The 51485-nt window shown below is 59.8% G+C and carries 67 protein-coding genes, 2 tRNA genes and 5 pseudogenes (1 of these 74 only partly in view); 51 read left to right on the top strand and 23 right to left on the bottom strand.

What is annotated here, in order from left to right; translation table 11 throughout:
- The 3 genes from ACFX5Q_RS22725 to ACFX5Q_RS22715 all read left to right on the top strand — a co-directional run.
- Window positions 1-458 carry the 3' portion of a thermonuclease family protein gene (locus ACFX5Q_RS22725; protein ID WP_404281574.1) on the top strand. The gene continues 256 nt to the left of window position 1, outside the view, so 458 of the gene's 714 nt are visible here — the last part of the coding sequence; the start codon falls outside the window, past its left edge; the stop codon is at window positions 456-458.
- 249 nt (window positions 459-707) lie between these two features.
- The gene (locus tag ACFX5Q_RS22720; RefSeq protein WP_404281572.1) at window positions 708-1409 is read left to right on the top strand and encodes a GGDEF domain-containing protein; all 702 of its coding nucleotides are present in this window, start codon (window positions 708-710) and stop codon (window positions 1407-1409) included.
- A 171-nt stretch (window positions 1410-1580) separates the two neighbouring features.
- Window positions 1581-2681, top strand: a complete 1101-nt coding sequence (locus ACFX5Q_RS22715; protein WP_404281570.1) for a L,D-transpeptidase — start codon at window positions 1581-1583, stop codon at window positions 2679-2681.
- Between the two features lie 112 nt (window positions 2682-2793).
- Here the strand turns inward: ACFX5Q_RS22715 and ACFX5Q_RS22710 are convergent, their stop codons facing one another.
- The 5 genes from ACFX5Q_RS22710 to ACFX5Q_RS22690 form a co-directional block, all read right to left on the bottom strand.
- Complete coding sequence (locus ACFX5Q_RS22710; RefSeq protein WP_120018909.1) at window positions 2794-3066, bottom strand: hypothetical protein; 273 nt, start codon at window positions 3064-3066, stop codon at window positions 2794-2796.
- Window positions 3063-3293 carry a hypothetical protein gene (locus tag ACFX5Q_RS22705; protein WP_404281568.1) on the bottom strand — a complete coding sequence of 77 codons (231 nt, stop codon included), beginning with the start codon at window positions 3291-3293 and terminating at the stop codon, window positions 3063-3065. The genes ACFX5Q_RS22710 and ACFX5Q_RS22705 overlap by 4 nt, the downstream gene beginning before the upstream one ends.
- A 339-nt stretch (window positions 3294-3632) precedes the next feature.
- Window positions 3633-4019: a VOC family protein gene (locus ACFX5Q_RS22700; protein WP_404281566.1), complete on the bottom strand. Its 387-nt coding sequence runs from the start codon at window positions 4017-4019 to the stop codon at window positions 3633-3635.
- Window positions 4020-4259: 240 nt separating this feature from the next.
- On the bottom strand, window positions 4260-4616 hold the full coding sequence (locus ACFX5Q_RS22695) for a flavin reductase family protein (protein WP_404281619.1): 357 nt from the start codon (window positions 4614-4616) through the stop codon (window positions 4260-4262).
- The gene (locus ACFX5Q_RS22690) at window positions 4564-4800 is read right to left on the bottom strand and encodes a hypothetical protein (protein WP_404281564.1); all 237 of its coding nucleotides are present in this window, start codon (window positions 4798-4800) and stop codon (window positions 4564-4566) included. The genes ACFX5Q_RS22695 and ACFX5Q_RS22690 overlap by 53 nt, the downstream gene beginning before the upstream one ends.
- 667 nt (window positions 4801-5467) lie before the next feature.
- Between ACFX5Q_RS22690 and ACFX5Q_RS22685 the strand changes: the two genes are divergently transcribed.
- Window positions 5468-5821 (top strand): hypothetical protein, encoded by a 354-nt coding sequence (locus ACFX5Q_RS22685; RefSeq protein WP_404281562.1) that lies wholly within the window; start codon window positions 5468-5470, stop codon window positions 5819-5821.
- Between the two features lie 200 nt (window positions 5822-6021).
- Here the strand turns inward: ACFX5Q_RS22685 and ACFX5Q_RS22680 are convergent, their stop codons facing one another.
- Window positions 6022-6186 (bottom strand): hypothetical protein, encoded by a 165-nt coding sequence (locus ACFX5Q_RS22680; RefSeq protein ID WP_404281560.1) that lies wholly within the window; start codon window positions 6184-6186, stop codon window positions 6022-6024.
- A 202-nt stretch (window positions 6187-6388) separates the two neighbouring features.
- Here ACFX5Q_RS22680 and ACFX5Q_RS22675 point away from each other — a divergent pair, with 202 nt between their 5' ends.
- Complete coding sequence (locus ACFX5Q_RS22675) at window positions 6389-6583, top strand: hypothetical protein (RefSeq protein ID WP_404281558.1); 195 nt, start codon at window positions 6389-6391, stop codon at window positions 6581-6583.
- Window positions 6584-6606: 23 nt separating this feature from the next.
- Here the strand turns inward: ACFX5Q_RS22675 and ACFX5Q_RS22670 are convergent, their stop codons facing one another.
- A complete protein-coding gene (locus ACFX5Q_RS22670) occupies window positions 6607-7506 on the bottom strand; it encodes a hypothetical protein (RefSeq protein ID WP_404281556.1) in 900 nt (299 codons plus the stop codon).
- 155 nt (window positions 7507-7661) lie between these two features.
- Between ACFX5Q_RS22670 and ACFX5Q_RS22665 the strand changes: the two genes are divergently transcribed.
- From ACFX5Q_RS22665 to ACFX5Q_RS22650, 4 genes are all read left to right on the top strand, one after another.
- Window positions 7662-7865: a CsbD family protein gene (locus tag ACFX5Q_RS22665; RefSeq protein WP_120018918.1), complete on the top strand. Its 204-nt coding sequence runs from the start codon at window positions 7662-7664 to the stop codon at window positions 7863-7865.
- A 337-nt stretch (window positions 7866-8202) separates the two neighbouring features.
- Window positions 8203-9267, top strand: coding sequence for a type III polyketide synthase (locus ACFX5Q_RS22660; protein WP_404281553.1), 1065 nt, complete (start codon window positions 8203-8205; stop codon window positions 9265-9267).
- Complete coding sequence (locus ACFX5Q_RS22655; protein WP_404281552.1) at window positions 9264-9983, top strand: methyltransferase domain-containing protein; 720 nt, start codon at window positions 9264-9266, stop codon at window positions 9981-9983. The genes ACFX5Q_RS22660 and ACFX5Q_RS22655 overlap by 4 nt, the downstream gene beginning before the upstream one ends.
- Window positions 9980-11230, top strand: a complete 1251-nt coding sequence (locus tag ACFX5Q_RS22650) for an NAD(P)/FAD-dependent oxidoreductase (protein WP_404281550.1) — start codon at window positions 9980-9982, stop codon at window positions 11228-11230. The genes ACFX5Q_RS22655 and ACFX5Q_RS22650 overlap by 4 nt, the downstream gene beginning before the upstream one ends.
- Window positions 11231-11344: 114 nt before the next feature.
- Here ACFX5Q_RS22650 and ACFX5Q_RS22645 read toward each other — a convergent pair whose 3' ends face one another.
- Complete coding sequence (locus tag ACFX5Q_RS22645; protein ID WP_404281548.1) at window positions 11345-11533, bottom strand: hypothetical protein; 189 nt, start codon at window positions 11531-11533, stop codon at window positions 11345-11347.
- Window positions 11534-11842: 309 nt separating this feature from the next.
- On the opposite strand from ACFX5Q_RS22645, the gene ACFX5Q_RS22640 reads away from it, so the two are divergent.
- The 3 genes from ACFX5Q_RS22640 to ACFX5Q_RS22630 all read left to right on the top strand — a co-directional run bounded on the left by ACFX5Q_RS22640 (window position 11843) and on the right by ACFX5Q_RS22630 (window position 13603).
- Window positions 11843-12145 (top strand): DUF1236 domain-containing protein, encoded by a 303-nt coding sequence (locus tag ACFX5Q_RS22640; protein WP_404281546.1) that lies wholly within the window; start codon window positions 11843-11845, stop codon window positions 12143-12145.
- A gap of 344 nt (window positions 12146-12489) precedes the next feature.
- Window positions 12490-13272, top strand: a complete 783-nt coding sequence (locus ACFX5Q_RS22635) for a hypothetical protein (RefSeq protein ID WP_404281544.1) — start codon at window positions 12490-12492, stop codon at window positions 13270-13272.
- 100 nt (window positions 13273-13372) lie between these two features.
- A complete protein-coding gene (locus ACFX5Q_RS22630) occupies window positions 13373-13603 on the top strand; it encodes a KTSC domain-containing protein (protein WP_404281542.1) in 231 nt (76 codons plus the stop codon).
- On the opposite strand, the gene ACFX5Q_RS22625 is transcribed toward ACFX5Q_RS22630, so the two are convergent.
- The 3 genes from ACFX5Q_RS22625 to ACFX5Q_RS22615 form a co-directional block, all read right to left on the bottom strand.
- Window positions 13581-13901, bottom strand: a complete 321-nt coding sequence (locus tag ACFX5Q_RS22625) for a hypothetical protein (RefSeq protein ID WP_404281540.1) — start codon at window positions 13899-13901, stop codon at window positions 13581-13583. The genes ACFX5Q_RS22630 and ACFX5Q_RS22625 overlap by 23 nt on opposite strands.
- 157 nt (window positions 13902-14058) lie before the next feature.
- Window positions 14059-14280: a hypothetical protein gene (locus ACFX5Q_RS22620; RefSeq protein ID WP_404281538.1), complete on the bottom strand. Its 222-nt coding sequence runs from the start codon at window positions 14278-14280 to the stop codon at window positions 14059-14061.
- A gap of 6 nt (window positions 14281-14286) precedes the next feature.
- The gene (locus ACFX5Q_RS22615; protein ID WP_404281536.1) at window positions 14287-14475 is read right to left on the bottom strand and encodes a DUF3606 domain-containing protein; all 189 of its coding nucleotides are present in this window, start codon (window positions 14473-14475) and stop codon (window positions 14287-14289) included.
- Window positions 14476-14656: 181 nt separating this feature from the next.
- Here ACFX5Q_RS22615 and ACFX5Q_RS22610 point away from each other — a divergent pair, with 181 nt between their 5' ends.
- A complete protein-coding gene (locus ACFX5Q_RS22610) occupies window positions 14657-14878 on the top strand; it encodes a hypothetical protein (protein ID WP_404281534.1) in 222 nt (73 codons plus the stop codon).
- 372 nt (window positions 14879-15250) lie between these two features.
- Complete coding sequence (locus tag ACFX5Q_RS22605) at window positions 15251-15544, top strand: hypothetical protein (RefSeq protein WP_404281532.1); 294 nt, start codon at window positions 15251-15253, stop codon at window positions 15542-15544.
- Between the two features lie 565 nt (window positions 15545-16109).
- On the opposite strand, the gene ACFX5Q_RS22600 is transcribed toward ACFX5Q_RS22605, so the two are convergent.
- The gene (locus tag ACFX5Q_RS22600) at window positions 16110-16295 is read right to left on the bottom strand and encodes a hypothetical protein (protein WP_404281530.1); all 186 of its coding nucleotides are present in this window, start codon (window positions 16293-16295) and stop codon (window positions 16110-16112) included.
- A gap of 425 nt (window positions 16296-16720) precedes the next feature.
- Between ACFX5Q_RS22600 and ACFX5Q_RS22595 the strand changes: the two genes are divergently transcribed.
- The 8 genes from ACFX5Q_RS22595 (at window position 16721) to ACFX5Q_RS22560 (ending at window position 20347) form a co-directional block, all read left to right on the top strand.
- Entirely contained in the window at window positions 16721-16924 is a 204-nt protein-coding gene (locus tag ACFX5Q_RS22595; protein WP_404281528.1) for a hypothetical protein, read from the top strand.
- A 13-nt stretch (window positions 16925-16937) separates the two neighbouring features.
- Window positions 16938-17279, top strand: a complete 342-nt coding sequence (locus tag ACFX5Q_RS22590; RefSeq protein ID WP_404281526.1) for a hypothetical protein — start codon at window positions 16938-16940, stop codon at window positions 17277-17279.
- Window positions 17222-17407 (top strand): hypothetical protein, encoded by a 186-nt coding sequence (locus ACFX5Q_RS22585; protein WP_404281524.1) that lies wholly within the window; start codon window positions 17222-17224, stop codon window positions 17405-17407. The genes ACFX5Q_RS22590 and ACFX5Q_RS22585 overlap by 58 nt, the downstream gene beginning before the upstream one ends.
- 276 nt (window positions 17408-17683) lie before the next feature.
- Window positions 17684-18409, top strand: coding sequence for a phytochelatin synthase family protein (locus tag ACFX5Q_RS22580; RefSeq protein WP_404281522.1), 726 nt, complete (start codon window positions 17684-17686; stop codon window positions 18407-18409).
- A gap of 386 nt (window positions 18410-18795) precedes the next feature.
- Entirely contained in the window at window positions 18796-19053 is a 258-nt protein-coding gene (locus ACFX5Q_RS22575; protein ID WP_404281520.1) for a hypothetical protein, read from the top strand.
- A gap of 269 nt (window positions 19054-19322) precedes the next feature.
- The gene (locus ACFX5Q_RS22570) at window positions 19323-19541 is read left to right on the top strand and encodes a hypothetical protein (protein WP_404281518.1); all 219 of its coding nucleotides are present in this window, start codon (window positions 19323-19325) and stop codon (window positions 19539-19541) included.
- 85 nt (window positions 19542-19626) lie between these two features.
- Window positions 19627-20085 (top strand): YidB family protein, encoded by a 459-nt coding sequence (locus tag ACFX5Q_RS22565; protein WP_404281516.1) that lies wholly within the window; start codon window positions 19627-19629, stop codon window positions 20083-20085.
- Between the two features lie 97 nt (window positions 20086-20182).
- A complete protein-coding gene (locus ACFX5Q_RS22560) occupies window positions 20183-20347 on the top strand; it encodes a hypothetical protein (RefSeq protein WP_404281514.1) in 165 nt (54 codons plus the stop codon).
- A gap of 623 nt (window positions 20348-20970) precedes the next feature.
- Here ACFX5Q_RS22560 and ACFX5Q_RS22555 read toward each other — a convergent pair.
- The 3 genes from ACFX5Q_RS22555 to ACFX5Q_RS22545 all read right to left on the bottom strand — a co-directional run bounded on the left by ACFX5Q_RS22555 (window position 20971) and on the right by ACFX5Q_RS22545 (window position 21753).
- Window positions 20971-21117, bottom strand: a complete 147-nt coding sequence (locus tag ACFX5Q_RS22555; protein ID WP_404281512.1) for a hypothetical protein — start codon at window positions 21115-21117, stop codon at window positions 20971-20973.
- 60 nt (window positions 21118-21177) lie between these two features.
- The gene (locus ACFX5Q_RS22550; protein WP_404281511.1) at window positions 21178-21375 is read right to left on the bottom strand and encodes a hypothetical protein; all 198 of its coding nucleotides are present in this window, start codon (window positions 21373-21375) and stop codon (window positions 21178-21180) included.
- 78 nt (window positions 21376-21453) lie between these two features.
- Complete coding sequence (locus tag ACFX5Q_RS22545; protein WP_404281509.1) at window positions 21454-21753, bottom strand: DUF1236 domain-containing protein; 300 nt, start codon at window positions 21751-21753, stop codon at window positions 21454-21456.
- Window positions 21754-22093: 340 nt separating this feature from the next.
- Between ACFX5Q_RS22545 and ACFX5Q_RS22540 the strand changes: the two genes are divergently transcribed.
- The gene (locus ACFX5Q_RS22540) at window positions 22094-22330 is read left to right on the top strand and encodes a hypothetical protein (RefSeq protein ID WP_404281507.1); all 237 of its coding nucleotides are present in this window, start codon (window positions 22094-22096) and stop codon (window positions 22328-22330) included.
- A gap of 59 nt (window positions 22331-22389) precedes the next feature.
- Here the strand turns inward: ACFX5Q_RS22540 and ACFX5Q_RS22535 are convergent.
- Window positions 22390-22655: pseudogene (locus ACFX5Q_RS22535) on the bottom strand (hypothetical protein).
- 123 nt (window positions 22656-22778) lie between these two features.
- Between ACFX5Q_RS22535 and ACFX5Q_RS22530 the strand changes: the two are divergent.
- The 7 genes and pseudogenes from ACFX5Q_RS22530 to ACFX5Q_RS22500 all read left to right on the top strand — a co-directional run.
- Window positions 22779-22988: pseudogene (locus ACFX5Q_RS22530) on the top strand (DUF982 domain-containing protein); the annotation flags it as partial.
- A gap of 289 nt (window positions 22989-23277) precedes the next feature.
- Entirely contained in the window at window positions 23278-23787 is a 510-nt protein-coding gene (locus ACFX5Q_RS22525) for a ferritin-like domain-containing protein (RefSeq protein ID WP_404281505.1), read from the top strand.
- Window positions 23788-23879: 92 nt separating this feature from the next.
- Window positions 23880-24244 (top strand): annotated as a pseudogene (locus ACFX5Q_RS22520) (low affinity iron permease family protein).
- 268 nt (window positions 24245-24512) lie between these two features.
- A complete protein-coding gene (locus tag ACFX5Q_RS22515; RefSeq protein ID WP_404281504.1) occupies window positions 24513-25268 on the top strand; it encodes a DUF4142 domain-containing protein in 756 nt (251 codons plus the stop codon).
- Window positions 25269-25292: 24 nt separating this feature from the next.
- Window positions 25293-25895, top strand: a complete 603-nt coding sequence (locus ACFX5Q_RS22510; protein WP_404281502.1) for a hypothetical protein — start codon at window positions 25293-25295, stop codon at window positions 25893-25895.
- 95 nt (window positions 25896-25990) lie between these two features.
- Window positions 25991-28102 carry a catalase gene (locus ACFX5Q_RS22505; RefSeq protein ID WP_404281501.1) on the top strand — a complete coding sequence of 704 codons (2112 nt, stop codon included), beginning with the start codon at window positions 25991-25993 and terminating at the stop codon, window positions 28100-28102.
- An 86-nt stretch (window positions 28103-28188) separates the two neighbouring features.
- Window positions 28189-28461: a hypothetical protein gene (locus tag ACFX5Q_RS22500; RefSeq protein WP_404281499.1), complete on the top strand. Its 273-nt coding sequence runs from the start codon at window positions 28189-28191 to the stop codon at window positions 28459-28461.
- A 42-nt stretch (window positions 28462-28503) separates the two neighbouring features.
- Here the strand turns inward: ACFX5Q_RS22500 and ACFX5Q_RS22495 are convergent, their stop codons facing one another.
- Complete coding sequence (locus tag ACFX5Q_RS22495) at window positions 28504-29661, bottom strand: alpha/beta hydrolase family esterase (protein WP_404281497.1); 1158 nt, start codon at window positions 29659-29661, stop codon at window positions 28504-28506.
- Window positions 29662-30023: 362 nt separating this feature from the next.
- A complete protein-coding gene (locus ACFX5Q_RS22490; protein ID WP_404281495.1) occupies window positions 30024-31106 on the bottom strand; it encodes a sensor histidine kinase in 1083 nt (360 codons plus the stop codon).
- A 603-nt stretch (window positions 31107-31709) separates the two neighbouring features.
- On the opposite strand from ACFX5Q_RS22490, the gene ACFX5Q_RS22485 reads away from it, so the two are divergent.
- Window positions 31710-32162, top strand: a complete 453-nt coding sequence (locus tag ACFX5Q_RS22485) for a hypothetical protein (RefSeq protein ID WP_404281493.1) — start codon at window positions 31710-31712, stop codon at window positions 32160-32162.
- A 137-nt stretch (window positions 32163-32299) separates the two neighbouring features.
- On the opposite strand, the gene ACFX5Q_RS22480 is transcribed toward ACFX5Q_RS22485, so the two are convergent.
- Window positions 32300-32374, bottom strand: a tRNA-Thr gene (locus ACFX5Q_RS22480).
- 161 nt (window positions 32375-32535) lie between these two features.
- Between ACFX5Q_RS22480 and ACFX5Q_RS22475 the strand changes: the two genes are divergently transcribed.
- The 19 genes and pseudogenes from ACFX5Q_RS22475 (at window position 32536) to ACFX5Q_RS22385 (ending at window position 46456) form a co-directional block, all read left to right on the top strand.
- The gene (locus tag ACFX5Q_RS22475; RefSeq protein ID WP_120018508.1) at window positions 32536-32712 is read left to right on the top strand and encodes a hypothetical protein; all 177 of its coding nucleotides are present in this window, start codon (window positions 32536-32538) and stop codon (window positions 32710-32712) included.
- Between the two features lie 135 nt (window positions 32713-32847).
- The gene (gene murA / locus ACFX5Q_RS22470) at window positions 32848-34140 is read left to right on the top strand and encodes a UDP-N-acetylglucosamine 1-carboxyvinyltransferase (RefSeq protein WP_006200919.1); all 1293 of its coding nucleotides are present in this window, start codon (window positions 32848-32850) and stop codon (window positions 34138-34140) included.
- A 247-nt stretch (window positions 34141-34387) separates the two neighbouring features.
- Window positions 34388-34822: a DUF2948 family protein gene (locus ACFX5Q_RS22465; RefSeq protein ID WP_404281490.1), complete on the top strand. Its 435-nt coding sequence runs from the start codon at window positions 34388-34390 to the stop codon at window positions 34820-34822.
- A 9-nt stretch (window positions 34823-34831) separates the two neighbouring features.
- Window positions 34832-36124, top strand: a complete 1293-nt coding sequence (gene hisD / locus ACFX5Q_RS22460; RefSeq protein ID WP_404281488.1) for a histidinol dehydrogenase — start codon at window positions 34832-34834, stop codon at window positions 36122-36124.
- A gap of 4 nt (window positions 36125-36128) precedes the next feature.
- Window positions 36129-36614, top strand: coding sequence for a UPF0262 family protein (locus ACFX5Q_RS22455; protein WP_006200922.1), 486 nt, complete (start codon window positions 36129-36131; stop codon window positions 36612-36614).
- A gap of 1 nt (window position 36615) precedes the next feature.
- Window positions 36616-37068: a low molecular weight phosphatase family protein gene (locus ACFX5Q_RS22450; RefSeq protein ID WP_404281618.1), complete on the top strand. Its 453-nt coding sequence runs from the start codon at window positions 36616-36618 to the stop codon at window positions 37066-37068.
- Between the two features lie 88 nt (window positions 37069-37156).
- Complete coding sequence (infA, locus tag ACFX5Q_RS22445) at window positions 37157-37375, top strand: translation initiation factor IF-1 (RefSeq protein ID WP_006200926.1); 219 nt, start codon at window positions 37157-37159, stop codon at window positions 37373-37375.
- Between the two features lie 24 nt (window positions 37376-37399).
- The gene (locus tag ACFX5Q_RS22440) at window positions 37400-38026 is read left to right on the top strand and encodes a Maf-like protein (protein ID WP_006200928.1); all 627 of its coding nucleotides are present in this window, start codon (window positions 37400-37402) and stop codon (window positions 38024-38026) included.
- A complete protein-coding gene (gene yacG / locus ACFX5Q_RS22435; RefSeq protein WP_006200929.1) occupies window positions 38023-38220 on the top strand; it encodes a DNA gyrase inhibitor YacG in 198 nt (65 codons plus the stop codon). Before ACFX5Q_RS22440 ends, yacG begins: the two co-directional genes overlap by 4 nt.
- A gap of 193 nt (window positions 38221-38413) precedes the next feature.
- Window positions 38414-38489 (top strand) — tRNA-Phe (locus tag ACFX5Q_RS22430).
- Between the two features lie 210 nt (window positions 38490-38699).
- Entirely contained in the window at window positions 38700-40010 is a 1311-nt protein-coding gene (locus ACFX5Q_RS22425) for a tyrosine-type recombinase/integrase (RefSeq protein ID WP_404281474.1), read from the top strand.
- Window positions 40011-40682: 672 nt separating this feature from the next.
- Window positions 40683-41125 (top strand): annotated as a pseudogene (locus ACFX5Q_RS22420) (3-oxoacyl-[acyl-carrier-protein] synthase III C-terminal domain-containing protein); the annotation flags it as partial.
- A gap of 373 nt (window positions 41126-41498) precedes the next feature.
- A pseudogene (locus tag ACFX5Q_RS22415) lies at window positions 41499-42353 on the top strand (transposase); the annotation flags it as partial.
- A gap of 25 nt (window positions 42354-42378) precedes the next feature.
- Window positions 42379-43035, top strand: a complete 657-nt coding sequence (locus ACFX5Q_RS22410; protein ID WP_404281472.1) for a hypothetical protein — start codon at window positions 42379-42381, stop codon at window positions 43033-43035.
- 452 nt (window positions 43036-43487) lie between these two features.
- Window positions 43488-43640 (top strand): YhhA family cyclophane-containing RiPP, encoded by a 153-nt coding sequence (gene yhhA, locus ACFX5Q_RS22405; protein ID WP_404281470.1) that lies wholly within the window; start codon window positions 43488-43490, stop codon window positions 43638-43640.
- Window positions 43641-43678: 38 nt separating this feature from the next.
- Entirely contained in the window at window positions 43679-44785 is a 1107-nt protein-coding gene (yhhB, locus tag ACFX5Q_RS22400) for a cyclophane-forming radical SAM/SPASM peptide maturase YhhB (protein ID WP_404281468.1), read from the top strand.
- A 14-nt stretch (window positions 44786-44799) separates the two neighbouring features.
- The gene (yhhA, locus tag ACFX5Q_RS22395; protein WP_404281467.1) at window positions 44800-44979 is read left to right on the top strand and encodes a YhhA family cyclophane-containing RiPP; all 180 of its coding nucleotides are present in this window, start codon (window positions 44800-44802) and stop codon (window positions 44977-44979) included.
- Between the two features lie 21 nt (window positions 44980-45000).
- Window positions 45001-45600 carry a cyclophane-containing peptide 2OG-Fe(II) oxygenase YhhC gene (yhhC, locus tag ACFX5Q_RS22390; protein ID WP_404281465.1) on the top strand — a complete coding sequence of 200 codons (600 nt, stop codon included), beginning with the start codon at window positions 45001-45003 and terminating at the stop codon, window positions 45598-45600.
- Complete coding sequence (locus ACFX5Q_RS22385; protein ID WP_404281463.1) at window positions 45542-46456, top strand: aKG-HExxH-type peptide beta-hydroxylase; 915 nt, start codon at window positions 45542-45544, stop codon at window positions 46454-46456. The genes yhhC and ACFX5Q_RS22385 overlap by 59 nt, the downstream gene beginning before the upstream one ends.
- Here the strand turns inward: ACFX5Q_RS22385 and ACFX5Q_RS22380 are convergent.
- Entirely contained in the window at window positions 46424-47194 is a 771-nt protein-coding gene (locus ACFX5Q_RS22380) for a hypothetical protein (RefSeq protein ID WP_404281461.1), read from the bottom strand. The genes ACFX5Q_RS22385 and ACFX5Q_RS22380 overlap by 33 nt on opposite strands.
- Complete coding sequence (locus ACFX5Q_RS22375) at window positions 47191-48570, bottom strand: AAA family ATPase (RefSeq protein ID WP_404281459.1); 1380 nt, start codon at window positions 48568-48570, stop codon at window positions 47191-47193. The genes ACFX5Q_RS22380 and ACFX5Q_RS22375 overlap by 4 nt, the downstream gene beginning before the upstream one ends.
- 396 nt (window positions 48571-48966) lie before the next feature.
- Here ACFX5Q_RS22375 and ACFX5Q_RS22370 point away from each other — a divergent pair, with 396 nt between their 5' ends.
- Entirely contained in the window at window positions 48967-49632 is a 666-nt protein-coding gene (locus tag ACFX5Q_RS22370; RefSeq protein ID WP_404281457.1) for a hypothetical protein, read from the top strand.
- Window positions 49633-50186: 554 nt separating this feature from the next.
- On the opposite strand, the gene ACFX5Q_RS22365 is transcribed toward ACFX5Q_RS22370, so the two are convergent.
- Together ACFX5Q_RS22365 and ACFX5Q_RS22360 are read right to left on the bottom strand one after the other, a co-directional pair.
- Window positions 50187-50696, bottom strand: a complete 510-nt coding sequence (locus ACFX5Q_RS22365) for a thermonuclease family protein (protein ID WP_404281455.1) — start codon at window positions 50694-50696, stop codon at window positions 50187-50189.
- Between the two features lie 7 nt (window positions 50697-50703).
- Window positions 50704-51171: a hypothetical protein gene (locus tag ACFX5Q_RS22360; protein WP_404281453.1), complete on the bottom strand. Its 468-nt coding sequence runs from the start codon at window positions 51169-51171 to the stop codon at window positions 50704-50706.
- Window positions 51172-51485 lie beyond the last annotated feature (314 nt).

Here is a 51485-nt window from a genome sequence, read left to right as displayed (position 1 = left end):
CAATCGAGCGGATCGAGCCGCGCCTGCCGCTTGGCGAACTCGGTTTGGCGTCATGGCCGGAAACGCCGATGCCGGACGACTGGCGGGAGACCCTGCTCTACCGTCCGATCGCCACCTCATCGGCCGCTTTCGAGGCGATGGGCAGGACGGTGGCCATCAGCGGCACGCTCGGCGTCGATCCGGACCAAAGCTGTTCGTTTGGCGAGGCGGCCTGGCCTTGCGGTCAGCGAGCCCGCGCGGCCTTCAATGCCTGGCTGCGCGGGCGGGCGCTGAAATGCTTCGTGCCGCCGGAGACCGACCGTTTCGCCATTGCCGCGCCCTGCAAGCTCGGCAAGCAGGATGTCGGCGCCTGGCTGGTGGCCAATGGCTGGGCCATGGCGGCGCCCGGCGGCATCTACAGCAAGGCAGAGGCGACGGCCAGGACTGCCGGCATGGGCATATTCGGACCGCCGCAATAGTCGGCCGGCCGCCAAGCCCCGGATATTTCTTTTGTTAACCGTTGCGGCGCAGCTTTCCCCTGGAGTAACCGCGGTTTGATGTTTTGGGCTCGAGCAGGGGACGTCATTTGTCCCATTCATCAAATTGTAGGTTCCTCGAAACCGAAATTGCAACACACAGGCCTTATGCAAGCGCATCCGACAGGAGATTGGCCGGTGACGAGAACAATGACGACCAGCGCTGCCCATGCGTGGAAAGAAGTCGCTTGGTTGACCCTTCTGGGGACCGCCGGCTGTCTTGGCCTTTCGCTGGGCCTCAACTATCTGCTTCTGTTCAGCGAGGGGCTGACGCCGTTCGCGCGCAGCATGATCACGGCAGCGATTCTGCCGCTGGCGATCGGCCTGCCGCTTTTCCTGGTGATCGGCTGGAAGCAGATCGAGCTTCGCCGCTACCGGCAGGAGCTCAACCGTTCGGCGACCTATGACAGGCTGACCGGCTGCCTGAACGGGCCTGTCTTCACGTCGCTGGTCGAAAGACGGGCATCGAGGCCAGCGCAGACCGGCCCGCGTTCCGGCGCCTTCCTGGTGATCCATCCGGAGCATCTCAGGTCGCTCAATCTTCGCTTCGGCCTGGAATGGGGTGACGAAGCCCTGCGGCTCATCGCCTCGACCATACAATCGTCGGTGCGCAAGGAAGATCTGGTCGGTCGCATCGGCACGTCGATGTTCGGCGTCTTTCTGCCCGGCGCGACCGAACAGGATGCGAAGGAAATCGGCGAACGCATCCGGGCGCGAGTCGCACAGGTCTATTTCGCGCCGAAGGGCGCGGAGGCTGTGCTGGCGATCAGCGTCGGCGGTGTCGTGTTCGAGCACGAACTCGCCTTCGAGGACATGTTCCGGTCGGCGGAAGAGCGTTTGTCGCAATCCCGGGACGGACTGGAATTGTCGCATATAGGCGACGACCGCAGCTGAAACGGCAGATCTGGTCGAACGATCGATGAGAGACTGGTGCTGCGAGAGAGGATTGAACTCTAGTCGAATTCAATAATTTCAATATCTTACGTGATGTTTTGCAACATTGTGACGTTCATAAAAATGAACTGATAGACAACCCTCGTATTTCAGTCGGCCCTGGGATCGGGAATGCCCGCCTGGTGGGTTCTGTCCTGCAGCTGCCAGGGACGGAACCAGATAGGGCCCTGCCGCGTCATAGAAGCAGGTTCCCATGGAGTCACATCGATGATTAGGCTCGTTCTGTTCATCGCCGCGGCGCTCGTCCTCGCCTCCGCCGGGACCGAGGCGGCCAAGCTGGACCTAGCCACCGTCAATCAGGCCCAATTCGCCGCCGGAGAACCGAAAGGCTTCAGCCCGGCCCTCCTGAAGGCAGAGATCCTTTTGGATCGCGCCCGCTTCTCGCCGGGCCTGATCGACGGGCGCGTTTCAGAGAACTTCACCAAAGCGGTCCGGGCCTTTCAGGCGGCGAACGGTTTCCCATCCGATGGCAAGCTTACTCTGGAGACCTGGGACAAGCTGATGGCAACCTCCGGCAGCCCGGTCCTGGTCACCTATGAGCTGACGCGCAAAGATGTGCGCGGACCTTTTACCAAGCGTATTCCGGCGCGCCTGGAGAGGATGGCCCGCCTGCCGCGGCTCGGCTATCACAACGCGATGGAGAAGCTGGCGGAACGCTTCCATGTCAGCGAACAATTGCTCAGACGGCTCAATCCGGGCACCCGCTTCAAGAAGGTCGGCACGAAGTTGCATGTGCCGGATGTTGGTCGGGGCGATCCTCCTACTGCCGTTGCCGGCGTCGAGGTCGACAAGGGCGCACGCCTGGTGCGCGTGCTTGATCCCTCGGGAAAATGGCTCGCAGTCTTCCCGGCTTCCATCGGCAGCGACGAGAAGCCGGCGCCAAATGGCGAGGCGGAGATCAAACGCGTGGTGCATAACCCGACCTATCACTACGATCCCGACTTCGCTTTCAAGGGGGTCAAGTCCAAGCGGCCCTTCACCATTGCCGCCGGGCCGAACAATCCTGTGGGATCGATCTGGATCGACCTTTCCATCGAAAGCTACGGAATTCACGGCACGCCCGAACCTGGCAAGATCGGCACGACCTTCTCCCATGGCTGCATCAGGCTGACCAACTGGGATGCCGAGGACCTCGCTTCCATGGTGCAGAAAAACACGAAAGTTAGCTTCAAGGACGAAATGGCGAACGCAGGCGACGAGCGGCCTCAGTAGCCCAATACGCGGAATGCTTGGCAAGTTTGTCGCTCGCGTGTTTGCAGCGCGCACATTCCGGCAGCCGACAAGGTCATTTGGCAGGTGGTAACCCGTCCAAGATCTGATCTCATTAACACGCGAGCAGGGCCTTTCCGTATTTGGCCCACAGCTGCTCGCAATCTCTGGCTCGAAGAGTTGGAGTCCCCAGGTCGCCATATACGACCATTGCGGCACGGACATCGTAGCCCAAGATCGGAGCATTGGCGACAAACTGGACGGCCTCGCCCAGACGGCGGACGTCAAGAGCGGCATCGGTTTTATTGGTGCTATCGAACACACCCAGGATCTGGGCTTCCTTGTTCCTCACTGCCAAAACAGCTGCCAGCGCTTCTTCGGTCATCATGTGGCCTGTCGACGAACGGTTTCAGGAATATCCACAACGCGTCGCGGCGTGTTCTGATTGCGCAGAACGCTTCGCGACATTTTTTGATTGCATCTTGCCGCGAACCATTCAGCGCCATCGCGCGTCAAACCGATGAGGCATTGGTTAGCGAAATCCGCCGGCACGTCCACGATGGTGTCAATTACGGCCCAAGTGTCGGTCGGCTCCTGCACGACCACGAATCTCATATTAGTCACTCCTAATGGAATAACTCGCGAGAAGGGCCGCTGTTCCGCCGCGCGGTGCAGTGCCGCCGCTCCGCGTCGGAAATTGCTGAAGACCTGCTGGAACCGGCTGAGTTGCGCCTAAGGGTCCTGGCTGGGTGCTCTGTGTATTTGAGATGGAACCGCAAGTCCCCCGCGCGCCTCGCGGCACTGTCGAACGCAATCTTGACGCCGCACATAGGAGCACCGACCTCGGGGCAGGCGTGCCGTTCGGAACGCCGAGGGTGAAGTGTTAGCGTATCTGAATGAGCCTTGAACCTGCTTGGCCGGTTCGCCGTTCTTTTTCGTCGTAATCTCCGACTATCAGGCGCCATCCTCGTAGAGCTCAATGGGGAGTCCGTCAGGGTCCGCAATGAAAGTAAACGAACGTCCTGTGTGGGGATCGATTCGGATAGGCTCAACTTCGACGCCTCGCGCCCGAAGTAACCGGGCGGTCGCCTCAACCGAGTCGACCGAGAATGCTAAGTGTCGCAATCCGCATGCCTCGGGCCTGGTGGGCCGGCTCGGTGGTGCTGGAAAACTGAACAACTCGATCTGCACAGGTCCATGGCGCAGGTCGCACTTCCAAGATTGCCTTTCGGCGCGCCAATTTTCGTCGACAACCACGAAATCGAGGTTGTTCGTGTAGAACTGCTTGGAGACCTCGTAGTCACTGCAGATGATTGCGACGTGATGGATTCCCAGAAACATCGAATTGGCCTCATGTGAGCGCGGACAAATCAAACAGAGCGATCACAAGTCACGCTTTAAGCCCGCGAGGATCCGCTTCGGTGAGAACGGGATGCGGCGGAACCTCACCCCGATTGCATCGAATAGCGCATTACCAAGAGCAGCTGCGGTCGGTCCCTGCGCCGCGCAGCGTCACCAAGCGCGTTGTGGTGTCGAACGCTTGGGATCACTGCCACGACAAGCAGGAGAACTGACAGGCGTTTACGGCGATCCGTAGGCGCCGTTATGATAGATCAGCGCAGGACCGGGCTCTCCGCTCATAACATGGCGGACGCTGCCGAGGATCAACGCATGGCTGTGGCGAATGATAGTAGCCTCGACCGTGCAATCGACTGCGGCAAGCGCGCCTTCAAGTGCCAGTGCGCCGGTCGCAAGAGCAGACCAGGCCGCTACGGCAGGCAAGCCAGAACCGCTGCGACACCAACCGCAACGAGCAAACCAGGATCTTTCTAAACCACGATGTCTTCCACGGTGACGCAGTGCCACGTAAGCCGCGTCGTCGTGACTAAATGCCGAGCATCTTCTTGGCTTCGTTGAGCGCAGCCTCTGATCCTGCATGATCGCCGGCGGCATGCAATTTTTCTTGGGCACGCAGTTCTTTGACCTTGGTCATGTCAGCCTCCGCAAGGGTCGCGGTCGGCAACGCCGAATCAATCGCGGCCATGATGGTCGGGCATGAATTCGCAAAGGCGGCTGCTGGGATGACCGACAAGAAAAGCGCAAGAGAAATTGAACGCAACATGGCTGTTCCTCCCTGCCGGCCCCGGAAGGCATAGCATCGACGACCGGCACGCCAATATTATAGGGCAGCACCCGCTACGGCAATCACCATGCTGGAATGCAGGCCTCTTTCTGAAGGACTCGCGCCTGCTCGATCAATTTCTTCATGGTTGCAAGGTCGGTTGCGCCCGAGCCGCCGCCGCATGCTCAGCGTGGACCGCCGGGAGACGGCGAGGAGCTTCGGTCGGGCCGAGCAAGCCGAACGACCCGGTTGGGGACGCGATGATAAGACGATCGACGCCCGCTGAAGCAGCCTGTGCCGCGACACCGACCGCGAAAGCCGCCCCCCGAACAACGTATCATGCCGGTGGTGCGCAGGCTGGGAATTAGCAAGTCTGGCGACGGCAGCACAAAGCATCATCCGACGGAACGGCTACTCCTTGCGAATTGCTCCATTAGTAGTATCTAATATCAAATTGATGGTCGTGCAGGAGCCGACCGAAGCCTGGGCCGTAGTTGATGCTGATCGTGAACGTGCCGGCGAATTTCGCTAACCAATGCCTCATCGGCCGAATGGTTCGCGGCAAGGTGCAATCAACAAACGAGTCCTGAAATCTTGATAGGCGGACGAGCGAGAATGCCCTGTCGCGCTCTAGGGAAGGAGACCGCAAGCCATGCACACTATCAGGATGCTCACCGCCGCCATGCTTTTTCTCCCCGGTCTGGCCTCCGCGGCCGACTTACCGCAATTGGACGAACGGCAACTGGTGATGCCGGTCAGCCACGGTATTTCGCTGGCCGACCGGTCGACCGTCAACCGCTGCAACTCGGCAATCGCAGAATGGGCCGCGCAATACAATCCGGTTGCCGTCGAGACCAGCCTGACCGAGCCGGTGCGCCGACGCGCTGGCGGCGTGCGGATTGCAACGCTGTTCGTCGCGATCGACTACCTGCGCAAAGGTGGCGTCGAGCCGCGCTCGGCGACCATCGCCTGCACGGTGGCGGCGGACGGCCAGGTCAGTGTTGAACTTAAGGAAGGATAGAACCGGCGCAGATTGTCGTCCTGCGCCGTGAACGCGCATCCGGCTCCCCCGCAGGTGGCGGATTTGCGGCTTCCTGAGCTATCCGCGCCTCGCGCAAACGGGCCGTCTTAGCTTCGCGCGCCTTGCGCTCCAAGTCTATTATCTCTTGGGCTACCCGTTTGGCTCTAGCGTCTCGATCTGTGTCGATCCTTGTCGCCACGTTAGCCCTCCGCCTTGAAGTTCTTGGCTTCCTTCTCGGCTTTGACCTTGCCGTGCTTTTCAGCAAGATCCTTAGCCTGCTGAGGGGAAACGTCTGTGATTTCCGCTAAATGCATTGCCTCCTTGTCAGAGAGGCGGTTGTCCTTCTTGCCTTGTTTGGTAGCCATGTATGAATCTCCTCGTTGTTGGAGACTAACGGGCTGGAGGTTAGAGCGTTCCTTTGGAACGCTCTGCCGTCTTGGACAGTGCTTGGAAGCAGGAGGTGCACCATGCCCAATTTCCGCTTTGAGATCGTAGAGTTCGGCAAGACCACGACATTGGAGCAGGAGCTTTGCAGCGCCCGACCTGGCCAGCCCGAGAGCAATCGAAATGGCCCATGCCGCCCTGTCGGCAGGATCCTCGACCGGCGCTGATCAATCGGGCTCGATTATCAAGGTTTACGATGAGGCAGGCTATCTGGTTGCCACCGTCAATTTTTCCGACGTAGTGCGTGATAATTCCGAGCTGCGATCTCGCAGTAGTAATCCGCCCACCGAAGAGCCGGGTGTGATGCGGTCTGGTTGATTAATGTCAAACAGCTAGGCATGTCAGCCACCCATCTTGTGGGTGCGACTTTGTTTTCTGCGTTCGATGCTCCGGGCGTTTCGACGAGCAACTCTCAGTTGGGCAAGTGTCGGTTGCCACCAACCCCTCGACCGTTCGTCCGCTCCTGGCGGACTGCGTGCGGGCCACGTCCTGACCAATTCGGGGAGCGTGGCCGAACGCCAGCGGCCCCATACGTAGTCGACGTGTGCGCGCATCGCGATTGGATATGAAGCGGTCAACTCTAACGGGTCAACGAATGCGCCGGATACTTCATTGAAAACGACAATGCCGTATTGCTCTGTCGCAACTGGCCGACCAAGAGGCGGCAACTCTTCAGCTGGCAGTGGATAGCGATGACGGCGACGTTCGGCGTTCCGCTGTTGAGCGACCTTGGAAGCTCCAGACTCTCTGGCGGCCTCTCGTCGTCGCTTCCTCTCCTGGGGTTCGGCATGTCGGGCAGCCTTTTCGATTCTTGCCCATCTGCGACGTAGCTCTTCATACGAACGGAATGGCACCCGCCAGGCCCGCAATTCGTCGTCCCAACTTGCCCACGGAACTGCCCGCAGTTCCTCGAGTACGATGTTCGAATAAGGCGTGCGAACACGTAGGTCGTCCGAAACCTCCAAGTATGGGCTCGATATCGGATCGAAGGCGAAGGCATCACGTCCCTTGCTGTCCCCGTGGATGGCCAACCTCTCTGCCTCTTGCGCCAACCAGCGGTCGATCCTGCGGCTGGCCGTCTTTCCCGGGACGAACCAGCTCTTGCGCTCATCGCTCCACCTCGCTCGCGTAAAAGCCTGTCGAAATCGCTCGACGGCCATTCTATCGAACGAAAAGCGCGCTTCGGCACCGGGAGCGTCCTGTTTCTGCGGCACAGGACTAGCGTCCGATTTTTCCGCCATGCGCCATCAATCATCTGTTTGCGCACAGAAACGTTCGGTAACCCTTTAAGGTTCATGGCGTGAACCGGGCCGCGCCAGAGCCGAACCGCTCCTTCCGGAACATAGGGCGCGAACGACCGTTTTGCATTTGGGTAAAACCAAGGAGGTTATTGACCATGGACTGGAACCGCGTTGAGGGAAACTGGAAGCAGGTCAAAGGCAAGGTCAAGGAGCAGTGGGGCAAGCTCACTGATGACGATCTGGACCGTATCGCCGGCAAGCGCGACCAACTCGAAGGCAAGATCCAGGAACGTTACGGGATTGAAAAGGATCGCGTGCGTCGGGATATCGACGACTGGTATACCCGACAAGGCTGGTAGAATTGCCTTTCGGCAATCGATGGGGCGCTGTCGCATGGCAGCGCCTTTCTTTTGAAGGTGCCACACCCAACCCACCCACGCTACGGCGCCCGGCGTTCGATCAGCGTCCCCCTGATAGATCGAGCACTTTCTGTTGGGCGAAGGGCGGCGAGCTAGGGCCGGAGGCCAAGCTGGGCTGACTTCCAGCAGGCGGTCGATTACCCGGGATGAAATCAGTTTTCGGAAACGTTAATGGAAAGGGTAACGTTCGAGATCTGACGCCCAATACCGGCGCCAGTGAGCAAAGACCCCTTCGGCCAGCGCGACACCGCGCGCGAGACGCCAGGGAGACCGGAAAATGTCTGCCGCCTATATCAACCGGATCGCGACAGCGGTTCCGGAACACGAGGTTCATCAATTCTATCTGCGGTTTGCGGCTTCGATGCTCGCTGCCAATCGCCGGAGAGTCTTCGAACGCATGGCCGGGCTTGCCGGCATCGAGAGCCGCTATTCCTGCTTTGCACCCGCCATCGATCCCGAAGGACCGTCTGTCGATCTCGCGGCGACTTTCATCCGCGGCGCTTTTCCGGGAACGGCAGCTCGAATGGCGATGTTTTGCGAAGCCGCACCCGTCTTGGCACAAAAGGGCGTCGACGGATTGCAGCTCGGCGGAGACGCATCGCGCCTTACCCACCTCATCGTCACCACTTGCACCGGCTTTTCCGCGCCGGGGATCGACCTCGACCTGGTCGCGCGCTGCGCCCTGCCGGACGGCATCGAACGCACGATGATCGGGTTCATGGGCTGCTACGCGGCGATCAATGGCCTCAAGCTTGCCCGCCATATCGTGCGCTCCGACCCGCGCGCGAAGGTCCTTCTGGTCAATATCGAGCTCTGCACCTTGCATCTCAGCGAAACCACTGAACTGGAAAAGCTGCTGTCGTTCTGCCTTTGGGGCGATGGCTGCGCGGCCGCACTTGTCACCGGCGAGCCCCCCGGCATCGAGCTCAACAGCTTCTATTGCGCAGTCGCGGACGAGCGGCGGAACCTGATGAGCTGGGATATCCGTGACCACGGCTTCGACATGGTTCTTTCCGGCCAGGTGCCGGCGGCGATCCATGACGCGGTGCTGAGCAATCAGAACGCTATCCTCGGCGGCCGGCCGCCGGACGCGATCGACCTCTGGGCCGTGCACCCCGGCGGACGTTCGGTTCTCGACGCTGTCGAAAGAGCGTTGAAACTTGCGCCCGCCGCGCTCACGCCGTCGCGCGAGGTGCTGCGCCGATACGGCAACATGTCGTCGGCGACCGTGATGTTCGTGCTGCAAGAGATGCTGAAGGCGCCGGCGGGCCTCCTCGGCTGCGGCATGTCGTTCGGACCTGGATTGACGGCCGAAACCATGCTTTTTCGAACAGTGTCATGAACGCGCTCAGCCACCGCAGCCTGGTCCCGGAAATCCTTGACGGGCTTGCGGCCGACGATCCGCGGGCGCTCGCCTCGCGCCGCGATCTCCGTCGCATCAACGCGCTGATGTTCCAGGCGCGGATCATGGCGTCATTGCTGAAGAAATTCGTGCCGAAGCCGCCACGCCGCATTCTGGAGATCGGGGCCGGCGACGGCACCTTTATGCTCGCCGTGGCGCGGCGCATCGCTAGGCATTGGCCTCACGTCGAACTGACGCTGCTCGATCGCGTCGGCCTGGTCACCAACGAACTCTCGACCGAATTCGAGAGGCTGGGATGGACCGTCGAAGGTATCACGGCCGACGTCTTCGACTGGGCGGAAAGGGCCGAAGGCGGGCGCATCGACGCAATCACCGTGAACCTTTTCCTGCATCATTTCGACGACGCCGAGCTGGTGCGTCTGTTTTCGCTGCTGGCGCCGAAAGCCCCGTTGACCCTGGCGACCGAACCGCTAAGGGCAATGTCGGCGCTCGCCGCGGCCCGGCTTCTTCCGGCGATCGGCGCGAACGACGTCACCCGACATGATGCGGCCCAGAGCGTGCGCGCCGGCTTTCGCGACCGCGAGCTATCTGCTCTCTGGCTTGCGGCTAATGGCAAGCCGCTGAAGGAGGGGCGCGTCGGTCCCTTTTCGCACGTCTTCGTCGGCGCCAGCACCAATTCCGGTAGGGACCCATGACGCGATCGTCGACTTACGATGCGATCGTCATCGGCGCCGGACCGGCAGGCACCTCCGTCGCGCTGACGTTGGCCCGGCGCGGATGGGCTGTGGCGATTGTGGAAAAGAGTGCGTTCCCGCGCCGTAAAGTCTGCGGAGAATACATCTCGGCGAGTAACATCTCGCTGCTCGGCCGCCTGGAGGTGGGCGATGCCTGGCGCGCCAAAGCCGGCCCCGAAATCCATCGCGTCGGCTTCTTTTCCGGCGAGACCTGCGTCGAGGCGCCGATGCCGGGTGCAAAATATGGGCCCCCTGCAAAGGACGGCTTCGGCCGGGCGCTGGGCCGTGACGTTCTCGACGCTCTGCTCTTGCAGGCGGCGCGGTCGGCGGGCGCCGAAATCTTCCAGCCTTGCCGAGCGGTCGCCACCGACCGGGATGGGGACATGCAAGCGGTGCGCATTCAGGCGAGGGATCAGAATTCCGGCGACGAGACGACGACGTTGCGTGCGCCGGTGATCGTCGCCGCGCACGGCTCCTGGGAGCCGGGACCGCTACCAAGCCAGCTTGAGAAGGCGAGCCGTCCGTCGGACCTGCTCGGCTTCAAGGCGCATTTCACAGGCTCGTTGCTCGCGCCCGATCTGATGCCGCTGCTCACCTTTCCCGGCGGCTATGGCGGCATGGTTTTGGCCGATCATGGCCGGCTGTCGATCTCGTGCTGCATAAGGCGCGACATGCTCGCGCGGCTGCGCAGGAACCATGGTTCCGGGCATGATGGCCCCAAACAGGATGGTCAGGTGTCGGCCGCGGACGCGGTCTACCGTCACCTCACGGCTTCTTGCCGGGGCGTGAGCGATGCTCTGGATGGAGCCTACCTCGACGGTCCGTGGCTTGCCGCAGGTCCAATCCGGCCTGGCATCCGCTCCTGCTACGAACGGGATATCTTCCGCGTCGGCAATGCCGCAGGCGAGTCGCATCCGATCATCGCCGAAGGCATCTCAATGGCGCTCCAGTCCGGCTGGCTGCTGGCGACGGAACTCGCGGACGCGCCAAGCGGCCGGGTAGGTCGCGAAGCTGCCGGCAGACGCTACCAAGCGGCCTGGAGAGGATTGTTTTCGACGCGGGTCTACGCAGCTGCAGTCATCGCCGGAATGGCCCTCGGTCCAGCCGGCCGTGCCTTGATGGGAGCGGCTGTCCGCAATTTTCCGCAAGCCCTGACACTGGGCGCACAAATGAGCGGCAAGACGAGGCCGATCCCCGGTCTTACATGACCGGCGCTGCGGCGCTCGCTTCCGCTCACAGCATCACACTATTGAACACTCCGCCGGAACCAGCGTGTTCGGTCGTGACAGCTCACCAAAAGCAATGCCCTCGCTCCATGCGGGTCATTCTTCCGACGGTCCCGATCTCGGTGATCTGGTCTCTTGGGCAAGCACGAGCAAGGCTCCAAGGGTTACCGCCACGCCGGACATAAGCGCGGCGATATCGTCTTCACGCGCCAGGGTGAGTTCGCCAGCCCTGTTCTGCAAGGTCACGCTAAGCTCCTTCAATCTCAATCGCAGGTCGTCGTCCATGTCATTTCTCCAACCATGTCTGATTGGCACAACGTGGCGTTAGAGAACCTGTTCCTGCGAACAATCCGCACGCGGAGCTGGTCACCCGTGTCGGCGTTCGTGAACTGAGAGCTGTTCAACTTTCGCTTGCCTCCCGTCCTGGATTGCCGCGACACCCCCTCATCTGGCGCCGGGGACCGCGTGCTTTTTGCCCCACGGGCGGACCATTGCGCCCTATTTGGAACAAGAGATTTTTCTGCCCGTTAGGATAAGCGACACGGTTTGCGATCAACGCAGCTGAGGGCCGGGTCCGCAAAAACGGAGAATAGTATGAAAATCCACCTTACAACCGCTGCGGCCAGCTTGTTTATTCTTCTAGGGGTGGGTGCCGCCGCCGCCGAGGACGTCATCATCATCCAACCCGAAGAGGATACTGTCATCCAGGAATACGCGAAAAAGGAGCCCTTGGCATCCATCAAGTTGCCGGGTGTGGAACTCAACGTCGGCACTGCTCTGCCGGACACCGTCGAGCTTCGTGAAGTCCCCAACGTCAAATATCGCTACGTGGTAATCGACAATCGGACGGTTCTCGTGGACCCCGGCACACGCAAGATCGTCAAGGTCTACAACTGAGGTTTCATCGTCTTCTCTATAGCCCCGCCTTCCGGCGGGGCCATTTTTAGCTATGCAGACGTAGGTCGGTTCGCGATCGTCGTAAGCTTGGGTAGGCGCTTGCATAGAGGGAAACGGCCAAGCTCGATGAATTGATCCGCTCCGGCCAAGGCAAGAATGACTTTCATCGGGATAGAGCATTTGACGGAGGAGGAAGTCGAACAGTTTCGCGCCGCTTGTCTAGGTCGCGCGAAGCGCTTGGCCGACGAAAACGCGCGCTGGCGGACTTTGTAGCCGGCGAGGATCAGCGCTTGAGGCCGCCAGGATTCGACAAAATACTGTATCGCCTCCATGATGTTTTCCAGATGGTGACGACCATGCGTTCGGGACGAAATCGAAGGCAATCAGTTGTTTGGAAAGCCTTTGCCCTTCTCCTCGCGGGGTTAGCGATCACGGCGGTGATTTTTAGCTTTGAGAAGCCGCGACGTGCCTCGCCGCGGATCACGGTCTCGGCTGTCTCGTCCTTCAATTCCGGCGGTCTGGTTCCTGGCCCCACGGTTACAGCGCCTTCGAAGAGCTTGGGCGCTGTCGCTGCCAATCGCGATATCTGGCTGGCAATTAGCTGGAAATTTTCCGGCGAAGCGCGAATGCTGAATGCCGTCACGGTTGGAGGCGTTCCGGCAAGGCGCCTGGTGCGCAGCAACGAGGTGCCCGATAGCGCCAATTCTGAGATCTGGATGGTTTCCGCTGGGTCCGGCGATGCTTTGGAAAACACCATATCGGTAGATATCGCGTTCACTTTCGACGGCGGCAACCCGTCGATCACGACTCAAGTCTATCGCGTGATTGGAGCTTCAGAGATACCGGCTGTGAGCGCTGCCGCAGGAAGGGACTTCAGCATTTCCATCACCATTCCGAACAAGGGCGTCGCCCTCATATCGCTGATTGCTCCCGGGACCACCTCCGGCTCGTTGAGCAATGTCACCGAGGACTTCAACGCTCTTTGCGGTAAGGACTTCCTTGGCATCCATGCATCAAAAAACTCGACCTTCCGTCAATCCGTGACTGCCAGGTTTACGGGAAACGCAACTGTCGCTTTTGCTGCGGTCGCGCTGCGGCGGGCCAATAGCCGTCTTAGCAAATCCTGAAACAAAAGCCCGGGCAGACCGTTGGCAATCTGCCAGACCACACTCTGGCTACCTCAGACCCTCGCGCTGGCTTCGGCCGGCGGGCCTTTTCGGGTGCACCATGCCGTCGACCTCGATAAGCAAGACGGAGTATGACCCGGCCAGCAGAGTTCTCTCAGTCTGGTTCGTGGCCAGCGGTAAACATTATGAGTTCGAGGGCGTGCCCCCAGAGACCGTTGCTGCGTTCCGAGATGCCTTCGCAAAAGGCCGGTTCTTCAACGATCATATCCGCAATCACTTCAGCTATCGCCTAGTGCCCACATCGGGAGTCAATCAGCGTCGCCGGCAGTAGCTCGGCGGTGCGGAGGCGCGATCCCGGTCACCAATCTGACTTTGTCCAGATCGACAGTCACCAGCGGCCGAAGGTTCACCGTGACCTTGCCAGCTTCATCATCTATGCGCGTGACCTTCCCGACCAGCTCAACGTTCTGGCCTGCCTTGGCCGTGCGGTCGGCTATCGAATGTGGGAAATCATAGGACGGAATGCTGATGCTCACGCGATCCGCGTCGATCCGCTGCAAAACGGCAGCAATGATCGACACCTCATCCCCAATTCCAATGCCTCTTGCGGATTTGCGCTTGGGTGTCATGCGTCCAGTTCCAGCCGCTCGTGATTTGGTTGCTGATGCCAGATCACCTGCCGCAGGTCGCGCCAATCTACCGCTTGGCCGCAGGACGGGCTCCCGTGCTTGGCGGGCTCGCTGTGTCGCCTGCCGATGATCGGCGGCCCGAGGTCTGAAAGCTTGGTCATTTTGCGAAGTCGACGATCTGAAGATTTTCGTCCAGACTGAATTCGTGAATGGTTCCGGCTTCGTCGATCACCCGGAACCAGTGCCGCTGCTGCACTGCCCTTGGATAGACCACCTTTCCGGTTACCGCTTCGACAGCGCCGAGAGCATCATACGCATCCGTATCCAGCGAGGTGACGACCTCTTCGCCATAAAGCTCGTCGACATGATAGCGCACCATGGCAGTCTACCTCTTGCCTAGCCGTTCAGCTCCACGCTCTAGCGTCTCACGACTGTTTCCGTGCTTCTTGATAAGTTCGCGAACCTCGGGGATCGTGAGACCGAATTTGCTGGCGAAATACCCGACCTCATACTCTTCGTCTCCGGCCACGCGGTCTCGGTCACGGAAGTCGCGCTTGCGTTTGTCGTCAGCCATTTCGCATCCTCCTTTCAGAATCTTGTTATGTTCACGCTAGCTAATATAAGCCGATGACCCAGACTCGGTTCCATGCGAAGGCGGCAGGCGAGGCGCCGGCTTCCGCCTTATTGATGATGCTGTGTTTCTTCGTTTCAGTGCGACAATTCGGGAGCAAGTTCGGGTGCCGCGGGAGGGTGCCATGCGAGAATTGCCATTCGACGTCGATGCAGATGCCGTGATTGAAGTCGGCCGATATCTGGATGGTCACGCGAAGACCACCGCAGTTTCGATATCTGAAGCGCTCCGCGTAATCAGGCGTCACGTCAACAAATCGCGCGTCGGCGACAGTGGTTTAGAGGAACTGATTGTAGAAAGCGCCGCAGCCAGAAAGCTTGCCCTCTTGTTGGACAACCACGATTAGGGGCGCGGGCTTGCCGGCGCATTTATAGCCTAAGAACAGCCACAGGGACGCGCCAGGACGCACGGGCGCTTCCCTGCTGAAGGACAGCGGCCGGCCGAAGCGCGCGCTGGTGAGGATCGTCACGGAACGACAACAACTAACGCGCGGTGACCCTGCCCCACAATGGATCATTTGCCGCTGGCACCAGAATTGCAGTGTCAGAAGCGCCGGGTGTTGGGACCCGGCAATTGGGGCGGTTGGGGGCCTCGCCGCTTCGCGAATGGAGCGGCGAGGTTTTTCATTCAGCTAACTGCCTTCAGGCGGCCCGGCAACCGAGCGGGGCAGCCGGGGTTGTGGCCTGCCACCCAGCCGCCATGTTAAGACTAGGGTGACATGAGGCTCTTTTTGATCGCGCTTGCCGTCGCTCATAACTGGTATTCCGGCTACCATGATCCGGTCACCGGCTATGAATGCTGCGACGACAAGGATTGTAGGGTCATCAGCCCGCGCTATGTCGAGCCGCTGCCGGGCGGCGATTTCAATATCCGCACGGGGTCCAAGACCCAATATTTCATCCCCAAGAATCGCGTCATAGAGAGTGAAGACAGCCAGTATCACATCTGCACGTCACCCCCCCATATGACCATCCGCTGCTTCTTTGCGCCGCACACGGAAGCCAGCCGATAGTGGCCGGATGGCAAAGGGCTGGACATTCCAAACACTGAACGACGCGAAGATGATGGTGACGGCGCACTGCCACAATTCGGCCTGTCACCATAGGCAAGTGCTCGACCTGGTGAAATTTCGCGATCGGTTCGGTCCCGACGCGCCGGCAATGGCGGATGACCTCATCCCGAAGCTGAAAAGTGCCAAGTGCGGCGGTAGGGACGATCTGTACCCCGGACTCCAGCCCGACCGGTGCACCAAGCCGCAATGGACGGTCGCCACACAGCGTTTGCCCAGTATCCACAGGCGACGGGCCGATCGGTAAAATTGTCCGGGTTCCGTTAAGGTCTTCCGCATTAGCGCCGGCTCATGGTCTCGATGTTGCCTAGCAACGAAGCCCGCTGCCGCCCCAACAGCCCACCCCCCCAAGGCAGCGGGCTTTTTCCCTTCGCATTTTCAAGCGGCTTATGTTTTCGAGGTTTGCAACAAGCGAACACGCGACCAGCAGAAACAGGGCAAGGCCCTCCGCGAAGAGGCCGCCAAATGGCTTGTGCGCATCGCAGCTGCCGCCAAGACGCGGGCCTTCCTAATTCTCCGCGTGGCTGAAGACGACAGCGCCGTTGTCCTTGCGAACTTCAACGGACACGATCCCATCGTCGCCCTTTCGAGTCTGGAACATGGAGATTGCAAAGTCTTTCGCGACCTTCTCGGCGTCGAAAGTCATCTTGTCGACGATGCCCTGTCTTCCATACCAGATGACAGTGTAGGCCATTGTGGCTCCCCTACATTCAGCCGAAGCATATAGGCGTCCGGCTTGTCACGCCACTTTGGCACCGCCGCCAGGCGGGCAGCTTGCGCCCACAGGAACGCGCCAGGAGGCGCAAGGCGCGTCTCGATCAGAACGCGCGCTGGCGGGGCTTCCTTGTGGCGGTTCCATCAAAGTTGAACGATCGGCACAGCGCACTGGAAAGCACGTGTGGTAACCGTTGATTCAACCATTGCTGGTATATTGGCAGAGTGGCGGCTCCGACCGGCTTGGGGGCTGGATTTAGCCGGAGCCGCCTGCGCAGCCAGGGGTAGTAGTTTGACCGCGCTGTCTCAGAATAGGACAGCGCGGTCTACGATTGGTTAATTCAGCCACAGCTAACGGAACGACCCTGCGATATTGAATCAAATTCAATCTTGCGGGGCGTTCCTATGCCTAAGCGTGCCGGCGGGGTCCGGTTGTCGTTCATTCCTCCGCTGATGCCAACCTTGGTCGAGAAACCTCCCGAGGGCGAGGGCTGGATTCACGAAGTCAAATTCGACGGCTACCGCTCACAGATCATCATCGACGACGCGGACGTTCGCATCTTCACCCGTCGGGCTGGACTGGTCGGCAAAATATCGAGACTTGGTTGATGCAGCTAAAGAATTGAACGCCCAAAACGCCATCGTCATTGGCGAGATCATCGTCACCAATGAGGCGGGGCTGTCCGAATTCGCAGCTCTGCGGAAAGCCATCACGCGGCGCCAGCACGATCTCTATTTCGTCGCCTTCGATCTCCTGCACCTGAACGGCCACGACCTGCGCGACATGGCGCTGGAGGATCGCCGCGAGATTCTTGTCAGCATGATCTCGACTGGCGGTCGCATTCAGTTCAGCCAGGCTTTGCAGGGCGAGGCCAAGGCCTTGTCGATGAGGCCGGTCGGGAGGGCATGGTTTCAAAGCGGAAGGACAGCAAATATCGAAGCGGCCCCTCGACCAACTGGCTGAAGGCGAAATGCTACAGCATCGACGAATACGAACTGCTCGGCGTCGAGCGCGAGACAGGCAAGCCGCCATTCGCTCTGATGGCCGAACGAGGCACAGGGCGCTATGTCGGGTCGGCGTTCATCACCTGAACCGGGAGATGCGTGAACGCCTCTGGCAGCGCGTCCGGGAGCACGTAGGGGCCACCGCCGAAAAGCATGAGGCGGCCGGCCACGCAATGGGTTAAGCCGGGGCTAATTGGCCGTGTGAGGCACCTGCGGGGCGAGGAGGATCTTCGCCATGCCTCGCTGCAAGAATACCGGGAGGATGATTGAAGACGACGGCCGGCCCAAGTCTGGCGCGGGGGGATGGTGATACACGCCCGTCCTTCCGGTATAGTGGCACCAACACGCACCGGAGATGATGCCATGTCAAAACACTTCGTTCATGTGGCGGTGGTCGCATTGGGGCTGTTCGTCACCAGCGCAGGCGCCGAAACCCTGAAGCTTCCTGACAATCTGACCGGCTTTAGTTCTGATGCCGGCGAAAACTACTTCGTCGAAAGCGATGCCCGGGAGGCCTATTTCCCTCTCGCAAGCAACTTTCTGACGCAGAAGACACAGTCCTATTGTGGTGTCGCCAGCATCGTCATGGTGCTGAACGCGCTCAATGTCCCGGCGCCTTCGGTTCCGGAGTTCGAGCCCTATCGCACATTCACGCAGGACAATATCCTCGATGAACGAACGGACGTCATTCTCGCCCGAGGTGTCTTGGCGAAGAAAGGCATGACGCTCGATCAGATCGGTGGAATTCTCGCGACGCAGCCGGTCAAAGCAGAAGTCCGTCATGCCGCCGACAGCTCAGTCGAGGAGTTCCGCAAGCTGGCGAGTTCCTATCTCGGCCAGCCGAACCATTTTGTAATCGTTAACTACCTCCGCAAGGCAATCGGACAGGAGAAAGGCGGCCATATCTCGCCGCTGGCGGCCTATGATGGGAAAGCAGACCGCTTCCTCATCCTTGATGTCGCACGGTATAAATACCCCCCTGTTTGGGTGAAGGCGTCTGAGCTTTTCGATGCCATGAATACTCGGGACTCCGACAACGAGAACAAGACCCGCGGCTTCGTCCTGGTATCGGCGGCTTCTGTTCAATAGTGACGGTTGAGATTTCGGGCTGACCCTTTCAAAGGGCTGGACGTTCCAAGCGTTGATCGACGCGAAGATGGTGGTCACCGCGTTCTGTCATCACGCGCCATTAATCATAGCCAACCGCTGGATTTGGTGAAACTTCGCGATCGACACGGGCCAGACGCGCCGGCTATGAAATGGGACATCAGGCCGAAGCTGAAATGCACTAAGTGCGGCGGCAAGGCGGTCGGGCTGATCTACACTCCCTACCAGCCCGAATGCCTTCGGCAAGGCCAAGGACGGCGGGTAGTGTCTCAGTTTGAAATTTCGGCCGGCGACCCGTGAAGGATTCGCTATGCCGTCTCGCCGGGTGTAGGATGCCTTGTCGTCCGATCTAGTTGGCTTACGGACGCTTGAAAGAGTCGATCACGCTTTCGCCCTGCTCGATGAGGCAAAATGCGATGACGAGAGCTCTGTGGGGCGTCGCCGACCCCGAACAACTGGCCGCGCTCGGGAAGCTCTTAGACGAATACGCCAAGGAGATGGGTATCTCTGGCAATCAGGAAGCGCGCGACCGTTTGGCCGAGCGCATCTGGGCATTGTTCAACGAGGGCGTTACAGGACTGGAGGAAATCAGGCGACGCCTGGATTCCAGTCAAGCCTCGCTTTAGTTGAGGAAATCGCCAGCTTAGCACGCGTCCAGTGGCCCAGCGGCCGGGGCTGGGGGACTTGGGGTTCGGCCGCCGGGCCTAACCGGAAAACGGAGAGATAGTTCGCCGGCTGGCGAGTTATAGACCGGGTCGGCGTCGCTGCTAACTTGGCAAAACGGCGGTGTTCTCTTCCCCTCAAATCGGATGAGCCGGAGTCAATCTCGCGTTTCTACGGGAACCTAACGCTCGAACCGAAATTGACGGTCATGACCACTCGCGGAAGAGAGTTCTTGGAACGGTGGCTTGCCGACAACGTGCCCGACCTCGTCGGTGCTGACGTCATCTCGGCGGGCAAGGCGACCGATAAACTGTTTGCTGATGCTCAAAAGCAGGGAATTGAGGGGTCAGAAATCGTGGAAGAGACGGGCACGGGTAGCGTCTATGAGACGATCCTAGACGCCGTGGTCCACTACCATGGCCCACGGTTGGCGGGGGAAGAACCGGGCTAGCATCATATGAAAGTCTACCGGGTCGAACAGGTGGGAACCTTTGCGAGCAAGAAACCTTCTCCCTGTGAGCCAAGGGAGGAAACCAATGGCAAATCTGGGAAAACTGGCGGTCGCCGTGCTTGGCATTCTGGCTTACCAAAATCGCGACAAGATCGGAGACTTGATCCGCGGTGCAGGAAATCGCGATCCAAGCAACCCGCAAGGCGGGCTCATGGATCAGCTGTCCAAGGGTGTGTCCGGGACAGCGCTGGGGGACATCCTCGACCGCTTCAGAAACGCAGGAGTGGGATCGAAGGTAGATTCGTGGGTAAGTGCCGGACCCAACGAGCCGATCGAACCGAAGGACGTGGAGACGGCAATAGACGAGGACACCCTCACTGCTCTTTCGATGCAGACCGGTCTGTCGCGCGATGAACTGATTGCCAGGATCACGAAAGATTTGCCCGAGGCAGTCGACAAGCTGACGCCAAAGGGCGAACTGCCAGCAGCGACCGATGAGATCACACTCCTCGATCAGGTGCCGCCACGCAGCCCCCAGCAGTAGGGCTGGGATTGGGTCCACGACGGGCTTGCCAGCGCGACCGATATCAGGAATATAATCCTACGTTGCGGCGAGTCCCTCAACGGAGATCGCCTTTCCCATGACCATGAAATATCCCTTTGTCGAGGACATGCTCGGCAAGAAAGTCGCGATCGGCACGGGCCTGTCAGTCGACTGTATTACCTGCCGACGTCATGTCGTCCTCGACGTGCCGGCACTCGCCCGTCGCCTGGGTGACGACTACGCTGCATGCACTGGGATCTGATCAAGGTGCTCTATTGCCAGCCCTGTCGAGATGCCGGCAGGGAGGGCCGCAACCTGACGTTCACCAACCATGCCGTGACGCCGGACAAGAGGCGCTAGGCGCTCGCCTTCTACCTGCGGATGGTCAAATCGTAAGCGAGATCCTGCTATAATCCCGTATGGCCGTCCGAATAGCGATTGTCCTGGCGCTTCTTTTCGCCTTCGCCTACGGATTCGCAAAACTCGTGGAACGTAATGGCAGCGTTGGCGATCTGCCCTCCCCGTGTGAGGAATGGTCAAACCCTGATTGCCCAGACCCGAACGCGCCGCCCGCAAAGTAGCCCCATCTATTCGGGCGTGCTTGACGATTTCAGGAGAAAGATGGCCGGCGCCCGTTGGGCGGGGGGCTTTTGGGTAAAGGCGCCGGCCAGGCGGGCAATCAAGTCCGCCGCCAGAAGCCTTTGCTCGACCCCGATGTTGCCGAGACTGGATAGCCATGAGGAGCGAACGAGCATGCCTTTTCAATGGAACATTAGCGTTTTCGAATAGTTGAGTTCTTGCTTCGGATGCCGCTACCTTGGCTCCGTCAGGCTGGTGGGCACATCGGCCGGCCCGCGCCATCGGTCCCTCCGTGGTGCGGGCCTTTCAGGCTGACTCGTCGATCATCAGGGTGGTGCTTTTCGGCCGGTGGTATTTCTTCACCAATTCGACCGTGCCGGCGTCGACCGTGACGCGTCCAAGCACCTGCACCGTGACCCTGGCCAACTCCTCGTCGACGCGACAGGGCCGCATCAAGCGGATCGGCTAGAGCGCCCCACCTCCGTAAGGGGCCTGGTCGCGTTGGATTTCCGGTTACGCGGCTGCGGCAACGAAAGAGATGGCGATCAGGTCGTCGCCCTCAATTCGGCCTTGCCTCTCTTCCATCGCCGCTACGACTTTCAGGAACGTCTTCATTTCGTGTTCGGTAACCCGCGCTTCCTCCATCCTTGCTCTTAGGGCGGCTACGCGCCTTCCCAAGGTGTTGGAATGCCCGATCTCACGGTTCGACATACTTGGCTCCTCGTTGTTCGAATTTGAAAGCCCGCCGCTCATTTCTGTGCGGCGGGCTTTCAGCTAAAAGCGCTTGGCTCATTCGTAAACTTTGATGATCTTGCGCGTGCCCGGATCCACGAGGACTGTTCGGTTGTCGATCACGACGTAGCGGTATTGCACGTCGGGGACTTCACGCAGCTCGACCGTATCGGGCAGAGCCGTGCCGATGTTGAGCTCCACGCCAGGAAGGGTCACTGAAGCCAGGGGCTGCTTCTTCACATACTCCCGGATGACGGTTTCCTGTTCCGGCTGAATGATCACGGTGTCGGCGGCGGCCGCACCGATACCGGCGAGCAGCAAAACCCCCCCAGCGGCCGCGGTGAGATGAATTCTCATAGTTTCCTCCTAGTGGTGTGAGTTGCGCCAGACGACATCGTCTTCACGCCAGAGCTCACCCAACGCCAGCCATTTGCAAACGTTCCTTGGTTCGGCCTTCGGTCTGAATCGGTGTGGGACCTTTGTGCGATTATCAGGCGCAATAGGCCACTGCATGGGCGGCGGCCGGAACCGCGATTGCCGGCATTCGTTGCTCGCTACCAGTTCATGGGAGGAACCTGCCGAGCAAAGGTCCACCATCGGCGGTCAACTGAGTGCTCGTCACGTCTGAGCCCCCTCGACATGGCGGGCACCCAATTTCGCGTGCCAGCAGCGGCAAGCGGCAATATCGAGGCGAACCGTGACCTTTGTCCAGAACAGACCGAGCGCAGATGACGTCGCAAGCCGAGCCGCAAACGACAATCATGCTGCCCCAGAAGATTTTTCGGTGCTTGATCTGATTCCGAGTGAGGACGACGATAAGGTCGATGAAACTGTCAGGCGAACAGAGCGCCTGGCAATTGCCCTGGTTGTCGGAATGGCTATTTGGTTGATCGTTGCACCGATGGTCTACGTTACCCTGAGGCACGCGATCTAAGCCGGCATGATGAGTCGTCTTGACGAATCCTGCAGGGAGATGCGTCGCAAATCGGCCAATCAGCTCCGGCTTGACCCGCTTGCATCGCCGGTCGCTTCATGCCCTTCGGCGCCGGTCGCTCCGGCATCATGGTGAACGATCGCGTCCAGTATCGTCTCATAGACGCTCCCGGTGTCTTCCTCGATCTCGGTGCTGCCAATGCCAAGGGATCGGGCGTCCGCGAAAAGCTTTTGAGCCAGCTCGGCGACCGAGATCATGTCGGCTCCGGCCGAGGGACATTGTTCGAAATCCACTTGTGCAGGAAGTTAACGCCGCGGGTGCTCATCTCGCCATAAGCCGGCGGCCAGCATTAGGTTCCGCTAATGCCCAAAGGTCAGGCCCGGCCTACTTGAGCAACCAATTGTTCGATCGTGCGTTTCGCCGTTCATTGAAAAATGGGCGACAGGCTATGGGTAAATTTCTTCCGGTCGAAGTTGTTTTCTTACGCGGGCGATCAATGATCGTTTCATCGATCATCGAAGCAGAGGAGGCGCTGCAAGGGTGTTGGCCGGATAAGCGCTCGGCCAGCTATCAACACGCTGCACGTCTTGTTGCAGCTGCTAAGGATGGGATGTGTCGGCCGACCGTGGCGTTTGAGGCCTTCAGGATTGCCGCACTCAAGCAAGGCCTGGTCAAGAACGGAAAGCCAAGCGACGCTCTCATCACGCTCGACCATCTAGCCGGCTACGAGTCTCCTCCATCGTTCGAGCAGCCCCAGCGGGCGATGACCGATCCTCTTAATAGCAACCGCAACCTCTCTTCAGCTCTGACGCGGGCAAGACCCTTTGACCTTGTCGGAATCGTGAGCAGTCGGCGGAGGGCGAAAGCAGGGTTTTCTTTCGCCGGCCGCAGGAACTTGTCCTCAATACGCGAGTTGAGCCGAACCTCCGCTAACCAAGGAAAAAAAAATGGCGACAACCAAGGCATCAACAAAGGGTCTGAACGACCTGTTTCACGGCACGCTGAAGGACATCTATTTTACCGAGAAGAAGATTCTGGCGACACTGCCGAAGATGGCGAAGGCGGCGCAGAACCCCAATCTGAAAGCAGCCTTCGAAAAACACCACGGCCAGACAAAGGAGCATGTTACCCGGCTGGAAGAAGTTTTCGAAGTTATCGGCAAGAAGCCGGCTGGCAAGACCTGTGCTGCTATCATGGGCATCACCGAGGAAGGCAGCGAAATCATCGAAGAGTATAAGGGAGCGGCTGCTCTCGACGCCGGCTTGCTTGCCGCTGCACAAGCCGTCGAGCACTACGAGATTTCGCGCTACGGCACGTTGCGGACCTGGGCTTCCGAGCTCGGCCTGACCGAGGCAGTGAACCTCCTCGACCTCACCCTGGCCGAAGAAAAGGAAACAGATGCAGCGCTGACCGAGCTCGCAGAGTCGGCCGTCAACGTCGCTGCCGAAGCCGCATAAGCGCGAGCAGCGCCGTGCCCAAGCACGGCACTTTCCTAGAGCCGCGATGATCGAGCATCGCGGCTTAGATTCCCCTCCGAGATAAATTCCCCATGGAAAAGACATTCAACCGACTGGCGGGCGCCGTCGCTCGCGCCACCGGCAGGCCTTGGGCCTTTGCGCTTTGCTTGACAGCGGTGCTGATCTGGGCCGCTGCGGGCCGATGTTCCAATATTCCGAGACCTGGCAGCTGGTCATCAATACCGGGACGACGATCATAACATTCCTGATGGTCTTCCTCATCCAGAATACCCAGAACCGGGACGGCGCCGCCATCCAGGCCAAACTCGACGAACTGATCCGCTCCGGCCGTGGCAAGAACGACTTCATTGGCATCGAGCACCTGACCGAAGCTGAGGTCGAGCAATTCCGCTCGCTCTGCGCTCAGGCCAAAATAGGGAAGACGATGGCCACCTAGGCGGGAGGCTTGCTTTCGGGCTCTTCCGACGCCCGATTTTCGCTGTGCTTCAGTTTCGGCGTTGGTGTCTTCGGGCCAGCCCGAGCGTTTTTCGAGTCTCATGGGCGGACGGTGCTATTTGCCGATGACGGCGCACGCAGTTGCTCTCATCCCCGAAGCGAGATCACCAGCGGCCCTGCTGCGATTTATTAGCTCGGCTGCGGGAACAAAGCCCTCCGGTGCTTGTTAGGCTCACAGCACAAATGTGTGCCCAACAAGGACCCTCTCCATGAAAACCCGCCTACTTTTGGCCTCGCTGGCCACGGCTACAGCCATGACCTTTGCACTGCCCGCCTTCGCCGCCGACAGTGCACAAGACTTTGTCGACAAAGCCGCCGCCGGGGGTATGTTCGAAGTGGATTCGAGCAAGATCGCCGAGGGCAAAGCCCAGGATCAAAGCGTCAAGGATTTCGCGCAGAAGATGATCGACGATCATGGCGCGGCCAACGCCAAGCTCGAGACGATCGCCGGCGAACAGAAGCTGAAGGTGCCCACGGAGCTGGATGCCAAGCACAAGACCGATCTTGACACCCTTCAAAACAGCAAGGACCCGGTCGACGGATCCTATGTCCAGATACAGCGCGAAGCGCATTCCGATGCGGTCAAGTTGTTCGAAAGCTACGCCAAGGACGGTGACAACGCGCAGCTGAAGACGTTCGCCCAGGAGACCGTCCCGACGCTCAAGATGCACCAGGAAATGATCGAGAAGATCGCGACGACCATGGGAACCCAGACGTCAGCGACGAAGTCCGAGACGCCGACTGTCACGGTTGGTGACGCACCCGATCCGACGCCTCCGCTCTCCGGCGCAAACAGCTTCACCGAGGACCAGGCCAAAAGCCGCATTCAGGATGCCGGCTTCTCGGAAGTGTCGAAACTGACCAAGGACGACCAGGGCATCTGGCGCGGTGAGGCGAACAAGGACGGCAACAACACCACCGTGGCGCTGGACTACAAGGGCAACGTCGTTGCCGGCACCAACTGAACAGAGATCGAGGAGATCAAAAACATGAAAACTGTAACCGGACTATTCGACAGTTACGATGACGCCTCCAATGCAGTCGGCGAACTGCAAGCCAGCGGCGTTCCGCATTCCGATATCAGCATCGTCGCCAGCAACTCGACCGATTGGTATGACAATGACAGCTCCACGGCCGCTGACGATGCAGCGGGCGGCGCCGGTCTCGGTGCTGTGGTCGGCGGTGCCGGCGGGCTTTTGACCGGGCTCGGTATCATGGCCATTCCGGGCGTTGGTCCGGTTGTGGCCGCAGGTTGGCTAGCCGCCACCGCCGTCGGAGCCCTGGGCGGCGCGGTCGTGGGCGGGGCTGCTGGCGGGATTGTCGGGGCACTCACGGATTCCGGCGTCTCGGAACAAGATGCCCATGTCTACGCAGAGGGCGTGCGCCGCGGTGGGACCTTGGTGACGGCCAAGGTCGACGACGCGCTTGCTGGCAATGCCGAGCGGATCCTCCGGCACACCAAGTCGGTAAACTTGGAAGACCGCCGCAGTGCCTACGAAGCCGGCGGCTGGACAGGATTCGACACCGATGCCGACAACTACACCAAAGGTGAGATCGATCGAGACAGAGCGCGCAACGCCAGTCGCCTCTAATCGGGGAGCCCCGCCGCTCATAGGCGGCGGGGCTCCGTGGCGTCTGGCGGCCATCATGAATGCGTGCATCCCCCAACCGCTCTAAGGAACAACTCATGGCCAAGTCTCCAAGCCGCGTCAGCGATCAAGCTGTCATCCACGATCAGAAACTGGTTCGAGGCGAAGGGGGCGAGTTGCACCAAATTGCGCATGGCTCCGTTCCACCGCTCACAACAGCCCAAGGCGGGCCAGTCTCGGATGATCAGAACTCACTGAAGATCGGTTCGCGCGGGCCGACGGTCCTTGAAGACTTTCATTTCCGCGAGAAGATTTTCCACTTCGACCATGAGCGGATCCCCGAGCGCGTCGTGCATGCACGCGGCTACGGCGCGCATGGCTATTTCGAGACCTACGAGTCGCTCGCCAAATACACTCGCGCCGACATCTTCCAGCGCGCCGGCGAGAAGACGCCGGCCTTCGTGCGGTTTTCGACGGTCGCCGGCAGCAAAGGCTCTGTCGACCTGGCGCGCGACGTGCGCGGGTTCGCGGTCAAGCTCTACACACAGGAAGGCAACTGGGACATCGTCGGCAACAACATCCCCGTGTTCTTCATCCAGGATGCGATCAAGTTCCCGGACATGGTTCACGCCGTGAAGGAGGAGCCCGATTGTGCCTTCCCGCAGGCGCAATCGGCGCATGACAATTTCTGGGATTTCATTTCGCTGACGCCCGAGTCCATGCACATGATCATGTGGGTGATGTCGGACCGGGCAATCCCGCGCTCCTTCCGCTTCATGGAGGGTTTCGGCGTCCACACCTTCCGGATGGTCAATGCCAAGGACGAATCCACCTTCGTGAAATTCCACTGGAAGCCGAAGCTTGGACTTCAATCCGTGGCCTGGAACGAAGCGGTCAAGATCAACGGTGCCGACCCCGACTTCCATCGGCGCGATCTCTGGGAGTCGATCCAGGCCGGCAATTTTCCGGAGTGGGAGCTGCAGTTGCAATTGTTCGATCAGGACTTTGCCGACAGCTTTGACTTCGACGTGCTCGACGCCACCAAGCTGATCCCGGAGGAAATCCTGTCGCCGATCCCGGTTGGTCGCCTGGTCCTCGACCGCATGCCCGACAATTTTTTCGCCGAGACCGAACAGGTCGCGTTCATGACCCAAAACGTTCCGCCCGGCATCGACTTCTCCAACGATCCGCTGCTGCAGGGACGGAATTTCTCCTACCTCGACACCCAGCTGAAGCGGCTGGGCGGACCCAACTTCACGCATATCCCGATCAACGCGCCGAAGTGCCCGTTCCACCATTTCCAGCAGGATGGCCATATGGCCATGCGCAATCCAGTCGGAAGGGTGAACTACCAGCCGAATTCATTCGGCGAAGGCCCAAGGGAGTCGCCGCAGCGCGGCTTCCGCTCGTTTGCAGAAACCGAACAGGGGCCGAAACAACGCATCCGTGCCGAGAGCTTCGCCGATCATTACAGCCAGGCGCGGCAGTTCTACATCAGCCAGACGCCGCCGGAGCAAGGCCACATCGCGGCCGCGCTGACCTTCGAACTCAGCAAGGTGCAGACAGCGGCCATCCGCGAGCGGATGGTGTCCCACCTCATCAACATCGACGAGGGCCTGGCAAAAAAGGTCGGCGACGGGCTTGGCCTGAAGGCGATGCCGAAGCCCGCCGAAGCGGCCATTGCCACGCGGCAGGATCTTGCGGCGGCACCCTCGCTCAGCATCCTGGCTAACGGCCCCGATCGGTTCGAGGGCCGCAAGCTCGGCATCCTCGTTTCCGACGGCACCGATGCGGCGCTGCTCAAGGCGCTGACCGGTGCAGTGGCCAAGGCCGGTGCCAGTTTCGAGATCATCGCCCCGAAGGTTGGCGGCGCAAAGGCCAGCGACGGCAGCCTGATCGAGGCGCAGCAGATGATTGGCGGCGGCCCCTCCGTCCTCTACGACGCAGTCGCATTGCTGCCCTCGCAGGCGGCGATGGCAGACCTGATCAAGGAAGCGACGGCTCGCGATTTCGTGGCTGACGCTTTCGCGCACTGCAAGTTCATCGGCTACGTCGATACCGCGATGCCGTTGCTGGAGAAGGCAGGCATTGTGGACACTCTCGACGAGGGATGCGTTGCGCTCTCTGGACCCAAGGATGTTGCCAATTTTCTGAAGGTCCTTGGCGCGCTGCGTCTATGGGCGCGCGAGCCCAAGGTGAAGATGTCGTAGCCAGTGCGGCAGCCTTCAGCGGCGGAACCGCGCGCATCTGCGCCCGTCGTCCAGAGTGGGAGCAGGCAATGACGAAGGAGTTGGAAATGGACGATGACACCGTGCAAAATCAAGGCCGCCAGCCGCAGAAGCAATCTGGCGACAAACCCCGTCAGCATAGGGTTGAGGGCAAAGCCTTGCGGGTAAACGAAAACAGCGTCGAAGACCGCGACCCTTCCGCTTTGCCGGCGTCGCCGGACCAGCACTCCGGCGACCTGCTCAAACCGCACAAGGTTGAGGGCAAGGCTCTGCGGGTGAACGAAAACAGCGTGGACGACCAGGAACCCGCCCGCTCACCAGCGCCCCCACACAGGGAATGATCGCGTGGGTCGTCGCTGCCGTTCTTCACGACGGCGACGACGCTAGCGCATCAACCCTGCTGCTCGCAATGCGTCCTCGATGACCTTGGTAATGCCCGCAGCCGAACCACGCGCGTTGAGAGGCTGCGGTTCCGGGGTGGGATCGATATGAACCGCCCGCGGTTTTTCCGCCTGCGTAAAAGTCTGCAACGCGGCGCCCGAAGCGGGCTCGGTTTTTCCGGGGCGCCGCACGCTTGGCTTCGCGAGACCCCAGAAGCGGGCGACATGGCGTGTCGAGGAAATCCCCACGTCCAGCATGAATGGCCCTGCCCTGCCGAGGCCATCGTCGCCGGTCGTGTTGAGCGGCGTGCCATGGCCCATGCCGGCAATTGTATATTTCTCGATCAGTTCCCGGCCACTGGTGTCGCACCAGACCTGCCGTGCTTGACCATCGACTTCTTCCGTGCGTGTCGGGGCCTTGCCGACGCCATGCACCCCTTGCCATTGCGAGAGGATCGCGTCGGCATTCGAGGGCACAACGGTGTTGTCGGCCAAACCCTGCCAGACCGAAATTCTCGGCCAGGGACCGTTGTGTGGAGAGGCCTCGTTCAAGAGCCGCTGGAGTTCGGCTTTGGATGGGCCACCATGGCCCCGCATACGGTCGAAGGCTTCGGGAATAGTCGAGGCGCTGCCGTAGGCAAGCCCTGCAATGATCGCCCCGCCGGCGAACACCTCCGGGTAAGCCGCCAGCATCACTGTCGCCATGGCGCCACCTGCGGAAAGACCGGTGATGAAAATACGCTTGCGATCAAGACCATGCGCGACGACCGCCGCCTCAATCATCTGTCGAATGGAACACGCCTCGCCGTTGTCGCGCCGGATATCCCCAGACACGAACCAGTTGAAGCAAAGGTTAGCATTGTTGGCGCGTTGCTGCTCGGGGAAGATCAATGCGAAACCAAGCTCATCAGCGAATTGCGACCAGCCTGAGTGAAAGTTGTAAGCATTCGCGTTCTGGGTGCAGCCATGCAGCACGACAACAAGAGGTGCGCCCTTTGGCAGGCTTTTCGGACGATAATATTTTGACTTCAAAGCCCCCGGATTTGAGCCGAAACCCACTAGAGGAAGGAGATGGTCTGGCGCGCCGTGCTCGATGGTTTCAGTGAAGCGTTGTGCTCTCAGCGCGGCAAGCCGCGCGATCGTGTCGGAGATTTTTCGCAAAGGGAGCGTCCTTCGTTGTGACGCCCGAAATTGGACGGCAACAGGTGCAACGCGATTGCCACAGTATCGTTGCTGCACTGCACAAAAATTGAAACGGGGGATGCGATGAAGGGCACGGCCACAAACCAGGCGAGCCGCATCCAGCTCGATTTCCGGTAAGCAAAAACCCATCGTGGACGTGGAGCAATACCCGGCCTGCGCTCGGATCCGCTGACCATTCTCATCACCTCTGAGTAGGATGACGGCCTTGGGCAGAGGCGGTGACCGTCGGATGCCTAACGACCGAGTCAGCTTTGGGGGGTCGGCTTGGGTGGCCACAACATGAAAGCATCCGCCAGTATGCTATGTGCGCTGGGCAATTGTTAGCTTGCTGCCGCTGATCGCTTGAAGACGATGGTCACCTTCGTCCCTTCGCCGGCGCTAGACTCGACGTCGAACTGCGCCTTGGCGTTCTCGGTCAGTGAGTGTGCAATCAGCGCACCCAGCTTGCCGGGCTTGGGCCATGTCTCGCCTTCCGGCAGGCCGATTCCGTCGTCCGCAATTATGACCCGGCAGCCGTCGCCACTGACGATGCTATGCAGCGTTATCGTGCCGCCCTCGCGCCCCTGGAAGGCGTGTTTGAGTGAATTGGTCAGCAATTCGTTCACGACCAGGCCCGTCGGCATGGCGACATTGATAGACACTGGGTATGTATCCACCTTCATGTTTAGGCGGATACCCTCGACCGCATGCGAGCTCATCACCGCCGACGCGATCTGGCTGAGATAGACGCCGAGATCGACCTCCTCTTTCTGCTCGTCGGCCGATAGAGTCTGGTAGAGGATCGCCAGAGCGTCGACGCGCCCGGCGAGCCGCTCAAATCGTTTTTGGTCTGGCTCGGTTGCATTGCGCGTTTCCAGACGGATCAATGCGGTGATCATCTGCAGGTTGTTCTTCACCCGGTGCTGCAGTTCGCGCAGCAGGGTGTCCTTCTCGCGGACGCGCTCCTCCACCGAACGGGCTTCCTCAGTTTCGCCATGGGATGACACGTCGACCAGCGCCACGAGCCTGAAACAGACCTTGCCGTTGTCGTCTTCGATGACATTGGAATAGACGTCGACAATCGGTTGATTGTCCTCGTCGCGCTGCAGCCGGAAGGTGCCGACGAAATCGGTCTCCTCGACTACGGCCTCGGCCAGCGGCCGGTCCTTCTGCGGATGAATGCCTATGCCGGAAATTGCTGCCCAGTTTTGCCGGGTAAGCTTGGCCGCCTTCAGGCTGGCCAGTCGCTCGAATTCCGGATTGGCATAGACGACGCGCTCCTTCCCGCTCAGGTCCGAAACGGCAATCGCGATCGGCACCTGGTCGAGGAATTTCTTGAACTGTTCACTTTCCAGCGCGGTGGCGAGGTCAGGCGTATCGAGCAATTGCTCAACCGCCTCGGCCTTTTCTGAATCCGATGTCATCTAGGGCCTGTGCTTGCTTCGGGAGTTCAATATCATCAGTCATGCACTTCGCTCGCCACCGCCAAAGCTGGAAGCGGCGACGCGGTATTCAGGAGTAGGAAGGCACCAGCCTCGTGTCACGGAGCGGCCGATGACGTCACATTGCAGGACCAGACGATCTGCGCCGCCGAAACTGCCTACAGAACACCGCACTTCGCGGCGGTTTGTCGGCCATTTTCTTGCGCCATCGCTTCGGCCATTCTTGTGCCATGCTAGAGAGAACCCCGCTCTTGCGAACCGAGTCCCGCTCAACACGAACTCTTAGATTTGGCTAATGTTCCATCAAGTCTGCGGCATTAACCACTGCGCCGATAAGGCGGAGCCAAAATCAAAGTTGCCAACAGACAATCTACTGCCTCATGGAAGCCGGTTGGCACGGGAGGCGTTTGGGATCCTCACGTGCGCACTAGCTCGGCGCCGCCAGCTTCGCCCCTAAGGCGCCCTCGCAGCGGCCTCTCCGGATACGCTTACGCAACATAATGCCGATTCCGCGCGTTCTACGATGGAGCAGCTATGGCCGATCCAACAGACGGCCCCATGCGGCGACAAGATCGGAGGGCCAGGATGCCTAAGTTCAAAGAAGCGCTTGAGCGTGGAAAGGAAGCTCGCCGTCAGCAGGAGGAGTATCCCCGCGATGAGAAGGCGGAGCACGGGGCCCCTTTGGCGGACTTCGGCGCGCAAGCCAGGACCTGGCTAAATGACGTCGTGGTTGCGTCGTTGGAAGCGGCCAAGGCTGACGTGGCAGGCGAGATAACTGTCGACATAGACACCGCCCCACGCCGCCAGGTCAAAGCGTCAACGCCGTCAATCCGGTTCCAAATCTACAGGAAGCGAGGACCGGAGAAGAAGATCAGAAGGACGTTCACTGTCAGCGTTCAGTTGAGTGGAGGGGTCTCAGTGTCCGCACCTGGGATCGTGGCGAAAGATGTGGGAAACATAGGCGATAGGTCTGATGAGCGGTTCCGTAACCTGGTAGCCGAACTGATCGAGGACGCCGCTAGGGGCACGGGCATTTAGGCAATCTTTAGGCAAGGTCGCGGAGGGCTACGATGGCAACCGCTGATTCCGGTCAATGTCCCACACTCTTGCGGGCTCGGGGGATAGCTCGCTGCCTTAAAGCATCGCCGTTCGTCGGCGATCATGGCCCGATAGGCTGGTGCTGCGAGAGAGGATTGAACTCTCGACCTCTCCCTTACCAAGGGAGTGCTCTACCACTGAGCTACCGCAGCCGCCGATGGCGGGGCTTCTGCCATATCGAACCGGCAAGCGCAAGGCCAAGCGCAACGCATCTGTGAAAGCCTTTGCCGGATAGCTTTTGATGACATGGCGGCGCCACAATGTTGGCTATCCCTGAATGCTGGGCTGGCGGGTCGCCGGCCGGGACGGGACGATGGACGACAAGACAATTCCAGCGAAAAAGAGTGGCGCGAGCCGCAAGGACAGGCTTGCCGAGCAGTTGCGCGCCAATCTGCAGAAACGCAAGGCACAGTCGCGCTCGCGACGCACCGGCGCGGCCGACGAGCGGCCTGAAGGGCTGCAGGCGTCGGGCAAAACGGGAAAAGATTAACTCAAATCAGCCACACTGGCCGGCCACACTTGGTCCTGTGGAAATCCTATTTCTTGAACCAAGCCGGCCAATGGTCTAGACGGGCCGATACTCAAACGATTGAAACCGGCCATTCGGCCGAGGGGACGTTCTTCCATGGATCGCATCAGAATTGTCGGCGGCAACAAGCTTGCCGGAAGCATTCCGATATCGGGCGCCAAAAACGCCGCCCTTCCGCTGATGATCGCCTCGCTCTTGACCGACGACACGCTGACGCTGGAGAACGTGCCGCATCTGGCCGATGTCGAGCAGCTGATCCGCATCCTCGGCAATCACGGCGTCGACTATTCGGTCAACGGCCGCCGCGAGAAGCAGCAGGAAGGCTATTCGCGCACCATCAATTTCTCCGCCCGCAACATCGTCGACACCACCGCGCCCTATGAGCTGGTGTCGAAGATGCGCGCGTCCTTCTGGGTCGTCGGGCCGCTGCTTGCCCGCATGGGCGAGGCGAAAGTGTCGCTGCCCGGCGGCTGCGCCATCGGCACGCGTCCGGTCGATCTGTTCCTCGAAGGCCTGCAGGCGCTGGGTGCCGATCTTGACGTCGACACCGGCTATGTCATCGCCAAGACCAAGAACGGCCGCCTCGTCGGCAACCGCTACGTGTTTCCGAAAGTGTCGGTCGGCGCCACCCATGTGCTGATGATGGCGGCTTCGCTGGCCAAGGGCGAAACGGTGCTTGAAAACGCCGCTTGCGAGCCCGAGATCGTCAATCTCGCCGACTGTCTCAACGCCATGGGCGCGAAAATCTCCGGCGCCGGCACGCCCACCATCACCATCGACGGTGTCGAAGCGCTGTCCGGCGCCCGCGTCCGGGTCATCCCGGATCGTATCGAGACCGGCACCTATGCCATGGCCGTGGCAATGACCGGCGGCGACGTCGTGCTGGAGGGCGCTCGTCCCGAGCTGTTGCAGACCGCACTTGACGTCATCGCCCAGACCGGCGCCGAGATCACGCCGACCAATTCCGGCATCCGCGTGCGGCGCAACGGCGCCGGCATTGCGCCGGTCGACGTGACGACGGCGCCGTTCCCGGCCTTCCCGACCGATCTGCAGGCGCAGTTCATGGGCCTGATGACGATGGCCAAGGGCAAGTCGCGCATCACCGAGACGATCTTCGAAAACCGCTTCATGCACGTGCAGGAGCTGGCTCGGCTCGGCGCCCACATCACGCTCTCCGGCCAGACGGCGATCGTCGACGGCGTGTCGAAGCTGAAGGGCGCGCCGGTGATGGCGACTGATTTGCGCGCCTCGGTGTCGCTGGTCATTGCGGGCCTGGCGGCCGAAGGCGAGACCACGGTCAACCGCGTCTATCACCTCGACCGCGGCTTCGAGCGGCTGGAGGAGAAACTCTCCGGCTGCGGCGCGGTGATCGAGCGGATTTCCGGTTAGCAATCGAAAGGTCGGCGCCGCCCAGCGTCCTGCCCTTCGCTGTCGCTCCGGGCGTTCGTCGTTCGAAAAGCCAAGCAATTGGCTTTTCATCCGCTGCGCGGACCACGCCTCACTCCCGTCACTATACGGGGAGAAGTGCCCGGCAGGGCGATGAGGGGCAGTGCAAACCTGAGGCCGTTGGCGCGGTTGCGCGGATCGCCAAGACCGCCTAACAAGCTGAAAACCAACTTTCAGGTGCGAAATCCGCATGAATGCCCTCAAGCTTGTCGCCCTCGACGATCAGGATCTGAGCATCGTCTCGGCCCATGTCCAGGACGCAGTGATGAAGGTCGGCGACCTTGAATTCCTGCCGGCGGCCAAGCGCTTCGTGCTGACCATGAACCGCTTCGTCTGGGAGGCGAAGTCCGGCCTGTTCCGCCAGCACAATGAGCGGCGGCAGGCCGTGCTGCATTTCGACCGCGTGCTCGGCGCCAAGACCAACGGCATTGCCCGAAACAAACCGGCCGAGGTGCTGTCGCTGCTGGCGATCAGCTTCGTCGAGATCAGCAAACCCGCCGGTATCGTCGAGCTGATCTTTGCAGGCGGCGGCACGATCATGCTCGATGTCGAGTGCATCGAGGCCCGGCTTGCCGACATTGGCGGCGCCTGGGAAGCCACCTCGCGCCCCGTGCACAGGGCCTGAGCGCACAAGATGGCCATAACGCTCCGCCAGTCCGATGCCGATTTCGAACAGCGTTTCGCCGCCTTCCTGTTGACCAAGCGGGAGGTGTCGGAGGACGTCGATGCCGCCGTGCGCGCCATCATAGCGCGCGTGCGCGCCGAAGGTGACGCGGCATTGATCGACTACACGCAGAAATTCGACAAGGCCGACCTGAACAAGCTTGGCATTGCCGTCTCCAGGGACGACATCGCCAAAGCTTACGACGACGCTGATCCGGCGACAATCGAGGCGCTGAGCTTCGCGCGCGACCGCATCCGCTCCCATCACGAGCGGCAGAAGCCGAAGGACGACCTCTATACCGATGCCGCCGGCGTCGAGCTCGGCTCGCGCTGGACGGCGATCGAGGCCGTCGGCCTGTATGTACCGGGCGGCACGGCGAGCTACCCGAGCTCTGTGCTGATGAACGCCGTGCCGGCCAAGGTGGCCGGCGTCGAGCGCATCGTCATGGTGGTGCCGGCGCCCCACGGCATCATCAATCCGCTGGTGCTGGTGGCGGCCGATATTGCCGGCGCGTCCGAGATCTACCGTGTCGGCGGCGCGCAGGCGATCGCGGCACTCGCCTATGGCACCGAGACGATCAGGCCGGTGGCCAAGATCGTCGGGCCCGGCAATGCCTATGTCGCGGCCGCCAAGCGCCAGGTGTTCGGCACCGTCGGCATAGACATGATCGCCGGACCGTCGGAAGTTCTGGTCGTGGCCGACGGCAGCAATGACCCGGACTGGATCGCCGCCGACCTTTTGGCCCAGGCCGAGCATGACGTGTCGGCGCAGTCGATCCTGATCACCGACGACCCGGCCTTCGGCAAGGCGGTCGAACAGGCGGTCGAACGCCAGCTCCAGAGCCTGGCGCGCGCCGAGACGGCAGCGGCAAGCTGGCGCGATTTCGGCGCGGTGATCCAGGTACCGACGATCGAGGCCTCTTTGCCGCTGGTCGACCGTATCGCGGCCGAACATGTCGAGCTCGCCATCGACGATCCGGAAGCCTTCCTGTCCAGGATGCGCAATGCTGGTGCGGTGTTTCTCGGCCGGCACACCCCGGAGGTGATCGGCGACTATGTCGGCGGCTCCAACCATGTGCTGCCGACGGCGCGATCGGCGCGCTTTTCTTCGGGCCTTTCGGTGCTCGACTTCGTCAAGCGCACCTCGACCCTGAAGCTCGGGCCGGAGCAGCTCCGGGCGCTGGCGCCGGCGGCGATCGCGCTGGCCAAAGCGGAAGGGCTGGATGCGCATGGACGTTCCGTCGCCATCAGGCTGAACATGTAGAACCATGTCTGACTACGATCGAACCCGCGCCAGGCTGATCGACGTCGAACTCGACGAATCGATCGGCCGTTCGACGCCCGACGTCGAGCATGAGCGCGCGGTGGCGATCTTCGACCTGATCGAGGAAAACAGCTTTCAGCCGATCAATGACGATGGCGCCGGGCCCTACCGGCTGAAGCTGTCGCTGGCCGAGTCGCGCCTGGTGTTTGCGGTGGCGCGCGAGGATGGTGCTGCTGTGGTCACCCACATCCTGTCGCTGACACCGCTGCGGCGCATCGTCAGGGATTACTACCTGATCTGCGAAAGCTACTACGACGCCATCCGCTCCTCGACGCCCAGCCATATCGAGGCGATCGACATGGGCCGGCGCGGCCTGCACAATGAGGGCTCGCAAACGCTGATGGACCGGCTTGCCGGCAAGATCGACATCGATTTCGACACGGCGCGCCGGCTGTTCACGCTGGTCTGCGTGCTGCACTGGCGAGGCTGACCTGCCTGCCCCTCTGCCCCGTTCGATCCTGTTCCTGTGCGGCATGAACGCCGTGCGCTCGCCGATGGCCGAGCAGCTGGCGCGGCGCATGCTGCCTTCCGCGACGTTCGTCGCCTCGGCTGGAGTGCACCGTGGTGAACGCGACCCGTTCGTCGACGCGGTGCTGGCCGAGGAGGGTCTCACGCTTGGTGAGCGTCACCCAAGGACCATGGACGACCTCGAGGACGACTATTTCGACTTGATCGTGACGCTGGCGCCGGAAGCACACCATGCCGCGCTCGAACTCACCCGCTCGCTCGCCGTCGACGTCGAATACTGGCCGATGCCCGACCCGACCGGCGCCGGCGGCACGCGCGAGCACATCATGGCCGCCTATCGCGACGTGCGCGAGCGGCTGAAGGCGCGGATATCCGGCCGTTTCCTCGCGCCAAGGGCCAAAAACGCCGCGGATTAAGCGTGTTCACAAGCGGATGATTATCATATAGGTTCCGCCGCAAATTCCGGCCGGCGCGCTGGAACTGCCATCCAAGCAAAGGTATCGAATGCCGAAGGAAGAAGTCCTCGAGTTTCCGGGTGTCGTGACGGAATTGCTGCCCAACGCGATGTTCCGGGTGAAGCTCGAAAACGAACACGAAATCATCGCCCATACGGCCGGCCGCATGCGCAAGAACCGCATCCGCGTGCTAACCGGCGACAAGGTCCTGGTCGAGATGACGCCCTACGACCTGACCAAGGGCCGCATCACCTACCGTTTCAAGTAAGATCAAGAGCCTGCCGGAATCGCGATGAGCATTTTGCAGAAGCTGGTGCTTGCTTCGGGTTCGCCGCGCCGGATCGAGCTTTTGCAGCAGGCCGGCATCGAGCCGGACCGCGTTTTGCCGGCCGATGTCGACGAGACGCCGCTGCGCGCCGAGCATCCGCGCTCGCTGGCCAAGCGGCTGTCGAAGGAGAAGGCTGAAAAGGCGCTCGCCTCGCTGCAGAGCGAAGACGACCATGCGCCATCCTTCGTGCTCGCCGCAGATACGGTGGTGGCCGTCGGGCGGCGCATCCTGCCCAAGGCCGAGACGCTCGACGACGCCGTGAATTGCCTCGGCCTGCTGTCCGGCCGTTCGCACCGGGTCTATTCCGGCATCTGCCTGATCACGCCGGGCGGCAAGCAGCGCCTGCGGCTGGTCGAAACCAGGGTGCGTTTCAAGCGGCTGCCGCGCGAGGAGATCGATGCCTATGTCGCCTCCGGCGAATGGCGCGGCAAGGCCGGCGGCTACGCCGTGCAAGGCCTGGCCGGCTCCTTCGTCGTCAAGCTGGTCGGCTCCTACACCAACATCGTCGGCCTGCCGCTCTACGAGACGGTGGCGCTGCTTTCCGGCGAGGGCTTCAAAGTCCACACCAGCTGGCTCGCCGCGCGGCCATGAGCCTGGACGACAAGGTGACGCCGCTGCGCCCGAAGCGCCCCTGCCCCGAATGTGGCAAGCCATCGGCGCGCGAGACCTATCCGTTCTGCTCGACGCGCTGCAAGGACATCGACCTCAATCGCTGGCTGAAGGGCGCTTATGTGATTACCGCCCGCGACGACGAGGAAGAGCCGGACGCGGACGGGCCGAAATAGGCCCGTTTGGGGCGGCTACCTCGCTGCCGCCACGGCAGATGATCGGTGTTCCAGAACGCTTGGCGTTTCCCACCTGAAATCAACGCTTAGGCGCTGGACAGGCGAAATTCCCGTGCTATAACCCACGCGCTTTCAAGGGGCGCCCACGGCGCTTTCCTGAAATCCGGTCAACGATATCTCGTTTGCCGGCGAGGCCCAGATAGCTCAGTTGGTAGAGCAGCGGACTGAAAATCCGCGTGTCGGTGGTTCGAATCCGCCTCTGGGCACCATCCCCTCTTCTCCCGGCATTCCCTTTCGCCGAAGCTTCTACGCTTCAGTCTCTGCAAATCTCTGAAATCGCTGATCTTTTCGTGAGAGCGGCGTGGCTAGGCGGGTTTCACGTAGATTTTGGCGTACTTGGTCCAACGGGGCGCAGGGATGGTATTTCCGTTGGTATTGGGCATCCTGTTGGTATCAAAGAGCCAAAGTGAGGCCCCTTAATGGCCCTATCCGACGTCAAATGCCGAAATGCCAAACCTGCCTCTAAGCTCGTTAAACTTTCTGACGGTGGCGGGCTCCAGCTTTGGGTGCAGCCTACCGGATCCCGCCTATGGCGCCTCGCCTATCGATTTGAAGGCAAGCAGAAGCTTTTGGCGCTAGGCAGCTATCCTCTCATTTCCCTCGCTGAGGCACGCCAAGCCCGCGATGACGCAAAACGACTACTGCTAGCTGGTGCCGACCCAGCGCGGGAGCGCAAGCTTCACAAAGCCAATTCGCAAAAAGACACTTTTCGTTCAATCGCGGACGAATATGTTGACAAGCTGAAGAAGGAGGGACGTGCCGACCGGACGATCAACAAGGTCAAATGGCTGCTCGACTTTGCCTACCCGACAATCGGCGACAAGTGCATTTGGGAGATCGATACGGCCGCCGTCCTTACCGCCCTCCGTCGCGTGGAGGTTCGCGGCCGATACGAGTCTGCCAGGCGACTGCGCTCGACGATTGGCAGCGTGTTTCGATACGCAATCGCAACCGCGCGCGCCGAGGCAGATCCGACGATTGCGCTAAGGGGCGCACTCATCAGTCCGACAGTCACGCCGCGTGCCGCGATTACCGATCCTAGGGCTTTAGGCGGCTTGCTGAGGGCGATCGATGCATTTGACGGACAGCCTACAACCCGAGCCGCCCTGAAGCTGATGGCGCTGCTGTTTCCCCGCCCCGGCGAGCTGCGCGCGGCCGAATGGGACGAGTTCGATTTCGAAAGCTCGGTGTGGATCATCCCTGAAGCACGCATGAAAATGCGACGGCCGCACCGCGTACCACTTTCAAGGCAGGCCATCGAAATCCTGACCGATCTCAGAGACATTTCCGGCGCCGGATCGCTGCTGTTTCCAAGTGTTCGATCGGCTTCGCGCCCGATTTCCGACAACACGCTTAACGCCGCCTTGCGTCGCATTGGCTACAGCAAGGAAGAAGCAACCGCGCACGGTTTTCGAGCAACGGCATCAACTCTGCTAAACGAATGCGGCAAGTGGCATCCGGACGCCATTGAGCGGCAGCTGGCCCACATTGAGAACAACGACGTTCGCCGCGCCTACGCCCGGGCAGAGCACTGGGAAGAGCGCGTCAGGATGATGCAATGGTGGGCCGATTATCTGGATGAACTCGAGAGTAAAAGCCCGCGGGCGATCTCAATCGGGGGACGCGGCAAGCCTGCTGTCCATACACCATCGCGAGCGTCCACTTTGAGCCCAACAGCGACCGTTCACCAAACGCCGATGCGAATCTCCAACCGCCGAAAATCATACTAAGGTTTACTGGACGACCAAATGGTAGGGACGAGTCAACACCTTCGATCGTCGTGTTTGAATTTATTGTTCCCCCAGGCCGTCGCCCACCAATGAACTAGGCGGACTATAAGGCACTGCTGGTGAACTTCGATCTTTAGCCGACATGCCGGCCGGCGCGGATGCGTATTCTGGCGATGACGGCGTGCTGTTCGAAGATGGCAGGACGATGAGTACACTCATCGGTCGGCCGACAACGCCAATGGCGGATGTGGTCGCCTTTCGCTGCGCACCTGACCCGCTTCGGCAAACCGCGCGGCCCTAGCACCGTCGTGAAGAGGGGCAAGGGCGGGCGAGCAGTCCATTCCCAAACCAAACGAACCCATCCCATGTCCCGAGCTTCCGGGATAGTGCCGTTGGCCGTTGCCGCGACCTGTCCGCTCAAGCCCTGCCCCTTTCGCGCGGGACAGATCGCTTGCCCAGTAGTGGCGGAGCGGCTTGCCCACGAGCAGTTACCAAGTTCGACACGCGGGATTTCGACGTATTCTCAAATTAGATCCCGCTAACCTTGTTGCTACGATCACGCGCAAAAACGTCGCTCCGGCGCCCCGCCAATGCTTGCGGACATACTTCTGCCGCGCCTACTAGTCTGGGTGGACGAGGCTGGTCACGATCCGTCGGGGCGCGAGCGCCGCCATGGCGCCGGAGGCAGCCGGCATTGATCGCAAGGAGATCGGCCTGCTTGTGCTTGCCACCTCGACGCCGGACCATCTCCTACCACCGAGCGCGCCGCTGGTGGCGCACAGGCTCGGCCTCGAGAATGCCGGCGGCATCGACCTTGCCGGCGCCTGCGCCGGATCGTCGCCCGCTTTGTGCCGCACCAGGCAAATGCCCGCATCTTCAATGCGGTCGGCAAGTCGCTCGGCATCGAGGATGAGCGCATCGTCAAAACCGTCGCCGACTGTGGCAACTCGTCGGCCGCAACGATTCCCCTCTCGCTGTCGGTTGCCCACAGCGCTAAGCCCCTTCAATTCGGCGAGAAACTCTTGTTGGCAGCGGCCGGAGCCGGCCTATCCGGCGGGGCGTTGGGGTTGGGGTCTAACTCGTGCCACCTGGTTGTTCGCATCCTAGGCTGCTAACGATTTCATTGGCAGCCTATTCTGTCGGTCAAACCACAGACCCTGAAGCCTGCCATCACCTTGAGGCCAACAGCGCCTATGTGCCCCAGCATGCCACGATTCTCCACTAAGAACTAACCAACCGTTGGCTTCCCTTCGGGAGAGATCAGGCGAGGACGCTGAATCGGCGGTGCATAGCCCCTTGCGATGGCGGGTCCGCAGGTGGTCGCCAGAAGCGTCCATGTCAGGTCGATCGCGTCATGTCACAATTGGGGCCGGGAGCTGATGGTCTGCTTGTGATAATGCGGGCGAAATAGCAGACGTTCGTTCATGAACCCTTTGTGTTCCTCGCGCCACACCCATCCCCTTCGAAACGCACTGTCAGATAGGCTCCCGGCGGCTCCTGCCATTTCAGCTTCTCGGATTCGACACGGACAATGACAGCGTGTTCCTGAACGAGACGATACGCGACTACTGTCTGGATGCCGGCATCGAGTTCACCCGCTGCCGTCCTTATCGCAAAAATGACCAGGCCTTCGTCGAACAGAAGAACGGCGCCGTGGTGCGACGCATTGTCGGATATCGCCGGTTGGAGGGGCTCGAAGCCGCTGCTGCCCTTGCACAGCTCTATTCGACGGTTCGGCTGTTCGTGAACTTCTTCCAACCCTCCTTCAAGCTGGCCGGAAAGGAACGGGACGGCGCCCGCGTGCGCAAGCGCTATCACCCTGCGGCAACACCTTGCCAGCGACTGCTGGCAGATCCACGCACGCCTGAACCGGTTCGTGCCAAGCTTACGCAAACACAGGCGAGGCTGGACCCGGTAAAGCTGCTGCAGGAGATGCGATCGGCGCAGCAGCGCCTGGTCGACATTGCCGATGAACCCTGCACGCCTGCGCTGGTGGTGAGCGATCCGGCGCTGGACCAATTCCTGTCGGGTCTGCGAACGGCTTGGAAGGAGGGGGAAGTCCGCCCAACCGCACGAGCCAAGCCGAGGCAAAAGCGGGGACGTCGCCGACCGGATCCGCTCGTGAAGGTCACAGGCCAGTTGCGCGCGTGGTTCGACGAAGAGCCCTGGCGGACGAGCCGCGAACTACTGGTGCGTCTGCAGGCGGAGCAGCCGGGCCAATATCCTGATCCACTTCTGCGCACGCTGCAGCGCCGCTTGAAGATCTGGCGGAAGGAAAAGGCACACGCGATGGTGTTCGGCCCAATGCACGTGGAGCCGGCAATTGAGCTGATCGCGCATTGATGGAATCCCAGCCCAGGGGAACATTATGGTGAGGCAACGGAAAGGTCGTTCGGGAGCATTCCAGGGTGAGGCAATACGGCTTCTCATCAGAATTGTCGCGCCACAGCCCTTTGCCGCCTATAATGGAACGCTGATCAACATCACGGGGAAGATCTGCTTTCTGACCGCCGGTCATGTGCTGGCTGACCTCAAAGAAAAGCTCGACGATGACAGGATCGAGGTCATCGACGTCGTTCTAGCCGACACCTTCGCAAAAGACCGCGCCAGCGACAAACCCGTTCCCTTCGATGTCAGGAACGAGCACTTTTATATCGTCGATGACGAAGAACAGGGTCTCGATTTCGGCGCCATACCTTTACGCCCGTACTACACCAATCTTCTGGCGAAAAATGGAACGATTGCGCTCGACGAGGAGCGGTGGATCCACCAGCATGGAGTTCATTTTGATGGCTATGCGATGCTGGGGCTGCCTCAAGAGCTAACCTCGCCGGCTGTCGATGCCTCGGGAAATGGAGCGGTTTTCCCCGACAATGTTTTGGGTCGTGCGTCACGAGACCCCACCTACAGATACCCCGCAAACGACCCACCCGCGCTTTGTTGCAGAAATAGCAGAGGGCCTATCGGTCACCGACATCAAAGGCATGAGCGGCGGGCCTATATTCGGCTTTCGGATCGAGGGTGAGAATGCCGTTCGATATTGGGTTGTCGCGTTGCAAAGCACCTGGCTTCCAACAAGGCGGATAATCTTCGGATGTCCTTTGCCCACCCTGGCGCCTCTCTTGAAGAACCTCATGGTCAACGGACCCTCACCCGTGACCCTGTAACCGCCCATGTTCTGGCGTTGCCAGCAACACATTCACAAGTTTTCTATCTAATACTGAGGTATCCTCCGAAGGTTGCATATTAGTGCACGCTTGTAACATCGTCAGTCTAGACTTTGATTGGCCAACTATGTCTTATTTCTATTTCTATCCTTTTTCATAAGACTCTGTCCTTACTTTTTAAGTTGCTGTATGTCACCAAAAAAATTCTGGTTAGTATTAGCCTATGCCGTTCTGTGGATTTGACGAATTACCTATCGCGCTGCGATCGATGTCATGCTATCGTAGTAGATAGGCTCAGATGGAGATTCTGATGGAAACGAAGCAACTCGAAGCGAAGTCCGCCCCTATCGAACTCGAAGTCAACAGCGCAGCGCTCAAGCGCCTGATGGAAGAAGTCGCGGCGGACGACAAGATCCTTTGTGCTGCTCACTACAATCGCACGCACAATCGGCATAATCGGTGAGGCAGGCCGGCTCCGACGGCAGGCGTCTCGATACGATCTTGGTGAAAGTCGCAAGTCGTTGCAACATCGATTGCTCTTATTGCTATGTCTACCATATGGGCGACGAGGGTTGGCGCGAGCAACCAAAGCTGATGTTACCGGCCGTTGTCGAAAGCGTGGCTGCAGCCCTTCAGACTCAGTTCCAACGCCAAGGAGTCCCTTTTAACATCGTGTTGCATGGTGGCGAGCCGCTGATGCTTGGTGTGAAGCGACTGTCGGACCTTTGCAGGTGTCTTAAGAGTTCCCTGCCCCCCTCTTGCGGAATTCATGTACAAACCAATGGCATCCTGCTGAGCGACCCCATCATCGACGTTCTGGTTGAGTTCGGTGTTGGCGTCTCAATCAGCATCGATGGTCCCGCTACGGTTCACGATCGCTTCCGCAAGGATCATCAGCAACAAGCCACCCATGCTCGCGTTATTGCCGGAATCGAAAAGTTGCAGCGTCGCGACGATGCATGGCCACTTTTCGCCGGCGTGCTTGCGGTCGTCGATCCGGCGAGCAGCCCGTCAGACGTCTATTCCTCCCTGAAAGAAACCGGGGCACCAAGCCTCGACTTCCTGGTTCGGGATGGCAATTGGGACTCGTTGCCGTTTGGCAAGGCCTCTGCCGATTCGACAGAATATGGCGCGTGGCTTTCCGGTCTGATGGCGGTGTACCTTGCGGATCCTGCTCCGCCTCGTGTCCGCATCCTTGACGATATGCTGCGCCTGCTGCTTGGCGGAATATCCTACAAGGAAGGCGTAGGGGAAACGGACTACGGTATCCTGGTTGTCGAACCGGATGGCCGCATAACAAAAAATGACACACTCAAGGTCGCGCATGCATCGGCCGACCAGTTTGAGCGACCTTGGTCGATCCTACACGACGAACTGTCGACCGTTCTGGCAAGCGCTTCCTTCGAGGAATACTGGCGACAACAACGCCCGACTTCGAGCGTCTGCAAGATGTGTCCTGACCTGGCGATATGTGGCGGGGGTATGGTGGCACATCGGTGGAGTTCAAGGCGCGGTTTCGACAACCCAACGGTTTTTTGTGCCGATCAGCGTCTTCTGATCGCCAACATGCGAAACGCAATCCGGCTCGCCGACGGCGATGCCGCGTGACAAGGAGCGATCGAATGCCCCAAAATGAAGTCGCTGATGTCTCTATAATTGCGATAACCGAGACGAAAAGGGAGATTTCCATAAAGGCCTTCGGCAGCGCTGCGCTGATGCGCCTCATTGAAGAGGTCCGCAACGACGAGTCGCCGCAGGGCAGAACCGCGTACGATCGCACCTATCACCGACACAATCGCTAGAAATCATCGCAAGTATAGTCCATGCCCGACTTGATTCCGATCACACTGCGCGTAGTTGAAAAGACGAAGAAACCTTTCCCCTATTTTTTGGCTGAGCAGTTTGTTCCGCCATCTCTTGAAAATGAACTTCTGGCCTGGTTGGAAGACGGGGCGCCCTGGCGTCTGGTGGAGACCGATTTCTATGAGCAGTATGAGTTCAACCTCTTTGAGGCTGACATGCCGGCGTCTCTAGCATGGCTAGTATCACATGGGTGTCTAGCGCATTTGCGGGAGCTTATCGAAACGACATTGGGGTGCAGACTGACTGACAAGACCGACTTGGTCGCCCACAAGCTGTTGGCTGGGCAGCGCATAGGCATCCATAACGACTATCTTGAAGGCCAGGAAACGCATCGTCTCACGGTTCAACTCAATCAGGGCCTTAATATTGAGGATGGCGGCTTCTTCATGCTGTTCAACAGCTTTGACGCGAGCGACATTCACAAGGTTCTGCGCCCGTTGAGCGGTTCAGCCGTGGGCTTTGAAATCAGCCAAGATTCGCATCATGCGGTTTCACGCATGCATGGCGGAGAACGATACACGCTGGTCTATTCCTTCTATGCAGATCGCTCGGCACACTGATTTGTTTCTAAGCAAGGCTTGGCTAAAAGGCGCCCCTGCATTTCTGCCGAGTTTGGCGAGCGACCTTGTGAGTGATTTCTGGCGCGGGGAGGGTCGCCCTCTCGACGCCTTTTCATATGGCACGACCCGATGGCTGACAGCCGACCCGGTGGCTGAGCGATTGGTGATGCATGGGTTTGCGATCGGCGCCGAATATGCCTTGGTCGAGGCTCTGCCGACAAACGTTCGTTCCCGGTATGAAGCCTTGGACCTCAGCTTTCGATCGGATAGCCCAACCGTCGACGAGTGTTCGCTGTTCACAGAAGCCCTTGCCTGGCTTGATCGACAGCCAGACCTCCTTGAAACGATGGCGCTCCTGGTCCGATCGGTTCATTTTCTCGTCAGCCCCGGCGTGGGGTACGACGTCAGTCATTCCGATCCGGAGGTGCCGTTTTCGATCTTCGTCTCGCTACCGACTTCTGAAAACAACGCTGGATTGCGCTTGGCCGAATCAGTTTTGCATGAAGCAATGCATTTACAGTTGACGCTTATCGAGCACGCGGTGCCGCTCATTCAAGACGCGGAGGCCAAGGGCTTCTCTCCCTGGCAACAAAAGTATCGTCCCGTTCGAGGTTTGATGCACGGGCTCTACGTCTTTCGGGTCATCGATGAATGGCTGAGCGCCGTCGCTGGAAGCGAACGGGACTTCGGCCAAGGTAGGTATGTTGCGAAGCGGCGAAGCGAAATCGCGGAAGAAATTGCAATGGTCTCCGACCTTGGATCATCGTCTGCATTGACGGAACAGGGTGGTCATTTCGTCCGATGGCTGGTTGGCGACCAAGGATTAGGGAACGCCAGTTCCATCAATCAGATCTGACGCCATCGCACTATATTCAGCTTCAGGTCCTTTGGCTCGAGCCAGGGCTTCCTGGGCCTTGATGACAAGTCTTTGATCGCCTTCGGCTTCCGATCCATCGAGCGTGTCGACTACATCTTGAAGTAGAAGTAGTCGCTGGATAGCCGCGAGACGTTCCTCAGACAGGTCGCTTCGGTTGAGACCGACAACATTAATCGTCATGTCGCCGTACTCTGTGACGCCGACAGCAACATCTTGCCTGAATTTAATGTGGTCGCGTGGGTTTTTCGGTCCCGACGGATTGAGAAGAAGCGGATCCTCGACCGCAACGTCTTGCAGATGGTTACGAGCCTGCGCACTCGGATTGCGGAGAGGAAAGACGTTTTTCTTGTGGCTGCGATTGCAGACCTGGCAGCAATAGAAGAGATTGTCCCAGCTATACGCCAACCAATAGTAGCCAGGATAGATCTTTGGTCTCTTGAACGCTTGCTGGCTATACTGCTTGGGACGATAGTGCTCGACATCCGCCGCAGCGTTCGCCTCGAATATTCCTTCACAAAAGCAGCACTTTTTCCGTTGAGCAGTTCTCAAGACATTTTTCACGGCCTTATGCCCATAGATTTCTTTTTTTATGTCGAAACCAACCGAGCCGTCTTCATATTCAGCCTGCCTTGCCAGAAGATCGGCATTGTAGCCGGTGACAAGCGCCGCGCCCTCCCCCAATTTGGCAGGGGCTGCAGGTTTCGTTATGAGGATCATGATGCGGTTCGCTGGGAAAGCAGCCTGGCCGCGGCCTGGCGGATGATGTCCATTGCTTTCTGATCGTCGGAGTCTGTGGTCGGCAGTCCGTGCACAAATCTGTCGAGAGCTCTCAGTTCGCTTTTCTCGCTCGCCGACAACTCCTTGTTTTGAGACAGTTCCACTCTTCGGCTCATCGCCCGTTCGACGTCGGGCGGCCTTGCCGAACTAAGCCCGAAGAGCTCGCTGGTGATGATTTGATCCAGCCTCCACGTTTTGACCACGGCCGGATCACTTACAATGGTCGCCTGGCCGTCAATATCGCGAATGACTGCCAGGTTGGTGTCCAGAGCGTCCTGGGCCATTAGCGGGCTGTGCGCGGTCGCTATGAACTGTACCGCTGGAAAATGCTTGGTCAGGTGTTCCCGGATGGTTCGTTGCCATTGCGGATGAAGATGGAGATCGATTTCGTCGACGATAACGATTGCTGGTTCCAGCAGGGGGTTCGCGCTCGCAGGATAGTGATTGAGGAGCCGCCACGCGATATCTGACGTCCACGCCATAACAGTTTGGTAGCCAAGGCTGAGATCCGCCATGGGGACTGTGCCGAACGGGGTCTTGACCCACACTCCGCCGTTGTCGTCCTTCGTGCCAGGCAGCCGGGGACCGCGAATGTCGATGTCCTCAGGCCTCTCGATGGCCGGCAGTATCTCCGCAAGAAGCGCCTTCAGGCCCTTAAGTTTTTGGCTCGCTATCTTTTTGCGCGGTCCTTTCTCCTTCAATTGAATATAATCGAGCCGATAGAGCGTCTCCTCGGTATCAAACAGTTCAGCTGAAGCGTCGAACAAGGACGCAGTTGAGTCGACCTCTGTCAGCCTTTCGAGATTTCCAACGCCTCGGTGACGACCTGCCCCGTAGGCGAGCACAAGGGGTTCAACGCTTGCCCCCTTGAAATCCCCGCCAGCGTCGACGTCTACAATGCGTCCTTTTTTCCGACGGATTGTCATCCGCGTCGAAACCAATCGATGTCTCGTCTTGGCGGGGCTGTCGAAACGCGTACCGGTTTCAAGCTCCACCCTCAGCGAGGCATTGGCGTCTGTCCCTGAACGCGCCAATGCCTTTAGCACCGCGTTGTCCTCCTCCTGGGCAAGCTCGGGTTCAATAGCCCGTGGCATTTGCTCTGAAGGTTGACCCGACACGTCATTGTATCGCGGCCGCATGCGCGTCAGACACTGAAGAATGGTTGTTTTACCGACGCCGTTGTCGCCAAGGATCAAAGTCCATTGCGCAGGACGACCTTGGGGATCACGCAGGTCCAGTCTTTGCAGGCCGGCAAACGAGCGGATGTTCTCCAACTCCAGCATCGTGAAGTAGATGGCTTTACTATTCGGTTTCATTTGCGGCAGCCTACAGGTCTTGCAGAGGGATTGGAGGACAATGCAGTCCCTCTATACGAGACGAACGAACCATCGTCACGTGGCTGGCGGAGCGATTTCAATACCCCGATCTGCCACATATCCACAGATAGGACAACCACGACCTGCAGCGAGGTCGACGGAGAGAGTCCGCTTTCGAGCACAATTGAGCTCTTCGACCGAGATTGGGCGCGAAGCTGCATGACCGGAAGGTGGCCGAAATCGACGTTAGGCAGCTCTGGTTTGGGCCGCCCGATAGAAACGAGCGACGGCCATTCTTCAGTTGATGAATCACTGGATAAACAATAATAATAATTTTAGTTTGACATGATTCTTATGTGAAAGTCATTTTCACTTTTTTAGTCCGTCGAGGTATGCATGTCAGTTCTAGACATCCCGCTCCGAAAAATTCTGCAATTGTTCTATGCGCCGCAGTCGCTGCAGCGCTCAATTTTGAAGGACGACATTCGGCTTGACCGTAGAAAAGAAAAAGGTGGCAACAGAAGCCGAGGTGGCGACTTCTACCTACCGTTCTGGTCCGATGTAAAAAAGCACATTGCCGGGGACGCGGATCTTTCGGAGATGACCGATGGCCGCATACAATCAAACAAGAATTTTACGCGACTATACCCACTCCTGAAAGACGGAGTAATCGACTTGCTTAGCGCGAAGCTACGTTGGTCAAACGAACCTGTCCAAATAGTGCCGAAGAGCGTGCACGGAAACCTACAATTTGGAGATATAGGGGGTATCGTTCGTATACGTGATGCCCTGCATGCCCGCGTCAGAGGTGAGTACACACGGGTCGTGTATCCTTACTTCAGCGAGGAGCCCGCACTCTCTGAAGAAGGCGGCAGGTTAGGCTTATGGGCGATGCAGCAAGCTTTGACCGAATCTGATCCAAATGACATGCGCATTATCGACATTCTTCGTCGGACGTTCTTCTCGCCGCAAACAACTCCATTGCGGGGAGATGAGGGGACCGTGTTCCGAGAAAATTACATTTCAATAATCGCCGAATGGGAGCGTCTGAAGCTAGATTAACAGGCTACTGTGGCTTTGCTTCTATGAACGCCAAGCTACGGTGCATCGACGAAGCTTGGAGGATCGACCCCGGCACCGTCAGACCCCATTGGAGCTTCGGTGGCATCCCGCCGTCGATGCTTCGCAAACCGGTCCTGCAAAGACCGAAGCACAGCCGGGTATAACCTGGGTCGCCTTGAGGACAGGAGCACACATCACAGTGAGTTGTGCATAGTGTTGCGATAATCCAGGTCGTGCGGTTCAAGCACCGGTAAATCGATAGCTGCTTTTGGCGTCTTTTTGAATGTCGGGAACTGGCACCGATCGGAAAGCCTGCAACTGGCGCAGCCGTAATCCCCAGCGGAACCGTCGGAATGTCGGCTTTCGGGAACTTGTGAAGCTGACCTCTACGGCAGAAACGCGGCGCGAAGCGGCCATCCGTTCCCATTGAACCGTTATTGGTCAGAGGCGGTCCTCGGCGGATGTTTCGCATCCGAAGCAACCCCTCGCCTGCCCACGTGTCTGCATTGGGTCACCTTCTGACCCAAGCCCCAACGTACACACGCGGGAGTGTCCTACAAGCCGTCGGTTTCCACAGATCGGATGGTTTGGGCGGGCGAGCTCAGAAGCCGAGAGCTTAGAGCGATTGTAAATCGTCGTTGTAGCAGAACAAACTGTGTAACAAACAGCGCGAAAAGCTCAATATTTTCAGTACTATAGGCGTGGAATCGAAAGACGCAGGGATATTCGAAGCCCTTGGCGTCGTCGCAGTATTGCTTGCTCTCCGGCGCGTCGATGCCGTTGAAGCGAATCCGCTGGCCGCGAACTTCTATCGTGTCGCCGTCGATAACGGAGGCGACACCCGAGATCGGTTCCGGCTTCGGCCCGAACCAGTTCGATGCGTTGAGCTCGGGCAAGCGGTCGCTGTGCTGCATGGCGATCTGCGCGGCCAGCGCGCCGGCTGCCGCGAACGTCACGAAGATCAAGCGCCGCGGCACGCTCGCCCACCGCAGTGCGCGCGAGCGCTTTGCGCCGGTGCGTTTGCGCCATTGATCAGATCGATTGTCGTGTCGTGATCTATCCATTGTCGACTTATGCCGACCAGCCCGGCCAGGTACTGTCGATCATGGGCATGGCAGCGCAGTAGTAATCGTAGACAAACTGACCGGTCGCCATATCCCGGCAACGCCAAATCAAAGCATAGTTCGGGCCGTAGAACTGGTCCCATGCAACGCCATAAACTTGCGGTCGCGGAACATAGTAGCCCCCGCCGCCATTCTTTGCTGCCGCGCCCGCCGCAGCGGCTACACCCGCCACCGCAATCCCAGTCGCGACAGCGTTGTCGGTCTGTATCAATCGAACGCATTTCTCAGCCGTTGCACCACGCCGAATCAGGAGGGCTGCAACTCGACTTCGATATTGTTCGTCCGTGCTGCCGGCCAACGCGTGGCAAAGCGCTGTTGTGTTCTGCGCTTTTAAATCGCTATCCGAAACGTTCGTGTTTGTTGAGCACCCGCCGATGAACACGGCCGCGCCCGCAAGAAATGCTATCATCTTCATTGAACTGTCCCCCCGTTGAATACTGGGGGTAATTCACGGTGCGTGTCCAGAATTTTGTTTAACTTCGTCTACCTGGCCGCGCGGGTCAGGCCAGCGCAGCGAGCCCAGTCGAAATGCAACTCGCCGGGCGAGGCCCTGCAGCCTCAGCCCGACGAGTTCACAACTGATGCGATAGGGCCGGGATCAACCGGCGAATCCTTCGCCTTCGGCGGGTCCCCCGCGGGCAGCATTCAGGATGACCGACCGATCGAAATGGCGGCCTTTGAACATGCCCCCCCTCAAATGGAGGGGCCTTCATGCCCCAGGTGATCTTG

Origin of the sequence: Mesorhizobium sp. IMUNJ 23033 (assembly GCF_044778005.1) — a bacterium.
In the GTDB taxonomy this organism is placed as follows: Bacteria; Pseudomonadota; Alphaproteobacteria; order Rhizobiales; family Rhizobiaceae; genus Mesorhizobium; species Mesorhizobium amorphae_A.
The sequence above is the reverse complement of the archived record's forward strand: the minus strand, read 5'-3'. Positions and strand labels throughout refer to the sequence as shown.

Coding starts and splice junctions, on each gene's coding strand:
- ACFX5Q_RS22715 (WP_404281570.1), top strand. CDS start 1,581: ATGCCCGCCTGGTGGGTTCTGTCCTGCAGCTGCCAGGGACGGAACCAG.
- ACFX5Q_RS22710 (WP_120018909.1), bottom strand. CDS start 3,066: ATGATGACCGAAGAAGCGCTGGCAGCTGTTTTGGCAGTGAGGAACAAG.
- ACFX5Q_RS22705 (WP_404281568.1), bottom strand. CDS start 3,293: ATGAGATTCGTGGTCGTGCAGGAGCCGACCGACACTTGGGCCGTAATT.
- ACFX5Q_RS22700 (WP_404281566.1), bottom strand. CDS start 4,019: ATGTTTCTGGGAATCCATCACGTCGCAATCATCTGCAGTGACTACGAG.
- ACFX5Q_RS22695 (WP_404281619.1), bottom strand. CDS start 4,616: ATGCAGGATCAGAGGCTGCGCTCAACGAAGCCAAGAAGATGCTCGGCA.
- ACFX5Q_RS22690 (WP_404281564.1), bottom strand. CDS start 4,800: ATGTTGCGTTCAATTTCTCTTGCGCTTTTCTTGTCGGTCATCCCAGCA.
- ACFX5Q_RS22685 (WP_404281562.1), top strand. CDS start 5,468: ATGCTCACCGCCGCCATGCTTTTTCTCCCCGGTCTGGCCTCCGCGGCC.
- ACFX5Q_RS22680 (WP_404281560.1), bottom strand. CDS start 6,186: ATGGCTACCAAACAAGGCAAGAAGGACAACCGCCTCTCTGACAAGGAG.
- ACFX5Q_RS22675 (WP_404281558.1), top strand. CDS start 6,389: ATGGCCCATGCCGCCCTGTCGGCAGGATCCTCGACCGGCGCTGATCAA.
- ACFX5Q_RS22670 (WP_404281556.1), bottom strand. CDS start 7,506: ATGGCGGAAAAATCGGACGCTAGTCCTGTGCCGCAGAAACAGGACGCT.
- ACFX5Q_RS22665 (WP_120018918.1), top strand. CDS start 7,662: ATGGACTGGAACCGCGTTGAGGGAAACTGGAAGCAGGTCAAAGGCAAG.
- ACFX5Q_RS22660 (WP_404281553.1), top strand. CDS start 8,203: ATGTCTGCCGCCTATATCAACCGGATCGCGACAGCGGTTCCGGAACAC.
- ACFX5Q_RS22655 (WP_404281552.1), top strand. CDS start 9,264: ATGAACGCGCTCAGCCACCGCAGCCTGGTCCCGGAAATCCTTGACGGG.
- ACFX5Q_RS22650 (WP_404281550.1), top strand. CDS start 9,980: ATGACGCGATCGTCGACTTACGATGCGATCGTCATCGGCGCCGGACCG.
- ACFX5Q_RS22645 (WP_404281548.1), bottom strand. CDS start 11,533: ATGGACGACGACCTGCGATTGAGATTGAAGGAGCTTAGCGTGACCTTG.
- ACFX5Q_RS22640 (WP_404281546.1), top strand. CDS start 11,843: ATGAAAATCCACCTTACAACCGCTGCGGCCAGCTTGTTTATTCTTCTA.
- ACFX5Q_RS22635 (WP_404281544.1), top strand. CDS start 12,490: ATGGTGACGACCATGCGTTCGGGACGAAATCGAAGGCAATCAGTTGTT.
- ACFX5Q_RS22630 (WP_404281542.1), top strand. CDS start 13,373: ATGCCGTCGACCTCGATAAGCAAGACGGAGTATGACCCGGCCAGCAGA.
- ACFX5Q_RS22625 (WP_404281540.1), bottom strand. CDS start 13,901: ATGACACCCAAGCGCAAATCCGCAAGAGGCATTGGAATTGGGGATGAG.
- ACFX5Q_RS22620 (WP_404281538.1), bottom strand. CDS start 14,280: ATGGTGCGCTATCATGTCGACGAGCTTTATGGCGAAGAGGTCGTCACC.
- ACFX5Q_RS22615 (WP_404281536.1), bottom strand. CDS start 14,475: ATGGCTGACGACAAACGCAAGCGCGACTTCCGTGACCGAGACCGCGTG.
- ACFX5Q_RS22610 (WP_404281534.1), top strand. CDS start 14,657: ATGCGAGAATTGCCATTCGACGTCGATGCAGATGCCGTGATTGAAGTC.
- ACFX5Q_RS22605 (WP_404281532.1), top strand. CDS start 15,251: ATGAGGCTCTTTTTGATCGCGCTTGCCGTCGCTCATAACTGGTATTCC.
- ACFX5Q_RS22600 (WP_404281530.1), bottom strand. CDS start 16,295: ATGGCCTACACTGTCATCTGGTATGGAAGACAGGGCATCGTCGACAAG.
- ACFX5Q_RS22595 (WP_404281528.1), top strand. CDS start 16,721: ATGCCTAAGCGTGCCGGCGGGGTCCGGTTGTCGTTCATTCCTCCGCTG.
- ACFX5Q_RS22585 (WP_404281524.1), top strand. CDS start 17,222: ATGGTTTCAAAGCGGAAGGACAGCAAATATCGAAGCGGCCCCTCGACC.
- ACFX5Q_RS22580 (WP_404281522.1), top strand. CDS start 17,684: ATGTCAAAACACTTCGTTCATGTGGCGGTGGTCGCATTGGGGCTGTTC.
- ACFX5Q_RS22565 (WP_404281516.1), top strand. CDS start 19,627: ATGGCAAATCTGGGAAAACTGGCGGTCGCCGTGCTTGGCATTCTGGCT.
- ACFX5Q_RS22560 (WP_404281514.1), top strand. CDS start 20,183: ATGACCATGAAATATCCCTTTGTCGAGGACATGCTCGGCAAGAAAGTC.
- ACFX5Q_RS22555 (WP_404281512.1), bottom strand. CDS start 21,117: ATGCGGCCCTGTCGCGTCGACGAGGAGTTGGCCAGGGTCACGGTGCAG.
- ACFX5Q_RS22550 (WP_404281511.1), bottom strand. CDS start 21,375: ATGTCGAACCGTGAGATCGGGCATTCCAACACCTTGGGAAGGCGCGTA.
- ACFX5Q_RS22545 (WP_404281509.1), bottom strand. CDS start 21,753: ATGAGAATTCATCTCACCGCGGCCGCTGGGGGGGTTTTGCTGCTCGCC.
- ACFX5Q_RS22525 (WP_404281505.1), top strand. CDS start 23,278: ATGGCGACAACCAAGGCATCAACAAAGGGTCTGAACGACCTGTTTCAC.
- ACFX5Q_RS22515 (WP_404281504.1), top strand. CDS start 24,513: ATGAAAACCCGCCTACTTTTGGCCTCGCTGGCCACGGCTACAGCCATG.
- ACFX5Q_RS22510 (WP_404281502.1), top strand. CDS start 25,293: ATGAAAACTGTAACCGGACTATTCGACAGTTACGATGACGCCTCCAAT.
- ACFX5Q_RS22505 (WP_404281501.1), top strand. CDS start 25,991: ATGGCCAAGTCTCCAAGCCGCGTCAGCGATCAAGCTGTCATCCACGAT.
- ACFX5Q_RS22500 (WP_404281499.1), top strand. CDS start 28,189: ATGGACGATGACACCGTGCAAAATCAAGGCCGCCAGCCGCAGAAGCAA.
- ACFX5Q_RS22490 (WP_404281495.1), bottom strand. CDS start 31,106: ATGACATCGGATTCAGAAAAGGCCGAGGCGGTTGAGCAATTGCTCGAT.
- ACFX5Q_RS22485 (WP_404281493.1), top strand. CDS start 31,710: ATGCCTAAGTTCAAAGAAGCGCTTGAGCGTGGAAAGGAAGCTCGCCGT.
- ACFX5Q_RS22475 (WP_120018508.1), top strand. CDS start 32,536: ATGGACGACAAGACAATTCCAGCGAAAAAGAGTGGCGCGAGCCGCAAG.
- murA (WP_006200919.1), top strand. CDS start 32,848: ATGGATCGCATCAGAATTGTCGGCGGCAACAAGCTTGCCGGAAGCATT.
- ACFX5Q_RS22465 (WP_404281490.1), top strand. CDS start 34,388: ATGAATGCCCTCAAGCTTGTCGCCCTCGACGATCAGGATCTGAGCATC.
- hisD (WP_404281488.1), top strand. CDS start 34,832: ATGGCCATAACGCTCCGCCAGTCCGATGCCGATTTCGAACAGCGTTTC.
- ACFX5Q_RS22455 (WP_006200922.1), top strand. CDS start 36,129: ATGTCTGACTACGATCGAACCCGCGCCAGGCTGATCGACGTCGAACTC.
- infA (WP_006200926.1), top strand. CDS start 37,157: ATGCCGAAGGAAGAAGTCCTCGAGTTTCCGGGTGTCGTGACGGAATTG.
- ACFX5Q_RS22440 (WP_006200928.1), top strand. CDS start 37,400: ATGAGCATTTTGCAGAAGCTGGTGCTTGCTTCGGGTTCGCCGCGCCGG.
- yacG (WP_006200929.1), top strand. CDS start 38,023: ATGAGCCTGGACGACAAGGTGACGCCGCTGCGCCCGAAGCGCCCCTGC.
- ACFX5Q_RS22425 (WP_404281474.1), top strand. CDS start 38,700: ATGGCCCTATCCGACGTCAAATGCCGAAATGCCAAACCTGCCTCTAAG.
- ACFX5Q_RS22410 (WP_404281472.1), top strand. CDS start 42,379: ATGGTGAGGCAACGGAAAGGTCGTTCGGGAGCATTCCAGGGTGAGGCA.
- yhhA (WP_404281470.1), top strand. CDS start 43,488: ATGGAAACGAAGCAACTCGAAGCGAAGTCCGCCCCTATCGAACTCGAA.
- yhhA (WP_404281467.1), top strand. CDS start 44,800: ATGCCCCAAAATGAAGTCGCTGATGTCTCTATAATTGCGATAACCGAG.
- yhhC (WP_404281465.1), top strand. CDS start 45,001: ATGCCCGACTTGATTCCGATCACACTGCGCGTAGTTGAAAAGACGAAG.
- ACFX5Q_RS22385 (WP_404281463.1), top strand. CDS start 45,542: ATGGCGGAGAACGATACACGCTGGTCTATTCCTTCTATGCAGATCGCT.
- ACFX5Q_RS22380 (WP_404281461.1), bottom strand. CDS start 47,194: ATGATCCTCATAACGAAACCTGCAGCCCCTGCCAAATTGGGGGAGGGC.
- ACFX5Q_RS22375 (WP_404281459.1), bottom strand. CDS start 48,570: ATGAAACCGAATAGTAAAGCCATCTACTTCACGATGCTGGAGTTGGAG.
- ACFX5Q_RS22370 (WP_404281457.1), top strand. CDS start 48,967: ATGTCAGTTCTAGACATCCCGCTCCGAAAAATTCTGCAATTGTTCTAT.
- ACFX5Q_RS22365 (WP_404281455.1), bottom strand. CDS start 50,696: ATGGATAGATCACGACACGACAATCGATCTGATCAATGGCGCAAACGC.
- ACFX5Q_RS22360 (WP_404281453.1), bottom strand. CDS start 51,171: ATGAAGATGATAGCATTTCTTGCGGGCGCGGCCGTGTTCATCGGCGGG.